Origin of the sequence: Allopseudospirillum japonicum, from assembly GCF_900108915.1 — a bacterium.
GTDB lineage: Bacteria > Pseudomonadota > Gammaproteobacteria > Pseudomonadales > Halomonadaceae > Pseudospirillum > Pseudospirillum japonicum.
This window is the reverse complement of record NZ_FNYH01000007.1, coordinates 115,344-158,027: the sequence shown is the minus strand read 5'-3', so window position 1 is coordinate 158,027 and position 42,684 is coordinate 115,344. Positions and strand designations below refer to the sequence as shown.

Sequence of the window (42,684 nt, the reverse complement as noted above, 5' to 3'; positions counted from 1 at the left end):
ATCCCGACACCGACAGGTAAGCTGATGTAGGTGACCATCTGGGGTGAACTTTGCCCAGCAGTTGGGCTAACAAAATGCAATGGAATATCCGCTTGGGCACTTTGTTGGTTGGTGTCGTCTCGATCGGCGAGCACAGGATCAAGGTACATTTGGGTACTCGGTTGGCCTTGTTCATCGGTTGTGCTGATCAAGCTGACTGGTACCCCATCAACCAAACTAGGTTCCTCAGTCACTGTCTCTGTAGTTTCCTCGGTGACTGTTTCCGTTGGTTCGTCAGTGACCGTATCCGTGGTTTCCTCGGTCACCGTTTCCGTGGCTTCGTCAGTCACTGTCTCTGTGGTTTCCTCGGTCACCGTTTCCGTGGCTTCGTCAGTCACCGTATCTGTAGTTTCTTCGGTCACCGTTTCGGTGGCTTCATCAGTCACCGTCTCTGTGGTTTCCTCGGTCACCGTTTCGGTGGCTTCATCAGTGACCGTATCTGTAGTTTCTTCGGTCACCGTTTCGGTGGTTTCTTCGGTCACTGTTTCGGTGGCTTCGTCAGTCACCGTATCTGTGGTTTCTTCGGTCACCGTTTCGGTGGTTTCTTCGGTCACCGTTTCGGTGGTTTCTTCGGTGACTGTTTCCGTGGGATCTGTAGGTGGCGGGGTGACCGTACCACCGCCACCGCCTGTTGATGGTGTGGTGACATTCAGTGTGATGGTATTAGGTGTGGCGTCAGTAGAGTGGCTTATACTGTTATCCTCTACCGTAAAGGTGAAGGTATCAGAACCCGCAGCATTTGGGGTGTAAACCAGGTTGCCAAGATCAGCCAGATCGATCCAGTCACCGTCACTCACAGCATGATCATTCAGTTTCAGAGCACCATTATCAATCGTCTGAACATTGACCTGTACACGATTCAGACTATCGCCAGTATCCACATCAGTAAAACCAAAATCACTGGCACTAAAGGTATGAGTTTGACTGGTATTAATAGAAACTGTTTTATCGGTACCTTCTGGGGCATCTGAAGTATTCGTCAAATTCAGAGTATAGGTTGCTTCAGGTGATGTATGACCACCTGCATCCGTGACGGTCCAGCTAAAGCTTGCCGCACCCGTGCCCGCAAGGTTCGCTGTTGGCGTGAAATCCAGTTTGCTGATATCCGCAATATTAATATGTACGGTGCCAGTGAGATTACCTGCTGTTGTGCCATAGCTGATACCGCCAACAGTGGATGTGCCTGTCGTGCCCGTAGAATCCAGTGATAAAACACCACCGACAACTGTAGACGTATCAATAGTCAGATATTCCAAAGCATCCGGTGTATCTTGTGAGTCCTGAGTTGTCGGCAGTTCGGTTGCTGTCAGGCTGACTGACGTATCTTCATTGCCACTATCGGTGTAGCTGGTGGCAACCGGTTTGGTGTCATCAATCACCGTCATGGTAAAGCTGGCTGCCGTTGACGTATCCGTCCCATCATTAACTGTGACCGAGAAGACACGATCCCCTTCAGTGGGAGCCGAGAATTTCAGGAATTTAATAAACTCTTCAGCGGCGAGTGCAGAGGCATTATCGGTATCAAAATCAATGCGCAGATCGGCACCGCTTTGACCTGTTTTTGTCGTATCAACCGTACCAATGGAGACAAAGTTAGCACCATCGAACCACCATACACTATCATCTGCTGCAGGAGTTGAATCAGCCCCACCCTCTGTCGTGCCAAACTTAATATAAACATCCAATGGATCAACTTCATCAGCATCACTTAAAAAAGATCCATCTGCAATACCTGAGGTGCGCTCAATCAGAACATAACCACCGTTATAGTTCAGGGTGCTTTCGTCCCCATCTACATCGGTCACAGAGACATTGTTATCATCGATATACTCAGAGGCGTTAATACTGACTTGGGTGCTATCACCATTGAGAGAACCGATAACCGGCGCATCGTTGACCGGGGTAAAGTTAACCGTAACAGTTTCAGCCGTACCTGTGCCACCTTCGCTATCATCGACCGTGATGGTGACGGTATCCGATGTTGTGCTGTTAGCGACCCCTTTGTAGGTCACATTCGATGCGGTTTGTAAGAAGGTATTAATTTCTGCTGCGGTTCCAGTCAGGGTGATAGCATGGGTGCCACTGTTGCCTACCTCGACCCCACTGGCATCCGATGCTGTCAGCGTTGCAGAGCTGTTTGTTGCTGTGAGTGTGGCGACAATATCACCCGTCGTGTCCACATCGGCAAATACTGGTGTTCCGGTAATCAGATTGGTGGCTGTATCTTCCAGTGCGGTAATGGTGGTTGTAACGCCCGTCAGTGTCGGTACATCTTCAACTGCGGTAATATCCAGCGTCCAGGTAGCTGCTGTGGAGGTATCGCCTCCGCTGTCAGTGACTGTCCAGGCAAAGCTGCCTGCACCTGTGCCTGATAACTCGGCGGTTGGTGTAAAGACCAGTTTGCCAATGTCACCTATGGCGATATTGACTGTACCGGACAAATTACCTGTTGCGGTATCAAATGTAATTCCCCCCGTCGTTGATGTACCACCTGCCGGTGTTCCTGTCAGGGAAAGTACCCCACCTGTTACCGTGGAGGTATCAATAGTAATGTATTCAACCGTATGTGCGGTCCCTGTATCGGTATCTTCTGTGGTTGGCAGTTCAGTATTACTGAAGGCGGTGACCGCCGTATCTTCATTGGTTGAATCGGTATAGTTGCTGGCAGTTGGCCTAGCCACATCCAGCACCGAAATCGTAGCCGTATCTTCGGCCGCCTTCATACCGTCACTAACGGATACGGTTAGCGTCACATCAGTGGTGGAGGCTGCGGAAGTGAAGGTTAATTCTGATGTGTCATTCAGATAGGCGTTAACTTGTGTGGGAGAACCCGACACTGCCACAGTTTGTGAATCGGCCTGAACAACGGCAGCGCCGCCTGAGTGATTGCCACCGGCCGATGTTGCCGTAAGGGTACCGCTATCTACCGAGATAACCGCAGTCACCACTGAAGAGTCCACATCGGCGACAGAAGACGCCGCCAAGTCCAGATATTGCCCTACTGAAAGTACAACAGAATCATCCGGTACAGCTGATACGGTTGGGGCATCATCCACTGCGGTGATATTTACTGTCACCGATCCCATTGCAACATTGGAGGTTGTCCCGTCAGCTCCGGTAATCGTGATGGTTGCAGCTCCGGTGCCGCTTGCATTCGTAGCACCGGTATATTGTACGTTGGAGGTGGTATCCAGCCAGGTGTTGATAGCGCCCGGTGCGCCGGTCAGGGTCAAGGTATCCGTGGTGCTACCACCAACAGTAACGCCGCCTGAGGAAGAGGCAACCAGTGTACCTGCGCTGGCAGTCAGGGTAATGGTCACGGAGGCGCTGTCCACATCAGCCACGGTAAAGCCCGACAGATCCAGGTTGCCCTGGGTATCTTCAGTAAAACTGGCAGGCGTAGCAGCACCAGATCCGGTAGGGGCATCATCTACCGCATTGACTGTAATTGACGTCGTTGCACTGTTCGTTGAGAACGCTGTGCTTGTGCCGTTAACGCTGGCATTTCCTGTCTGTGCAGAACCATTGGTTGAAGCGCTACCACTGGTCTGGTCCCAGGCCTGGAAGGTAAAATTAGCAGACCCGGAATACTCCGTACCACCAGTAAAACGCACATAGGTTGCACTATCCAATAGCAGAGCGGCACTGGTACTGACACTACCAAAACTGGTCCAGTTCGTGTTGTCTGTGGAAAACTCCCAGCTTCCGGTACCTGTGGTTGCTGTCACGGCAATACCACTGCTGGCACCACTATCTACATCTGCCCCGTTTATATTGCCGTCAGCCAGAATAGCGGAGACCAGTACTCCGGTCGATGGCGTTTCTTCGTTAACTGCTGTCAGGGTGTAGTTGCCTGAACTGGTAATGGTGGGGGCATCGTTAACAGCGGTAATATCAAAGGTTATAGTTTCGTCATCTGTACCACTGTTACCGTCATCTGTCTGAATCTGGATAGAACCTGCGTTGGTACCACTCAGGTCCGCTGTTGGAGTAAATGTCAGTGCGTCCAGAGCGTTATTTACGTCGGTTAGAGAACCACTGAAAGAGATAGAGGCAGTACCGTTTCCGGTCAGGCCAGTCAGCCCGGTGGTTGTTACAAGACTTGCTGTACCACCGCCGATGGTGAGCGTCACTGTTTGGGTATCACCGGCATCATCATCTGCGATCTGAATATCATCCGCAATGGCAACGCTGGTCGCATCTTCCGATACGGATGGTGATGATGGCAGTGTAATTGTTGGAGTGTTGTTTGATACTTCTGCTGCTGCAATGACGATATCATCAAAGTATAGGTTCATTAGAGCAGATGGGTTTGTCGGTGTAATACGTATTTCGTCTAGATTTGTAAAGCCAGTTTGTGATGAAAAGTCTACAGAAGCAGTGCTATTACTGTTAAAGGTTTGGCTGAAACTACTACCTGATATTTCAGTATTATTCTTATATGCTGTAAAGTTAAGCTCCTGAGCACTTCCAGACGTCAGCTTTATTACCATAGACGTTACTTTAAAGGCACCACCATCGGTACTTTTAAACTGAATTTTATCATATGCCCCATCATCCAGTGCAAGTGCCATATCACTAGCAGAAGAGCTGATTCCCCCTACGGGTTTTATTTCAATATCAGTTTGTGTTGCTCCATTATTATCGACAATCAGATCCAGGCCACTACCCAGAATATTTGTTTTGGATGGATCAGCTGCTGGGGTCTCTGAAGTCCAGTAGTTTGTGCTACCAAAATCAATAGTACCTACGGCTGGAGATAGTAATAGTGGAATTTCTTTCAGCTGCGAAATGACAGCATTGCTCTTATCTGAATATTCTATTTGTCCAATTTCTTTTTCAAGAATCCAGTTGCCGCCAAGTTTCTGGCTCCCAGTGAGATCATCTGATGCGGCTATATCTGCACTTGTGGCCTGTGAAAGCTTGCCGATAAAATCCACACCGGCTTGATTAGCGGCGACATGACAGCCATACAGCAAAATATCACCGCCTTCGGTGAGCGCCTTACCAATCTGGCTCAACTCAGCTTGGTATGTCGCAAGCGTCTCGTGGGATAGGGTGGCATTACCCAGTTGTTGGGCACCTTCTGAACCGTGCCCCACAATATGCATGGCACGATAGCCTGAGTGGGTCTGTGCCCACTCGGCCATTACCTGAAACCCATCCTGATCCGGGGCAACCTTTACGACATCGGTTGTTTCGGACAAACCGTCAATCAGGGTCTGGTAATCCGGCAGGCTGGCGTCAATAAAGATGACTTGTCTATCAAGCTGATGGTGAGTGGGTTGCATAGCGATCCTTCCCTTGATTATTTTTACTGTAACCACTGATTTCAGCGAGCTTTGCGGTTTAGCAAATATAAGATTGATATTAAATACTATAATAAAGAGCACTAATTAATTATATAATATTGAATTTAAAAGCCCATCAATAAAATAAAAACAAAAACAGCAAGATATATTTATAAGGGAATTTTCTTATAAATAAAAGGAGACTAGCAGGTGGGTGTTGGCTTATTTCAGGCCGCGAGAGCAGCTAGCCAATATTGCCTTTTTCCAAAATCACCAAAATCACTTTTCCAAAATCACTGTGGCTAAGGCATAGTGGCCATCATCCGTGAGGGCAAGGTGCATATGCTGCACGCCTAAATCTTGCGCACGCTGCGCTGCAGCTTGCACCATATGCAATTGAGGGGCTCCCAGAGAATCTGAAGTCACAAAAATATGGCGCAGGCTCATGCCGTAACGAAAGCCCGTGCCTAAGGCTTTGGCTGCAGCTTCTTTAGCAGCAAAACGCTTGGCTAAAAAAGCGGCTTGTATGTGGGCAGAAGCTGGCCAAGCAGCCAGCTCAGGTTCAGCAAGAATGCGCCGAGTAATCTTCAAGCCGTGCTGATCTAACAAAGCTTGAAAACGGCGAATATCGGCTAAATCATTGCCCAAACCAAGAATCATAGGAAAAGTTAGTCGCGGAAGTTATTGAACTGCAAAGGCAAATCAAGCTCTGCTTGACGTAGTAAACTCATCACCGCTTGCAAATCATCGCGTTTTTTCCCTGTGACTCTCACTTGCTCGCCTTGGATTTGCGTTTGCACTTTTAACTTAGCTTCCTTCACCAATTTAGTAATTTTCTTTGCGAGCTCTGCATCAATCCCTTGACGCAATGTCAGCGTTTGCCGAGCTTGTTTACCACTTTGCACCGGCTTGCCTTCTTCAATACAAGCCACATCAATACTGCGTCGGCTCAGTTCGGCACGTAATATATCTTGCATTTGTTGCAGCTGAAACTCGACTTCCGCATGCAAATGCACTTGATTGTCTTGACGCTCAAAACCGGCATCTACATTTTTAAAGTCAAAACGGTTACCAATCACACGTTTGGCTTGATCGACTGCATTGGTCAGTTCGTGACTATCAAATTCAGATACCACATCAAAAGAAGGCATACTTGCAATCCTGTTATTCTCATCAAAGGAGGCTTAGCCTAGCAAATTCCCGCGTCAACCTCTAGCGGCTCGAACGTCGTCTAGGGATACCTAGTTTCTGGCGACGCTCCCACAAACATTTGCGACTAATTCCTAGTTTGCGGGCCAGCTCGGTTTCGCTCATTTGGTCTTGATGCTCGAGCACAAAATGCTGGAAATAATCTTCCAAAGATAAATCACTGGGCGCTTCGCTATTGTCTTCCTCTTCCTCAAATCGAGGCGGACTGGTTTTTAAATTGATCGCAGGTTTTGCCTGTTGGCGATCTGGGACCACATGGATTTCTTGCGCAGAAATCAGATTTTCTTCCGTGAGAATCACCGCCCGTTCGATAATATTTTCTAGTTCACGTACATTACCTGGCCAAGTATACGCAAGGAGTTTTTCACGCGCGGCTTTCGAAAAGCGTAATCCTTTGCGTGCTAAACGTGTGCAAGTATCTTCCAATAAACGCTCAGCAATCGCGAGCACATCTTGGCCACGATCTCGCAAGGGGGGGAGGTGAATTTCCATCACATTTAAACGATAGTAAAGATCTAAACGGAATTCTCCGCGCTCGGTCAGTCCTTTTAAATCTCTATGGGTCGCGGCGATAAGACGTACATCAACCTTACGTGATTCCACCGAACCTAAACGGCGGATTTCTCCCTCCTGCAACACTCTTAACAAACGGGCTTGTGCTTCTAAGGGAAGTTCGCCAATTTCATCCAGAAACAAGGTGCCACGGTCGGCAGCTTCTACCAAACCATTACGACTCGCATTTGCCCCAGTAAAAGCGCCTTTTTCATGGCCAAAAAGCTCAGATTCGATCAAGGTTTCTGGAATGGCTGCACAGTTCACACAAATGAGTGGCCCATCACGGCGAGGACTGAGTTGATGCAAGGCACGGGCAACCAATTCTTTTCCCGTACCCGATTCACCCAAGATTAAAACTCGGGTATCGACAGGCGCTACCTTACGTAATTGACGATAGACTTCCTGCATAGGCTCGCAATCACCGATCATGCCCAAATCATTCGCAGCCTCATCGCGGGCGCTTACAGGTGCCTGTCTCTCCTTGGGATGCTGGCTCAGAATGTGATTGACCGCTTGCAACATTTCCTCATGATCGAACGGCTTGGCGATATAATCCACCGCCCCGAGCTTCATTGCATCCACCGCAGAGCGTAAACTGGCATAACTGGTCATAATCAGTACAGGCGTAGCTTGCGCCGCTGCGATCAGCTCAGTGCCTGGTGATCCTGGTAAGCGCAAATCACTGATAATCAGATCCAAGGATTGCGCCTGTAGCAAAGGCAAGGCTTCTTCTACCGATTGGGCTTCGCTTACTCGAAAGCCATTGCGTTCTAACAAGCGCCGCAGGGCAGAACGAATAATGCTTTCATCCTCAACAATCAAAATATGGCTCATAGGCAAATCCAGACGAAAACTGCGAGTGATGGCTGTAATCAGCCGTCCAAAGGTTGTGCAGGGAGACGAACACGCACACAAGTGCCTCCTGCTGGCGTTAGTGGGCTATCCACGTGTAAGTGGCCGCCAAATTCTTCTACTAAAGAGTAGACTAAAGCAAGCCCCAATCCTGTGCCTTGGCCGGCGGGCTTAGTGGTATAAAAGGGCTCATAGATATGGGCTAGTGCATCTGCCGGAATCCCACAACCGTGATCTAATACACTGATTTCTACCCAAGCTTGGGCTTGATGCACTTGGATGTGAATTTCATCCTCCTGTGCGGTGGCATCACGCGCATTGCTTAATAAGTTGACTAAGATCTGCTCCAGCTTTTGCGCTTGCGCATACACATGGGTATGTAAATCTCCACGACAAATATATTCACGCTGGCGACCTTCCGCACTGAGCTGCAATAAATTCACCGCTTCTTCAACACAATCACCGACCCGAATCAGGGAACAGGCCGCTTGCCCACGTGCTTGGCCTGCATGGGCAAAGCTCACCAGTGTATGCACAATACGGCTGACCCTTTGGGTTTGCTGTAAAATCTGCTGGGCCATTTCGGTGAAGTCTTCATCTTGGCTTTCATAAATAAGGTTTTGCGCCAATGATGAGATCCCTGTAATCGGGTTGCCGATTTCATGGGCGACCCCTGCAGCTAAACGTCCAATAGACGCCAAACGCTCGCTATGGATCAGCTCATTTTCGAGTGTTTTTAATTCGGTTTGCTCCTCGATCACCAATACAGTACCACAGTGTTCAGGCGTTGCTGAAACCAGAGGCGCTTTGTGCAAGGCTAAATAGCAAGGGGGCTGATCGGCAAATTCCAAGGCTTGTTTGTAGACATGTGCCGCTTCACCTTGTAGAAAACTTGTGAGTTTCGGTCCCCAAGGCGTTGGTGCATCCGCTAGTTGAGAACCTATCATATGCGCGGCTGGAATCTGCGTGAGTGTCGCTAATGCTGTATTCCAAAATAACACCTCGCCATCTGGCCCCAAAGTACAAATACCCAGGGGTAAAGATTCTAGAGTTTGTCTGTGATAACGCCTTAAGGTGTCAAGCTCACGTGCTAAGCCACTGAGTTGGGATTGATATTCCTCTAAGCGCAATTCCATAAAATGGATATCATCATGCGCATAACGCGCTTGCCAAGGCAAATAGGTATCCACAATTTCTTGCGCAATCGCAGGTCCCATCAAACCAGAAAGATTCGCTTGGATGCAATCACGCAAACGTCGTAAAGCATAAGGACGATTTTCATTTGGACTAAAGTCTAAACTAATAAGCGCAGTTTCTACTTCGCGCTCTGCAATGGTATGCCCCAAAGGCACCGCAAGAAACCGTGTGAAATCAGCCGCTGTACGCGCTTGTAAAGGTAAGCGTTTAGGACGAATCAGCGCATCGACCGCACATGCTTGGGCGGCATTGATTTCGTCTTCATCTGCACGCGTGATTAAAGAAATCCCAATCAGAGTGCAGGTATTGACTGTGAGGGAAATTAACGCCACCTGATACCAGTGTAATTCGGCATTCAAATCCCAAGACCAAGGCCCAAAATCAAGCTGATTGACACCAAATAACAAGGGCCACCATAAACCTAAAACCCAAATGCCAACGCCAGATGTCAGTGCCAAAACGACACCAATACGGGTGACGGTTGGCCAATACAAAATGGCAATAATGGCGGGTAAAAACTGAACAATCCCCACAAAAGAGGTCAGCCCCAAGCTGGCTAAATCATGGCGTACACTCAGTACACGATAAAATAAATAACCGGCCAAAATAATCATACCGATTAGTAAGCGTCTTAACCATAAAAGCCAACGATAAATATCTAAAGGTGCACGCGGTGGATAAATAGGCAAAACTAAGTGGTTAAGCGTCATCGCTGCCAGTGATAACGTAATAATAATGAGTGTGCCACTGGCTGCAGCTAAACCAGCAACAAAAGCTAAAGCTGCACCAAAGGGCGACAAATGTGCCCCTATATTTAATAAGAAATATTCAGGGCGGCCATCCAACTGTAAGCTTTGTCCCGCCCAATAAATTAAAGGCACAGGAATAGCTAGTAATATTAAATATAGACTTAGCCCCCAACCCGCTTTGCTTAAGGCTTGTGCGGACGGGTTTTCCGTAAACACCATATGAAACATATGCGGCATGGCGACGGCTGCAGCAAAAAACAGCAAAAGTAACGTACGTCCAGCGCCCTCGGGCAGGGTAGCACTGGCTGGGCGCATCCATAAGGTGTCTGCGTCTAAATTCGCAATTCCTGCGATTCCACCTAATAAATATAAGGCATATCCACCCAGAATTAATAAAGCTGCTAGCTTAACTAGGGATTCAAAACCAATAGCAACCACTAAACTTTGATGACGCTCACGTAAAGAAGTGTGACGAGCACCAAATAAAATCGCAAATAAGGTAATCACACAGCAAAAAGCAAACGCAAGATTATAAGGGGAAGACTCATTCGTTAATAAATAAATAGAATCCCCTACCGCTTGGATTTGCAAGGCCAGCAAAGGCAAGGTCGCTAATAAAGTAATAAGAGTAATCCCTGTTCCCAACCAAGGACTGCGAAAACGAAAGGCAAATAAATCCGCCAAAGAACTTAGTTGGTAAGTACGTGTAATACGTAAAATAGGAAGCAATAATACCGGCGCTAAAATAAAGGCTGCAGCAATCCCTAAATAATAAGTCAAAAAACCATAACCATGCTGCGCTGCTAATCCGACTGAACCATAAATTGCCCACGCACTGGCATATACTCCAAGGGATAATACATAGGTTGCTGGATGCCCAATCCATTGTTGCGGCAACCAGCCACGTTCTGCGCTATAGGCACAAGCGAAGAGAATAAAAAGGTAGCCAATACCTAACGCAAAAATCTGGCCTAGGCTAAAGCTGACATCCATGAGACTTTTTATCCTCAATCATCAAGGTTAGGTGCTAGGTTGAATGTTCGTGGCGTGTAAACCGCATTCTTTATGTTCGGCATTTTCCCACCACCAACGACCTTCGCGTTCGTGTTGATTCGGTAAGACAGCCCGTGTGCAAGGCTCACAACCAATACTTATCATACCTTGTTGATGCAAAGGGTTATAGGGAACATCAAACATGCGTATGTATTCCCAGACTCGTGATGAAGACCAAGTGGCTAACGGATTAAATTTCACCAAGGCATGTGTGGGCGTGGCAAAAGCCTGATCTAACTCCACTGTGGCCACTTGTTGGCGTGTTCCTGGGCTTTGATCACGTCTTTGTCCTGTGATCCATGCATCGACTTGGGCGAGCTGGCGCTTGAGCGGTTCTACCTTGCGAATGGCACAGCATTCTTGGTGACCATCTTGGTAAAAGCTAAATAGCCCCTTTTGACGCACCAAATCCTGTACCGCCTCGGTTTGCGGTGCCAGCAAATGTAAGTCGATTTGGTAATGCTGGCGCACCTGCTCTAAATAACGGTAAGTTTCTGGATGCAAGCGTCCGGTATCTAGGCTGAAAAAATGAAATTTCTCACGAAAATCAGGTAATTTACTGGCAAATTCAATTAAAAGCACATCTTCAGCACCACTAAAAGAAATGGCTACCTTGTCAAACTGGCTCGCCGCTAGCGCGAGAATTTCTTTTGGGGACGCCGTTTCTTGTTCCAGTGCCCATTGATTGATTTGGTCTTGCGTTGGCATACAGGGAGTTCCTTTAGCTTTTATTTAAGGAAAATCAGGCCCTCATCATAGGGGAAATACACGTTAGCAAAGCCGAGTATTTGGTGCTAATAACCTCTGCTTCTAGGATTAGTCAGCAAAACACGCATCAATTTTTGCCAGTACAGACATCAAAGGAGCGAGTGCATCGGCTCTTTGCTGTGCATCCCAAGTCATTTCTGCAATCGGTATCAGGGTGCATTTTTCTGGTAAAGGTGCTTGTGCATCAATTAGCGCCTGCATTCTGGGAATGAAAACATAGGCTAACCATTGCTGTAAGTACATGGTATCAATACAAAAAGGTTGCTCACTTTGAAAAGCTTGCGCCTCAGGCGCACTGAGATCTAAAGGTGCGTGTGCTAGCGTTTGCTTGAGCTGTTGTAACAAACTCGCTATCTGCGCATGGGTGCAGGTTGACATAAAAAATCCTATCTTCAGGCAAGGCAAAACCAGTAAAAACACTGTATTTTAACGCATCCTTGTAGCCAAAGTGCTATTTTGAGCACTTGCTTTGGTGATTTATGAAGCCAAAACAAGACCATTTTGTTTACATTGTAGACAATTAGACTTTTGTTGAGCTTGACCCCAAGCATATAGCACACTACATTTCTCTATCAATACAAGATTGTTGACAATATTGCCATGTCCCAAACTTCTGTACACCAACTTGATGAAGGACCTACCCGCACACTCGCAGACCGCGTGTTTGAGCAAATTCAAACTGCGATTGTGAAAGGGGAGATTCCACCTGGCAGCAAAATTACTGAGCCAGGTCTAGCCAAGGCTTATGGGATTTCACGTGGCCCTTTACGTGAAGCCATTCGGCGTTTGGAAGGCCGACGTCTTGTGCATCGCATCCCGCATGTCGGCGCGCGTGTGGTGTCCTTATCTGTGACCGAGTTGCTTGAGCTGTATGATGTACGTGAATGTATGGAAGGCATGGCGTGCCGCTTGGCCGCACGTCATATGCAAACGCAAGAAATCCAAGGACTACGTCAACTGTTACAAGACCATGAAGCTCAAGCTGAATTACAGCAAGGGCGGGCATATTATCAAGCCGAGGGAGATTTAGATTTCCATTATCGGATTGTTTTAGGCAGTCACAATACCAAATTAACCGAATTGTTATGTGGCGAGCTGTATCATCTAGTGCGTATGTACCGTTATCAACTCAGCACTTCCAGTGATCGCCCTAAGCAAGCGTTTGTTGAACATCATCGTATTGTGGATGCGATTGAACAAAGGGATGAAGAGCTCGCAGAAATGCTTATGCGTCGTCATATTAGTGCCTCTAGGCGCAATGTAGAACAACGCATCGCCCATACTCAAGGTGAACCCTTTAAACAAGTTTCTGTTAAATCAGCACAAGCGCTTAACCCCTAGTCGCTTTAGTGCATATTCATCAGGCAGGCAATGTCCCTGCTTGGACCCAGCCGAGGAGAAGGATAAGAATATGAGCCAAAAACTCACCGCTGGCGGACGCTTCCGCAAGGCCTTAGCCGAAAACAACCCACTGCAAATTGTTGGTACCATCAATGCTTATCATGCCATGATGGCAACACGCGTTGGTCACCAAGCGATTTATCTTTCTGGTGGTGGCGTGGCCAATGCCTCTTACGGTCTGCCTGATTTGGGCATGACCAGCATGAATGATGTACTTGAAGATGTACGTCGTATTTCAAGCGCAGTAGAAACGCCTTTATTAGTTGACATTGATACAGGTTGGGGCGGTGCGTTCAATATTTCACGTACCGTGAAAGAAATGATCAAAGCCGGTGCCGCTGCGGTGCATATCGAAGATCAGGTTGCGCAAAAACGCTGTGGCCACCGTCCAAACAAAGAAATCGTTTCTCAAGAAGAAATGGTGGACCGTGTAAAAGCTGCTGTCGATGCGAAAACCGATGATGATTTCTTTATCATTGCCCGTACAGATGCTTTCCAAAAAGATGGTTTGGAAGCAGCCGTTGAGCGCGCCAAAGCTTGTTTGGATGCGGGTGCCGATGGCATTTTTGCTGAAGCGGTACACACACTAGAAGATTATCAAGCTTTTGCTAAAGGCATTGGTGGCGCACATTTGCTTGCCAATATTACTGAGTTTGGTGCTACGCCTTTATTTAATAAAGCGGAACTTGCGGAAAACGGCGCAACCATGGTGCTGTATCCTTTATCCGCTTTCCGTGCGGCGAACAAGGCAGCATTGAATGTTTTTGAAGCCTTATTAAACGATGGCGACCAAAAAGCTGTCGTCGATACCATGCAAACCCGTATGGAACTCTATGATTTCTTAAACTATCACGACTTCGAACAAAAGCTCGACCAATTGTTTGCACAAGGTAAAAACAAGTAACTTGTGTGTCCCTTGACGCTTGCGTCAAGGGCAGTTTACAGGCTTAATGCTGAAGGCCTACACTTTGACGCAGTGATTTCAAAAGTGTTTGGCATGTTTCAGCATTAAATCTTTCGCATTAAATAATAAGACCTTAGGTGAGCACGCCTCCCTACTTCAAAGGAGTTTAATCCATGGCAGAAGCGAAACAACTCGGTGGTGCAGGTTTACGTGGCCAATCAGCAGGTTCAACCGCCTTATGTACAGTGGGTAAAACAGGTGCTGGCCTGACATATCGTGGTTACGATATTAAAGAATTAGCCGACAAAGCCCAATTTGAGGAAGTTTCTTACCTGCTTGTTTACGGTAAATTACCGAACCAAGCCGAGTTAGATGCGTACAAAACCAAGCTTAAAGGCTTGCGTGGCTTACCCCAGGCATTAAAAGAAGTGCTTGAGCGTATCCCAGCGGATGCGCATCCTATGGATGTGATGCGTACAGGTTGCTCTATGTTAGGTAACTTGGAAACTGAACAAGATTTCAGTGAGCAAACCGATCACATCGACCGTATGTTGGCGGTCTTCCCTTCGATCATCAACTACTGGTACAACTTTAGCCACAAAGGCGTTCGCGTCAATGTGGAAACAGAAGCTGATTCGATTGCAGAACATTTCCTATGGACCTTGCATGACAAACAGCCAGATCCTTTACACGTTAAAGTCATGCATGCATCTTTGATTCTGTATGCAGAGCACGAGTTTAACGCCTCGACCTTTACCGCACGGGTTTGCGCTTCAACCTTATCAGATATCCACAGTTGTGTGACTGGGGCAATCGGCTCTCTCCGTGGTCCTTTGCACGGTGGTGCAAACGAGGCGGCAATGGATATGATTGAGCAGTGGAAATCTGCTGATGAAGCCGAAGAAGCCATTATGGGGATGCTTGCGCGTAAAGATAAAATCATGGGCTTTGGCCATGCTATCTACCGTGATTCTGATCCGCGTAATGCCATTATTAAAGAATGGTCACAAAAACTTGCTGAGCAAGTCGGAGACACAGTTTTATATCCGGTCTCTGAGCGTGTTGAAGCTGTCATGTGGCGCGAGAAGAAGCTTTTCTGTAATGCAGATTTCTTCCACGCTTCTGCGTATCACTTTATGGGGATTCCAACCAAGTTATTTACCCCAATTTTCGTCTGTTCACGCGTTGCTGGCTGGACGGCCCACGTGATGGAACAACGTGCAAACAACCGTATTATTCGCCCTTCTGCTGACTACACAGGTCCAGAATCTGCACAATGGGTTGCGATCGAAGATCGTGCCTAAATGTGGCTCGCTTCCTCCGGATGGTCCTTATGACAATCAGGGGGAAGCCCCTTCCCTTTTTTTAGGGAGATGGCAGTAACCAACTGCCATCATCAGCAGCAAACCGACATAAATGCGAAATGCGCAAGAAAATCCCTAAACCGCTTTGACCTAATTTCCGTGAATTGATGGATACTCAACCGATGAACACTCAATACCGCAAATCTTTGCCTGGCACAGATTTAGACTATTTTGATACCCGTGCAGCCGTCGATGCGATCCAGCCTAATGCTTATGCTGGCTTACCTTACACCTCACGGATTTTAGCAGAACAGTTAGTCCGCCGTTGCGAACCAGAACAGCTCACCGATGCATTAAAGCAGCTGATCGAACGTAAGCGTGATCTTGATTTTCCTTGGTATCCAGCACGTGTCGTGTGCCATGATATTTTAGGTCAAACGGCCCTTGTCGATTTAGCCGGTTTGCGTGATGCGATTGCAGATAAAGGCGGTGATCCTGCACAAGTCAACCCAGTGGTCCCTACACAGTTAATCGTTGACCACTCTCTAGCCGTTGAAGCGGCAGGGTTTGACCCAGATGCATTTGCAAAAAACCGTGCCATTGAAGACCGTCGTAACGAAGACCGTTTCCATTTTATTGAGTGGACCAAAACCGCTTTTAAAAATGTCGATGTGATTCCTGCGGGTAACGGCATTATGCACCAAATCAACTTGGAGAAAATGTCTCCTGTGGTGCAAGTGCGCGATGGTGTTGCCTTCCCTGATACCTGCGTAGGGACAGACTCACATACCCCGCATGTGGATGCTCTAGGTGTTATTTCTGTGGGCGTCGGTGGTTTAGAAGCAGAAACTGTGATGCTAGGCCATCCATCTATGATGCGCCTCCCAGATATTATTGGGGTGAAACTCACAGGCAAGCGTCAACCTGGCATTACAGCCACGGATATTGTCTTGGCGTTAACTGAGTTTTTACGTCAACAACGTGTCGTTGGCGCTTATGTTGAGTTCTTTGGTGAAGGGGCCTCCAGCCTGTCCATTGGTGACCGTGCCACCATCTCTAACATGACCCCAGAATTTGGCGCTACGGCAGCCATGTTCTATATCGATGAACAAACCATTGATTATTTAAAACTGACAGGTCGTGAGCCTGAGCAAGTTGCTCTCGTTGAGCAGTATGCGAAAGAAACTGGCTTATGGGCCAATGCATTAGAAACCGCAGAATATGAGCGCGTGCTTGAGTTTGATCTGTCGACGGTTGTACGCAACATGGCAGGCCCTTCTAACCCGCACCGTCGTTTGCCTACTACTGCCTTGGCCGAACGTGGCATTGCTGATACAGCGAAATTGGCTGAAGCTAAACAGCAAGAAGCGCAAGGTTTAATGCCTGATGGCGCAGTGATTATTGCCGCGATTACCTCTTGTACTAACACTTCCAACCCACGTAACGTGGTTGCCGCTGGTTTGTTGGCGAAAAAGGCCAACGAGCTAGGCTTGATTCGTAAACCTTGGGTGAAATCTTCTTTCGCGCCAGGTTCTAAAGTGGCCAGATTGTATCTAGAAGAAGCCGGTTTGCTCTCTGAGCTAGAAAAATTAGGCTTTGGTATCGTGGCTTACGCTTGTACGACCTGTAACGGGATGTCCGGCGCGCTAGACCCGAAAATCCAGCAAGAAATTATCGATCGTGATTTATACGCCACTGCGGTGCTCTCTGGTAACCGTAACTTTGATGGCCGTATTCACCCTTATGCCAAGCAAGCTTTCCTTGCTTCTCCGCCTTTGGTAGTCGCCTATGCTTTGGCAGGTACCGTACGTTTTGATATTGAAAACGATGTCCTTGCCGTCGTTGATGGCCAAGAAATCACCCTGAAAGATTTGTGGCCTTCGGACGAAGAGATCGACGCGATTGTTGCCGCTTGCGTTAAGCCTGAACAGTTCAAACAGATTTATATCCCTATGTTTGATCTCGGCGAGAAAGAAGAAGCGCCAAGCCCGCTTTATGACTGGCGTCCTATGTCGACTTACATTCGTCGTCCGCCTTATTGGGAAGGGGCTTTGGCCAATGAGCGTACCCTGAAAGGCATGCGTCCGTTAGCTATCTTGCCAGATAACATCACCACAGATCACTTATCACCTTCTAATGCCATCATGATGGATAGTGCTGCAGGTGAGTATTTGCACAAAATGGGTCTGCCAGAAGAAGACTTTAACTCTTACGCAACTCACCGTGGTGATCACCTCACAGCACAACGTGCGACCTTGGCGAATCCAAAACTGTTAAACGAAATGTGCCGTGATGCGCAAGGCAATGTCATTCAAGGCTCACTTGCACGTGTTGAGCCAGAAGGCCAGCAAATGCGCATGTGGGAAGCCATTGAAACCTATATGAACCGTGGTCAAAACCTGATTGTGGTTGCAGGTGCAGATTATGGGCAAGGCTCCTCACGCGATTGGGCTGCAAAAGGTGTCCGCCTTGCAGGGGTTGAAGTCATTGTGGCAGAAGGTTTTGAGCGCATTCACCGTACTAACCTGATTGGTATGGGTGTCTTGCCTGTTGAGTTTAAGCCGGGGACAACCCGTTTAACTCTCGCCCTTGATGGTACAGAAACCTATGATATCCAAGGGGATTTGGCACCACGCGGTGATTTAACTCTGGTGGTACATCGTGCGAATGGGGAAACCCTAGAAGTGCCTGTCACTTGCCGTCTCGATACAGCGGCAGAAGTCACTGTGTACCAAGCCGGTGGCGTTTTGCAGAAATTTGCGCAAGACTTTTTAGAGTCCAGCGAAGCCTAAGCCACTTGCATTAAGGGGAAAGTCTCTACTTTCCCCCTATCGTGCTGATTGCATCACAACAGATTAAATACACAAGGTTTTTTTATGGCACACCCAGCACAAATTAAAGTTCCTGCAACTTATATGCGTGGCGGCACCAGCAAAGGCGTTTTTTTCCGCTTACAAGATTTACCTGAAGCGGCACAAGTCCCGGGCGCTGCGCGTGATCAACTGTTACTGAGGGTCATTGGTAGCCCTGATCCTTATGGTCAGCAAATTGATGGCATGGGCGGCGCCACGTCCAGTACCTCAAAAACTGTGATTCTCGCCAAAAGCACCCAGCCAGATCACGATGTTGATTATCTCTTTGGTCAGGTTGCCATTAACAAGGCTTTTGTGGATTGGTCAGGAAACTGCGGTAACTTGACCGCGGCGGTTGGCGCGTTCGCTATTGCTGGTGGTCTAGTCGATGCAGATCGTATTCCCGAAAATGGCATTTGTACGGTACGTATTTGGCAAAAAAATATCCAAAAAACCATTATTGCGCATGTGCCTATCACCCAAGGTGAAGTACAAGAAACAGGCGACTTTGAGTTAGATGGTGTCACTTTCCCCGCAGCAGAAGTCGTGATTGAGTTTATGGACCCTGCTGATGGTGAAGGCTCCATGTTCCCAACTGGGAATTTAATCGATGATTTAGAAGTACCTGGTATTGGGACTTTTAAAGCCACCATGATTAATGCCGGTATCCCGACTATCTTCCTCAATGCGCAAGAGATAGGTTACCAAGGCACAGAGCTACAAAAAGATATTAATTCAGATACACAAGCCCTAGAACGCTTTGAGACCATTCGTGCTTATGGCGCGGTAAAAATGGGGTTAATTCAAGATATTGCTGAAGCCGCCGCACGTCAGCATACGCCAAAAGTCGCCTTTGTTGCCCCTGCAACCGATTATGTTGCTTCCAGCGGTAAGACCATTGCAGCAACGGATATTGATATTTGTGTCCGTGCGCTTTCCATGGGCAAATTGCACCATGCCATGATGGGCACCGCATCTGTGGCAATTGCCACCGCCGCCGCCGTTCCTGGCACCCTAGTCAACTTAGCCGCGGGTGGTGGTGCACGTGAGGGAGTGACTTTTGGCCACCCCTCAGGCACTTTACGCGTTGGTGCTGCTGCTGAACAACAAGCCAATGGCGAGTGGACTGCGAAAAAAGCTGTGATGAGCCGTAGTGCTCGGGTTTTGATGGAAGGCCAAGTACGGGTACCAGCAGACACTTTCTAAGTTTGCCAAGATCCCACTGTTAAAAATAAGTTTGCCATGCTCCAGCACAAGGGGTGAGTGAGATACTCACCCTTTTGTGTTTCTTTGCCCTGTTAATGTAACAAACGGCTAGGGCTGGTGTGCAAAATGGATGCCGAAGGGAAAGCTTGATGCCCTACCCAAGGCAATGTGAGCCAAACGCCATATAAAGGCGGCAAACCGATTAATAAAGTCAAAATACGACGCGAGAAATGCTCCAATTGTTGATGATGCTCATCAGGATCACTCGCAAAAAAGTAAAAGCCCGCTAGCAAGGCCTCAGCATATTCCACCCAACCTGCATATTGCTGCCCTGCAAGTTGACAGGCGGTGTCTAGCCAATGCTCCAATTGCATATGGGTTAACCAGCCAATTTGATATCCCGCAATTGCCAAGTCGACCATTTGCGCAACATCCCAAGCCGTTAGGTCTAAATCATTAATGCCTAAGGCGTTATGCTGCACCATACGCAAACGCTGCTGATGGACTTTATCTTCCATACTTAATTGAGTTTGCTGCTCAAAATGCTCCAATTCCATCTGCAAACGGGTTGCATTGAGTGTAAAAGGCGCATAATTCACAATAAAATCTTGGCGGTCACCTGCATCGCGCAAAAAACCTAAAAAATGGTTTAATTCTTGCGCATCATGTAATAGATAGCTTTCACTTAACCATTGATGTACATCTTGATTACGGACATTTTGGCCGACTTGCGGCCATTGCCATTGTGGCCCTGTCAGAGGGGCACACAAGTTAAGGCGTGCTAGCTCATGCGTGTTTAAATGTGCCCACGCTGGTGTGGTCTGTTGCTGTTGCGGTGGCTGAGACCAAGGTAACCAGTGGAATAAACTGCCTACATCTTGTAGATGCCAAGTCAGTTCGCGAATCAAAGGATGTTCATCGTCTTGACCTAAGACTTGTTCCCAAGCAAGCCAAGCGGTTAGTAGTTCTTGTGCATTTTGGTACTTGCCATGCAAATAATCTTGGGTTTGCTGTAATAAGGCCACCAAAGCTTCCGCGGTGAAAGTTTGGCTTTCCCAAGCTTTCAGCAAATAAAAACTGTATTTTTCTGCCAGATAAATCCCTGAAGTTTGTGTTTTTAGCTGACTAAGTGCCTTTTGTGTTTGTTGCCATAACGCCAGATGCTCATCACTAGGGCGCAGATTATCCGGTAAACGTGGAAAGCTTGCCGACATTTGGGTTAACTGATCTAAATGCTCAACCTGTGCATGCACCCAAAAGCGTGTTAGCAAAGGCAGATGTGCTTGCGTCATTGGCAAATGGGTCTGTTCGACATTGAGATGCAAGACCTCTTGCAAGTAACTACGCCCCTCTTGAATACGCTGTTTAGAAATAGGCAATTGCGTTTTTTCTAGGCCTTGCAAAGGTAAATGCACCAGTAAAGCATCATCGCGTAAAGAAGCGACCAAAGTGGGTAAAATCCCAGAATTTGCCAAGCCTGCACTAAAATCAGCAAGCGCTTGATCCACTTCCGCTTGCATCTTTGCAGGATAGGGCCAAGTTAAGGCAAAAGGGTTCCAAGGCCAAGTGCTTAATTGATCCCAACTGCGTGCATAAAGCGTGTGCGCTGCGGTTAAATCCTGTTGTGCCCACAAGCTACGACCACGTAAATAAGCCGCTCGCATGCTCGGCCAATCTGCATAGGTCTGCGCCAGTAGGTGAACACTGGTCAAAGCAAAGGTACGATAGGTCGTCCGATCAAACCAACCCGCCATATAGGCTGCCAAGGCAATATCTGCCATGCGTATCCAATCCCAAGCGGCAACATCTAACGTCTGCTGCTCAGCAAAAGCCAACATTAAATGCGCATAACCTTGATCTGCTTCGCCTTGTTCTTCACACCAGATTTGCTTTTGTTGCGTATCCATCAAGCGGACTTCTTGATGCTCTAATTGCCACAAATACCTGTGGCCTTGTCCAGCCAGCCAATATAAGAGTTGCTTGACTGCATGCGCATCTTTGACTTGCCAATCTTGCACCAGATCATCCAACACACTGGGCCAATAATCCTGTGCCATTTGCTTGGGTTGCTGGAAATCACTCATATAAATTGGATATTCACACGCGCGTACATTGAGTGCGTAACGCTCACCCAAACTTGTATGTACCGGCCAGGGGTAAGCAGGTGCTTTCACTTCTTGCTCCAACATGGACCAAGCAGGCAGTCCAGCGGCTTGACAAGCACCAGTGGCAACTTGCAAGGCTTCAGGGTAGGTATCGGCTTCCAAATTCCATTGTGACTCTTCCAACAGCCAGCCATCAACACGCCAAACATCCGTGATAAAATCTTGTAAATGCTGATAATCCGCGATAATTTGCGAGATAAACAAGGCAAGCCAAGTATAGGCTTGTTGATCATCCCAATATTGCAAGGCATGCAGGACCAGAATCAATTCAAGTGCATTCACCTGATCTGCGGCAGCAGGTAAATAGAGCGCCTCTTCCTCTTGCAGAGGATCAGGTAAACTATCTAAAGCTTGCCAAATATCAAGCTGTTGGCTCCAAGTGAGAATTTCATCTGAGATTTCTACTCCCTGAGCAGCAAGAATTCGTGCCGTACTTAAGCTGCCATCTTCATCAATCAAAGAGTCTAAATCGAGCTTTTGATAAGCTTCTTGTAGCTGCAAGGCGAGTTCCGGCATTTGATGCAAGAGGGCTTCGATTTGCTGATCACTCTCATAAGGAGGCGTAAACTGGCTAATCCAGCGTATAAATTCTAACGCTTGTTGACCAGCCCAAGCATCGGCCAAAAACCAGTGCGCATCGCCTAAGTGCTGAATATGGCGCAAGGCTAACCAAGATGCCAGTTCTTGACGTGCAGCAGCCGAATGCGTTGCATCTTGGATTTGCTGTGACAACCAAGGATCACGAATCTGTACCAGCGCATGACACCAAGAGACTAATGCGTTAGACAAAACAACCTCCGCAGCTAGGGGTGAGGCCATTGCTTAAGCAATAGCTAAAAAACACGAGGGAAAATATCTAGGAAATCAGTATATCGGCTATCAAGCGGGGAACCGAACCTTTTTACTAGGATTTTCTGATCCTGTATTTTGTCGCCCTACTTACTCTTGGCTACCTATGTGCAATAAAACGCAACCTCTCATCCAAGCGGATCTATCCCCGTGACTGAATTTTGCTTATTTTTTCATTCAACCGCATAATTGGCGCTAGCTATCACAAGGCTCATACGGCATATTGCGGCTTTTGCATTGCACAATAGGCTTCCGTGCAGCTTGCTTATCACCTCTATTTTATTAATGGATGGCCGATACCCTAAAGCCTAGATGGTATGACTTTCAGAATTTTGAGTTAACGGATGGATTGACATCCAGTTCAGCAGATAACTAAGCAGGGCTATATTCCATGCAGAGGACACACCACGCCAAGGTTCGTACGCTGGTCGCCGCACTGGCTAGCTTAGGTCTCAGCGCAAGCCCCATGGCGCTGGCTGTTGGTTTGGGCGAGGCACAACTTGAATCTGCCTTAAACCAGCCTTTTAAAGCACGCATTGCGCTTTATGATGTAGACCAACTACAAGACAAAGAGTTATTTATCCGACTTGCCAGTGAGGAAGTTTTTGCTCGTGCTGGGTTGGAACGTCAATTTTTCTTAACTCAGTTAGAGTTTGATATTCAGCGTGCAAGCCCCACAGCCCCAGCTTATGTGGTGGTCAGCAGTGATAACCCGATTCAAGAGCCTTTTTTACAGTTCTTGGTAGAATTACAATGGCCCGAAGGGCGTTTGACGCGTGAGTATACCTTTTTAATCGATCCTCCAGGGTTTACTCCTGAGATACGTCGTGCGGAAAATACCGGTGTAGAAGTCACCACCTTAACGCTTGAGCAAACCGTAGCGGCAGAAGCCCAAGCCATTCAAGATGCTGTGGCACAAAGCGCAACTGAGGTGCCTACAACAACCTCGATGACACGCACTCAGGCTCCACCACCTGCTCAGGATACGCCCAAAGCCGCTGCGTCCAAACCCAAGCGTATTTATATTGGTGCGCAAGATACCCTTTGGAGTATTGCGCGGGTGCATCGGCCAACTGCGGCGATTACCATCAAACAAGCCATGTTAGCGATTCAAAAAGCCAATCCTCAGGCTTTCCCTAATGGCAATATTAATAACATGGTGACAGGCTTTTATTTGGATATTCCAGATGCTGCCAGTATGCGCGCCCTGAGTGTGGCCGAAGCAGAACGTCAGGTATACCAACAAAATCAAGCCTGGGTTGATTTACAAAAAGAACTCCTAGCGCGTCCTAAAAATCAAGCTGCCAGCAACCCAGCGACGCCCCCTGAACCGCAAGCACCTGCATCCAATCCCATGCGTTTATCGCTTTCAGGGGATGATCAAGCAAACAATAACCCGCCGGTTCCTGCAAGCAACCCACAACAGGTACAACGCATCAGCGAGCTGGAGCAGCAGCTTTCATTAAGTAATGAAAATTTAGATCAGGCGCAACGCGAGCGTGACGAATTGGCTTCGCGCCTTGCGTCTTTGCAAGAGCAAATCAGCACTTTGCAACGCATGCTCAAGTTGAAAGATCAGCAACTAGAAAACGTCAACACACAGCTTGAGCAAGCCCAGCAAGCAGCCCCTACACAAGCCGCCCTTACGCCGCCAGCTCAACCACAAGCGGCACCGAGTGAGCCAGTACGCCCACGCGCGCCTGTGACTTATATTCCAGAACCTATCCCTCAGGAAGATCCGCTCGATTTTCTATTCACTAGTTTAGAGGAAGACTTAGAACTTTATGCCGGTGGTGGCGCTGCCATTTTAGCGCTTTTATTAGGTTTAAAAGTTTTACAACGTCGCCGTCAACATGCTGCTGAAGATCAAGAGCAAGAGCATCTTGCGCATCTGGATATCCAGCATAAAAAAGGACAAGAAACCGCTGCAAAAAAGCCGCTCGCTTCAGTAGCTAACCAAGATAAAACAAAGCCTCAAGCAGCTACTGAGGCAGCCCCCGCCTTTGAAGGTTTAAATATCGAAGGCTTAGATAGCTTTGATGCCAATTTAGATGCGCTCGACACTTTAGATGAAGCACCTAGCAAACCTCAGCCGAGCAAAACTGCAGAACAAAACACCGCGCCAGCGCCTTCTCGTGGTTCTCAGCGCGTCCAGCAAGTGCTGAGTGAAGCGGATATGTACATTGCCTACAGCCGCAGTGCGCAAGCCGCTGAATTGCTAGAGCAGGCGCTACAAGAGATGCCAGAGCAAACCAGCTTGCACTTAAAACGCTTAGAAGTTCTGGTGGATTTAGAAGATGAAGCTGGCTTCCAAAAAGCCCAACAAGCCCTCGCACGCTTGGGTGATTCCCAAGCCGATAGCCGAGCACGTCAACTTGCTGATGCTTTAGCAGAACGCTTGGCAGAAAGCCGCGCTAGTGGTCAAGCAGCCCCTGTAGCCACTGCAGCAGCTGGTTTAGCTGCCTTTGGTGCAAGCCAAGCCTTAAGCCAAGAAGTACTCGAAAAAGATCTTTCCAAAATGGAAGAGGACGAAGCCACGCCAGCGCCTCAACCTCCTGTCACAGATTTGGATCAAGATTTGGGGCTAGATGATATGGCCGAGCTTGGCGAGTTGGATTTGGATCTCGGTGAAGCCTTTGCAGATCTGGATAGCCTAGATTTCGATGATGCGCCTGCTACACCAGCGGAAACCGCCTCCTCAACACAGGCACAAGCCCCAGCTAAAAGCGATTTCGATGCCCTAGATGATTTAGATCTAGAAGGTTCGGATGCTTTTGCAGAAACATCCGCTCATCATGAGGAAGAATTACCTTCAACCTCTGGTCTGGAAATGGACTTTGATGCTGAGGTAGAAGATTTCCCACCCCAAAATACCCTTGCCCAACCTAAGGATGCCTTAGATGGCTTGGATTTTGGCGAAGCAGATCCTTTTGATGCAGCAGAAGAGACCAACCTAGATACAGATTTAGGAAATTTAGACTTTGGTGAACTTGATGCTGCTTCTGCCACCCATGTAGAAGACCACCTCAGTGAGGATTTAGGCACTAATCTAGATTTTGATCTTGGAGATGCCGTCCCTGAAACCAAGGAAACAGATCTTGCAGACCCAGACCCTTTCTCTCTGGGTGAGAACTTACAAGAAGAAGCCAATGCGCTCGGGTTAGACTTAGACCTAAGTGATACTAACCTAGACGACACAGCGTTTGATGCAGGTGAGGCCTTACTCGATGAGTTGGATCAACTAGAGGTTGCCGCCCAAGAAAAGCCTCCAGCCAGCCAAGCATCCGAACCTAGCCCCTCGCTTACTGAGACACAAGCACCAACCGGCGCTGGCAACGAAGAAAAACTTCCTGAACTCGATAATCTCGATGAACTCGATGCTTTCGGGCAGGATATGGACCTCAGCGAGTTAGATAATCTTAACCTAGGTGCAGATTTATTGAATTTTGATGCTGCGCCTGAGGAAGATTTAGAATCTCAGTTAGAGCTTGCGCGTGCTTATGCCGACATGGGCGATACTGAGGGGGCGCGTGAAATCCTCACTCTAGTGATGGAAAAAGGCGATGCCAGCTTAGTACAAAACGCACAAGAGGTTCTCGACAAATTGCCAAAAAGCCTCGGCTAGTTCACAGGACCAGGGCAGTGCGCTACAAGCTGCTGCCCTGCCCTATGGCATCTTTGCGATACCAACTCACTTTAGACTAGACACAAGATAGGTAGCCCATCCGATGTCAATTCGGCGTGACGCCTTTTTACCCTTTGATGATCAGCCCCAGCAAGGGCGCTTTGCTTTAAGTATCGAATATTTAGGCAGTGCTTATCATGGATGGCAAACGCAACAAGCCGGTATTGCCAGTGTACAAGATCACTTAGAAGCTGCATTAAGCAAAATTGCGCGTGTGCCGATTCAGGTGACCTGCTCTGGGCGTACAGATACCGGCGTCCATGCCAGTAGCCAAATCGTGCATTTTGATAGCCCTGTGCCTCGCTCTGAAAAAGCTTGGGTCTTTGGTACCAATACAGCTTTACCGGCAGATATTCGCGTGCGTTGGGCCAAGCAAGTCCCCGCAGACTTTCATGCACGTTATTGCGCCATTGCACGTCGTTATCGCTATGTCATTTATAACCACAAGGTGAAACCTGCACTCTTGCATGATCAAATGACTTGGTGGCCTAAGCCTTTAGATGTCGATAAAATGCATCAGGCAGCACAGGCTTTAGTGGGAGAACACGATTTTTCTTCCTTCCGCGCTGCTGGCTGTCAATCGAAAACGCCGTGGCGTAAATTGCATTTTATTCGCGTTTGGCAAGCAGGGGATCTTATTGTGATTGATGTCCAAGCCAATGCTTTCTTACATCATATGATCCGTAATATTGCAGGCGTCTTGCTGAAAATAGGTGTTGATGAAGCGCCTGTCACTTGGACACAAACACTTTTACAAATTCGCGACCGTACTCAAAGTGGTATGACAGCACCACCACATGGTTTGCATTTTGTGGCTTCCCTGTATGCCCCTGAATATGATTTCCCCTGCGAGCCACTCGGCCCGCATTATCTCACTTTGCTCGGCGATCAAGGGATAGATGCACCCTACCCAGCACTTGACCCTAGCTGGCAACGTCCTCAAACCCGTGCTGCAACCTCTGCAGCCTCCTAGAGTCTGATTGATGCGTACACGTGTAAAAATTTGCGGCATCACCCGCATAGAAGATGCCCATAGCGCCATTATTGCCGGTGCTGATGCCTTGGGTTTTGTCTTTTATTCACCTAGCCCGCGCGCACTCACTTATGCGCAAGCGGCTGACATTGTACATAGCCTGCCACCTTTTGTGACCAGTGTAGGCCTATTCGTCAATGCCAGCGCGCAAGAGGTAAACGAGTGTTTGCGCACTGTGCCTTTAAGCTGTTTGCAATTCCATGGGGATGAAACCGCTGAGTTTTGTGCCAGCTTCAACCGTCCTTGGATTAAGGCGCTGCGTATGCGCCCTAATTTAGATTTAAAAGCCAGTATTTTACCTTATTTACAAGCAACACCTTTAAGCGCCTGTGGTATTTTAGTCGATGCTTATACCCCAGGTACTCCCGGAGGTACAGGGGAAACCTTTGATTGGCGTCGTATTCCCGCAGATTTGCCTTGTCCTTTAATTCTGGCAGGCGGTCTAAACTGCGATAATATCGAACGTGCCATCCAACGCGTGCGCCCTTATGCCGTTGATGTTTCAGGCGGTGTAGAAATTGATAAAGGGATTAAAGACCCCGAAAAAATTCATGCATTTATACGAGGTGTGAGCAGTGCCCAATAACAGCCAATCTCAAACACAGCTTCAGCGCCTAGCGAACCTCCCGGATGCGCAAGGTCATTTTGGTCCTTACGGGGGACGTTTTGTTTCCGAGACACTCAGCTATGCACTTGAGCATTTAACAAAAATGTATCAAGAACTCAGCCAAGATCCTGAGTTTCAAGCTGAATTTGACCGTGATCTTGCCCACTATGTCGGGCGTCCTTCGCCTTTGTACCCTGCACAGCGTTGGTCAGAAGCACTCGGTGGTGCGCAGATTTGGCTCAAGCGGGAAGACCTTAACCATACAGGCGCACATAAAATTAATAACACGATTGGCCAAGCCTTGCTGGCCAAGCATTCTGGCAAAAAGCGTGTGATTGCAGAAACTGGTGCAGGCCAACATGGGGTTGCTACTGCCACAGTGGCTGCTCGTTTTGGTCTACAATGCCAAGTCTATATGGGGGCAGATGATGTTGAGCGTCAAAAACTCAATGTCTACCGGATGCGCCTGCTCGGGGCCGAAGTGATTCCCGTCACATCCGGCTCGCGCACACTCAAAGATGCCATGAACGAAGCCATGCGCGATTGGGTAACCAATGTAGAAGAAACCTTCTATATCATAGGCACAGTTGCAGGGCCGCACCCTTATCCCCAGTTGGTACGTGATTTTAATGCGATTGTTGGGCGTGAGGCCCGTCGCCAGTCTTTGGAACAAATCGGGCGTTTACCGGATGCGCTAATTGCTTGTGTTGGCGGTGGTTCGAATGCGATTGGCTTGTTCCATCCTTTCCTAGAAGATGAGCAAGTGGCCATGTATGGTGTGGAAGCAGGGGGCGATGGTTTAGAAACCGGACGCCATGCCGCACCTTTAAATGCTGGTCGACCCGGCGTATTGCACGGCAACCGTACCTATTTAATGGAAGATGATGCAGGGCAAATTATCGAAACCCACTCCATTTCTGCAGGCTTAGACTACCCTGGAGTAGGTCCGGAACATGCTTATCTCAAAGATATCGGCCGTGTGAACTATGTTGTGGCAACCGACCAAGAAGTCTTGGAAGCCTTCCATGATTTATGCCATGTTGAAGGAATTATTCCTGCTTTAGAATCTAGCCATGCCTTAGCCTATGCCAAGCAGCTAGCGCCTAAGATGCGTACTGATGAGCATATCATTGTCAATTTATCTGGGCGTGGTGATAAAGATATTCACACCGTTGCCCGTTTGGATGGCTTGAAAATCTAGCGTCCGCGATCCGCTTAGCTACTTGCCCGCACTTTCTTAAGGTGCGGACAAGCCCTGAGGAAATCTTATTTATGTCACGTATTCAAACTTGCTTTCAGCAACTTGCTGGTAAAAAGGCGCTGATTCCTTATATCACCGCAGGTGACCCACATCCGCAACATACACTCGCTTATATGCATGCCTTAGTGGCTGGCGGTGCTGATATTATCGAACTCGGCGTACCTTTTTCCGACCCTATGGCAGATGGCCCTGTCATTCAAAAAGCCTGTGAGCGTGCGCTCGCTGCGGGAACACGTTTGCGCGATGTGCTAGCGATTGTTCATGAATTTCGCCAACATAACCAAACCACACCGATTGTCCTAATGGGTTATCTAAACCCTATCGAGGCGATGGGGTATGCAGACTTCACTCAAGCAGCTGCGCAAGCGGGTGTTGATGGCGTGCTCACTGTCGATTTACCACCAGAAGAAGCCCAAGCTGTACAGCCGCTTTTTACCGCCGCTGGCTTGGATATGATTTATCTGATTGCCCCGACCACTTCCGATGAGCGCATCTGCAAAATTGCTGCCTCTGGTCAAGGTTATTTATATTATGTGTCGTTAAAAGGGGTTACCGGCTCAGCTGCCTTGGATGTCGAGGCAGTGGCCGCTAAAATGCAAACTTTGCGTCAACTAACCTCCCTACCTATTGCCGTTGGCTTTGGGATTCGTGATGCAACCAGTGCAGCCCAAGTTGCCCAAGTTGCCGATGGCGTGATTGTAGGCAGTGCCTTAGTCAATCAAATTGCTGATTTACAAAGCACACCTGAGGCCATTAGTGACGCATTACAAACCACTTTAGCGGCCATGCGTCAAGCAATGGATGCACGCTAATTTTGTTTTCTTATTTGTGCCTTTAAATCCTTTAGGGTTTAAAGGCGCTCGTTTTTTAGACTAGGTTTTCTACACATGAGCAGCTGGCTAACCAAAATTGTTCCCTCTATCATGCGTTCTGAGCGTAAAGATAGACGCACCAATGTTCCTGAAGGTTTATGGCGCAAATGTCCCAAGTGTGACTCTGTGTTATATCGCCCTGAATTGGAAAAGCATTTAAATGTCTGCCCTAAATGCGATCACCATATGCGTTTATCTGCACGTAAGCGTCTTACCGTTTTCTTAGATGCCGATTCTACGCAAGAAATCGCCGCCGAGTTAGAACCGACAGATCGGTTAAAATTTAAAGATTCCAAGAAGTATAAAGATCGTCTAGCCGCAGCGCAGAAAGAAACTCAAGAAAAAGACGCGCTCGTTGTGATGCAGGGGACACTCAATGGTTTGCCTGTGGTGGCCTGTGCATTTGAGTTTAACTTTATGGGTGGTTCTATGGGCGCTATCGTTGGTGAGCGCTTTGTACGTGCCGCCAATCTAGCGTTAGAAAAGCAGATTCCTTTCGTTTGTTTTGCTGCCAGCGGTGGCGCACGGATGCAAGAAGCTTTGTTTTCCTTAATGCAAATGGCGAAAACTTCTGCCGCACTAGAAAAGCTCAAACAGGCAGGTGTTCCTTTTATTTCAGTGATGACAGACCCTGTATTTGGTGGCGTTTCTGCCTCCTTAGCCATGCTGGGGGATTTAAATATTGCCGAACCGAATGCATTAATCGGCTTTGCTGGCCCACGAGTGATTGAGCAAACTGTGCGCGAGAAACTCCCGGAAGGCTTCCAGCGTTCTGAGTTTTTACTTGAGCATGGTGCCTTGGATATGATTGTTCATCGCCACGAACTAAGAGCCAAAATCGGTGGTATTTTACGTAAATTGACCCATGCCCCTGAACTGGCAACGGAAGAGTTTCTCTCAAAAGAGACCAATGAAGAAACCACCGAAGCTTTGCCAGAACCACCGAAAGATTTCTAATCACTCACTTGCCTTCTTGTGCCCTTGCTAAAGAAGGCAAATTCTTCTCTTTTTGATTGCACTTTCACTTGAGCCCATTTTTCTATGTCTGCGCCCCATGCCCATGCCAGTTTAGCAACTTGGCTAGACTACTTAGAGAATTTACATCCAAACCAGATTGATTTGGGGCTTGAGCGTATCCGCACGGTCGCTTTGAAGCTCAATTTAATAGGCCCTCAAGCACAACCTTTGGCACACAAAGTTATTAGCGTAGCCGGTACCAATGGGAAAGGTTCTAGCCTTGCCTATTTAGAGCAACTTAGCCTACAAGCGGGTATAAAAGTCGGGACTTACACGTCGCCGCATTTTTTGCGTTACAACGAACGCATACGTGTACAAGGGCAGGAAGTCAGCGATACCGAGATTGTGCAGGCATTTGCACGCATTGAAGCAGCACGTGGACATACAAGTCTTACTTATTTTGAGTTTGGTACCTTGGCCGCTTGTTTAATCTTCCAGCAAAGTGCACTGGATATCGCCTTGTTAGAAGTTGGCTTAGGTGGACGCTTAGATGCGGTCAATTTAATTGATGCAGATATTGCAGTTGTCACCAGCATTGCACTAGATCATGCCGATTGGCTGGGTACAGATTTACAAGAAATCGCGTATGCCAAAGTAGGCATTGCACGCGCGCATCGCCCTTTAGTCCTTGGCAGTGAGTCTATGCCAGAACGGATTTTTCAATGCGCACAAGACTTACATACTCCTGTCTATCAACTCGGTAAGGAGTTTATCCAAACTTCTAACGGCGAGACTTGGCAATGGTCGAATACGCAAGGAAAATGCTTTACCCAGCTGCCTTATCCCAAGTTACCTTATCCCAATGCAGCCACTAGTTTGCAGGCTTTTTTACTGACCGGCTATCCGATCACGCAAGCACAAATACAAGCCGCTGTTGCTCAAGCGCAACTGACAGGGCGCTTACAACGCCATGGACCTTGGTTACTGGATGTAGCCCACAATCCTCATGCTGCCAGTTACATTGCACAGCACTTAAAGACAAAAACACGTCGGCTGGCCATTTTAGGTATGATGTCTGATAAAGATCAAGCTGGTGTGGTTAAAGCGCTGACACCTTATATCCAAGCGTGGATCACCACAGATTTGCCCTTAGCACGCGCAGCAAGTGCCCAAACCCTTGCCCATATCGTTCAGGCCCAAGGGGGGCGGGTCTTAGCACAAGTGACTGATCCACAAAGCGCTTATCAAAAAGCACACGCACAATTAAAAATACAAGCCTTTGACGAAGTCTTGGTGTTAGGATCTTTTTTCACACTGGCAGGGCTGCTTGCTGATGTATTAGCAAGTACAGATTAAGGTTTATAGAGGTAGCGTTTTCAATGAAATATGGTCTACAAGAACGTATCCTAGGTGCCCTAGTGCTTTTAGGCACTGGCATACTGACTCTACCTCTATTGCTTAGCCAGCCAAGGGAAACGCCGCCTATTCCGCATCCTATTTTTGTGCCTGAAGCACCACCAGAGGAGGTACAAGCAGCACTTGCACCCAAAGAGATACAAAGCGCTGATTTAACACCAGCAAATGCCGCACCTGCGGAAGCTTTGGCTCCTGATGAAAAAGCAACGACACAATCCAGCGAGCCGTTAACTGCGTTTATCCCTGAACCTGTCGTCGAGCCAACAGATATTCCTACACCACCGGAAATGCAAATAGCCCCCTTGCCCGAACCTGAATTTGTCGCAACGCCAACGCCAACGCCAACGCCAACGCCAACGCCAACGCCAACGCCAACGCCAACGCCAACGCCAACGCCACCTAATGATCCTCTGCTTTCGGTAATTAGCGCCCATTCAGGTGCCGAAAAAAATCAAAATCCACCGCAAGCTCCCCAAGCTTGGAGTATTCAAGTTGCTAGCTTCCAATCGCAAGCCAATGCCAATAATTTAATTCAACGCTTACAAAGCTTAGAGTTAGCCGCTTATACACGCGAGCGCAATGGTTTAGTAGTGATTTATGTCGGGCCTTATACCAGTGAACAAGAAATTGCACGTGTACAAGCAAAGATGCTACAAGCTTTAGGATTAAAAACCCTAAAAGTGACTTATGTGCCTGAGCACGAGCGCTTATAAATAAAAGAAGACTGCCAAAGACAGTCTTTGCTAAGAAAAACCCTTATAATCTGAATTGAGCTTAATACCTTAATTCAACAGGATAAGGTAGCTTCCAATTCAGTTTATGCTCTTCATATAACTCTGCTGCTCCCTGATAGTAGGCAAGCAGTCTCTGCACTAGCCAATTCTCTGTGGGTATAAACTCAGCCTGCGTACGTGGGTGTTTAATTGCAGTCACTTGTGCTTGTGGTTTTAAATAAGTCAGCACTGTGCCCTGATTCCCCAGATCTTGCAACAAACCAAGATATTGATAGTTAGCAATTAAAGCTCGCCCTAACTGTGGTGTTTCTTTTGCAGAAAAGACATTATAACCAAAAAACTGGCTTGTATACTTAAAGCCAAATAATGCATAAATACTAGGAGCCACGTCAATCTGACTGCTCATATACTGAATATCTTGAGGGGCTAGTTTCTTGGGTGCATACATAATCCAAGGAATATGATGCTTGCTGACTTCTAAATCTTGGCGTCCCGCACTTGATGCACAGTGGTCCGCAATAAAGACAAATAAGGTATCATCAAACCAAGGTTGCTGCTGTGCTTGCGTTATAAAATCACCTATTGCCCAGTCTGTATATTTTACTGCAGCCTCACGCGAGCCTGTTGGCAAATCAATGCGTCCTTTAGGAAAAGTGTAGGGGCGGTGATTTGAGGTGGTCATGACATAATAAAAAAAATTCTTTCCCTTTTGATAATCTTGATTCGCTTCTTTAATTAATCGATGGTATAAAAACTCATCAGCGACACCCCAAGCGTTACTAAAACCAATTTCCTCTTCTCTAAGATCTGTTTGATCAAGAATACGAAAACCATTATGTGAGAAAAAGCTATTCATATTATCGAAATAACCACGTCCACCATAAAAGAATTTTGTATCATAACCACGTTGAATAAATTCAGACCCTATAGAATAGTGCGTTGTTTGTTCCGGCCTTTTGACTAGGGAGCGTCCGGGCGTTGGTGGAATAGATAAGCTAATAGCTTCTAAACCACGTGTGGTGCGTGATCCAGTGGCATAGGTATTACTAAAAACAATTCCTGAGCTTGCCAATTGATCTAAATTTGGTGTTAATCCTTGTGGGTTACCAAAATAACCAAGAAAATCTGCGCTTAAACTTTCGACCGTGACCAAGACAAGGTTTTTAAAACCTAGCGGATGATTGGGTGGTGTTACTTGATGACGAATCTCTAGACCCGGTGATTTAATCCAATGACTTGATGGCATATAACTTTTAATTTCTTCTTGCAAGTTCTGTGCTAGCACCTGTGACGAGGTTTGCAAATAAAAATCTTGATACTTTAATTCATTATTCCGAAAGGCAGCAACAAACTGATAAGGGCCATTTGCAGCAAGCTCATTAAGATAACGGTTTTGGCTTATTTGATGACTTTGTTGATTAAGAGCTATATAGCTGACAACAGGTAGGCAAAGTAATAAAAAAGTGGTTGAGAAATTAGTTTTTTTAGCATAGCGACTTACCTTAATGCTCGGCTTTGCTAATGCCAGTGTCCCTAAGCTAAAAATAAGAATCACTCCTAATATCCAAATAACAGGATAGGACTCTTGGATATTTTGTGAAACCTCATGTCGATAGACTAGGTAATCGACTGCAATAAAATTAAATCGGCTACTAAACTCTTCCCAAAAGAGAAACTCTGCAACACAAATAAAATAGCTTGCGTAAATAAGTGCAAAGCTCACAAGATATACAAGGCCGTAATGCACGCGAGTTTGCCAAATCTTTTTAGGCATCAAAAAAATGTAAAGGATAAAAGGGATAATAAAGTAACTTAAAAATCCTATATCAGATAATATTCCATAAAAGAATACTTGAAAATATTGATGTGCAGTCATTTCCACTTGATCAAAGCTAAATGAAACCAACCCAAAGCGTACACAGGTCATCAATATAAAATAAAACCCACTAAACCAAAACAACAAAGATAGACGAGAATCTTTATATAGCTTCATAATCATTACCGTAAAGATGTTGTAATTGAGGAAACAGGAGGATAAAAATAGGCTGTTATTGCGGCAATGGCATAACAAAGTGCACAAGTTGCTAAATCATGGGATAAAAAATGTGCTCCACGCATTTGTTGCGCAAAACCTAAAATTAAGCTGACGAAAGGGACTGAAAGATAAAAGCACCAGCGTATTTTTTTAGAATAATAAGGTGCAATAAAATATAAGCCTAAGCTGGCCCATCCACTGGATGCATGGCCTGCAGGAAAACAATAACCTTTGGGGTACTGCTGACTAAACATTTGCCACCAAGCAGGTGTTTCTGGCCATCGGCCACCAAAAGTCGCTACATCCCACGGACAAGGCAGATGCGTGACTTTTTTTAACAGACTCACGCTCACAAGACTGGTCACAAGGGTAATCAGCAGGTAATTCATGATGTTTCTGTTGGGATGCTGGGGATGTTTGTAGTAATAATACGCAGCCATCATGATCAGCAGACCATAGACTGTCATAAAAAAGTAGCGTGCATCTTGATGTAATAGCTCGGAAGTTAGCCAAGCATGACGCCAAGGCCAAACCCCTGTGGTTTGATCAAAAAAGTAATGTGCTAGTGCTTCATCAATGCCTAAGCTGGTGCTGGCAGCACTAGCACCCAAAAGTAGGAAAACGGGTATCAATACGCGATAAAAAGACATAGGCACCCAAATGACAACGGAAGATAAGTACCTTAGCTTAGAAGCGCTAACTTAAGTTAATCTTAAATGCTTTTACTTATGTCAGTTTTTGTAACTGATTAAGGGCTAGCCAGAGCACCTTAATCAAGGCCATAATAGGCGACGCAGATTTTATGGTGGCTGGAGCTGGTGTCCTGATGCGCTGGTTGTAGTCAAAGCTAAGCTAGGTCCCTATTAAAGAGGACGGAGAGAACTCAATGTATAACGACGTCACCTATGGCATGTGGTTACCTGCCTTCGGTTTTCTTTTCTGGATATTGAACCAATTTTTTATTAAAGGCTTACTCGAGCGTCTGTCTTGCCTGATTCCAAGCGCACGCCGCAGCACTCAGGAAGATTACCCTTATTGGTCAGCCGTGTTTGCAGGTGTCGGTGCAACTTTTGTTATTGCGCCGGCTGATACAGTCAAAGTGGTGATTATTTTGGCTATTTTAGCGATCTTGGTGAGCACCATCATGAAACGTGCCATGCGTAACCTAGGTTAACGCTTATCTGTTAGCCTGTGTTACTTGTTAATGTCCCAAAAAACAGCGGGCACCTGCTCAATAAGAAGGTGCCCGCTGGCCGTTTATGCGAAGACTAAGGTGCTTTTATAGGCTTTTAGCTTGATCGCGCAACATGAACTTCTGGATTTTACCAGTTGAAGTTTTCGGTAATTCGCCAAAGATCACGGTTTTAGGTGCTTTAAAGTGCGCCATATTATCGCGACAGAACTGGATAATTTCTGCTTCTGTCACACTTGTTCCCGGGCGCAAGTTCACGAAAGCACAAGGAGTCTCGCCCCATTTTTCGTCTGGACGTGCAACCACTGCCGCTTCCGAAACCGCTGGGTGACGATAAAGCACATCTTCTACTTCAATAGAAGAAATGTTTTCACCACCTGAGATAATAATGTCTTTTGATCTATCTTTGATCTCAACATAGCCATCTGGATGCCACACCGCTAAGTCCCCAGAGTGGAACCAGCCGCCTCGGAAAGCTTCTTCTGTGGTGTGCGGGTTTTTCAAGTAACCTTTCATCACAAGGTTACCACGCATCATAATTTCACCCATAGTTTTGCCATCTTGAGGCACAGGTTCCATGGTTTCAGGATGCGCAACCATCAGGCCTTCTTGCATAGGTGCTTTCACCCCTTGACGGGCTTTTAAGCGAGCACGCTCGGAGATAGGTTTCTCGTCCCACTCACTATGCCATTCACAAAGAACACACGGGCCATAAGTTTCTGTGAGGCCATACACGTGCGTCACTTTAAAGCCCATGCTTTCCATACCTTCAATGACAGAGGCAGGCGGCGCAGCACCGGCTGTCATCACTTTTACTTCATGCTCAATGCCAGCTTTCATGCTGTCATCTGCATTGTTGAGCATATTTAATACGATAGGTGCGCCGCAGAAATGGTTAGCCTTGTATTCTTTAATGGATTTGTAAATCTCATCAACACGGACATGACGCAAAGAAACACTAGTCCCTGCTGCTGCTGCAACACTCCAAGGGAAGCACCAGCCATTACAATGGAACATAGGCAAAGTCCACAGATAGACAGGATGATGCCCCATATCCCAAGAGATAATATTAGAAGCCGCATTGAGATAAGCGCCACGGTGGTGATAGACCACACCTTTTGGGTTACCTGTCGTGCCTGAGGTGTAATTTAGGGTGATCGCATCCCACTCATCTTGCGGGCCTTCCCAGGCAAAGTCGTCATCACCTGTGGCGAGAAACGCCTCGTAATCCATCTCACCTAGCAGCTCGCCACCTTCATAAAAAGGATCATCAATATCAATGACTTTAGGACGCGGCGCGCTACCCATGAGTTTCAAAGCACGAGAGACAACTTCAGAAAACTCACGATCGACAAAAAGTACTTTAGTTTCTGCGTGTTGCAAGATAAAAGACACTGCTTCAGCATCCAAGCGCGTATTAATCGCATTTAATACGGCACCTGACATGGGCACACCAAAGTGTGCTTCAAACAAAGGCGAAATATTTGGAGCAACAAAAGACACAGTTGTGCCCTTGCCTACACCTAACTTATTGAGTGCAGAAGCAAGACGGACACAACGTTGGTAAGTTTCCTTCCAAGTACGCTCTTGGCCGTGATGGTTTTGCGCCACGTAATTAGGGTACACACTGGCAGCACGTTGCAGATAAGAAAGAGGTGTCAAAGCAGCAAAGTTCGCTGCATTGCGGTCGAGTCCCAAGTTATAAATATTATAATGTGACATGTGTGTGTCCTTCGTTTATGGATATTTCACTTCGTGGGCACCGTTTGGGAAAACGGCTCACACAAAGAGGTATCTAGCGCATACCTAGATACAAGGTTTACAGCTTAAACCCACTACCTACACCACGAGCCTGCTTTTACACCCTGCATCCTGTGGTGTGATAGCTATGTTGAACAGTGACATTCGCCAGCAATTTTTACTGAAAGTTGCAAAGCACTCAACTTATCCGCAAATGTTGACAAAATGTCACCTGCATTAAAAACCCCTGTTGCATTGCAACAAATGCTACTTTGGTTGTATTTTCTAGCTTTAAGTGTCGATTAAGGTCAAATAAGATGCAGATATTCGCACTAGACGAAATGTACCTAGTTTTATTAATCGAAAAGTGAACTTCACTGCTTAAAAAAACTAGGTTAGCTTAAATAGCAAATGAGTCACTCTCATCCCCAAAGATTTTAAGGAGTTCTGACTATGGTCATCGACAAGGATTTAGTGGTTTTTCTCCATGCTTCTTTAAGCAGTAAAGCTCAGTGGATTCCGCTGATGCAAGCGTGGCAAACCCAAGCAAAATCCAAGCTAGACACACAGATTGTCGACTATTTAGCCTTGGATTTACTAGGCTATGGCAGTGCTGCGCCCCCAAACCAAGCGAACTTCCAGTTATCAACGGAAGTCGATGTTGTATATCAGCAAATCCAAGCACAGCGCCCACACCTCGAAAAAGACGCCGCACAAGTGCGTGTCCATCTTATTGGTCATTCGTATGGTGCAGCAACAGCACTTGCCTTAGCTGCACGAATTCCTGAAGCTATTGCTTCAATGACTTTATTCGAGCCTGTCGCCTTTTATCTGCTTGATCACGATAGCCTGCCACGCCGCGAGGTACAAGACTTGAGTGCGATCTTGCATGACCAGCTGGACACAAAACCGGCACAGGCTGCTGCACATTTTATTGACTACTGGAATACACAGGGCACTTTTGCGCGTTTGCCTGAGGCACAACAGGCGTATTTTATTCGTGGGATGACCAAAGTCTGTGATGATTTTAATGCACTTTTTAGTGCCTCAACCTGTGCAGAGGATCTGCAACAATTACAGTGCCCAATTTTGTTAATGCAAGGCCAACAAACACCGGCCAGCACGCAGGCTGTCATGCATCGCTTACGCGAGATTTTTCCCCAAGCTGGATATGCTGAAGTAGACGGCGGCCACATGGCACCGATAACACACGCACATTTGGTGAACCCGATAGTCACAGAATTTGTTGCAGCGCACATACGAACTTTGTAGTCTACTTAACGAGTGTCAACATGTGTTCACAGAACTGTGTTGAACTCACCCCAGTGACACGAGGTAGTTCACTAAGCTGCCGTTATAACTTCCCTACTTTAAGGAAAATGTCCGCCATGACGACTTTAGTCAATCGTACTTTTGATGAGCTGCAAATTGGTGAAAGCGCAACTTTTAGCAAAACCTTAACCGAAAAAGAGCTGGTACTCTTTGCCGCTGTCTCTGGTGATGTGAACCCCGTACACTTGGACGCAGAATTTGCGAAAACCAGTATGTTTGGCGAGCGTATTGCCCATGGTATGTGGTCAGGCTCTTTGATTTCGGCTGCCTTAGCTACTGTTTTACCTGGACCTGGTACGATTTATCTTGGTCAAAGCCTAAAATTCCGTCGTCCGGTGAAACTAGGGGATGAGCTGACCGTGCAACTGACGGTCCAAGAGAAAAAAGAAGATAAGAAATTTGTTGTTTTAGATTGTGTGGTAACTAATCAAAATGGTGACAAAGTCGTCACAGGCACTGCAGAAGTGATTGCACCGAGTGAGAAAGCGGAACTCACTGCACCTAACTTGCCTGAGATTCAGATTGGTTAGGCTTTGAAGAACTGGATACCCTCCCCGCCCTGAAGGACGGGGTCTTTTATGCTAAAAATTACTTCACCTTTTCACCATGTGCTTGCTTATCAGCATGATAAGAAGAACGCACCAAAGGCCCAGAGGCCACATGTACAAAACCTAAATCGCGAGCGATGTGAGCAAGTTCATCAAATTCTGAAGGCGGCACCCAACGGTCAATCGGTAAGTGATTGCGTGTTGGCTGCATATATTGACCTAGTGTCAGCATATCCACTTGATGAGCACGCAGATCCTGCATGACTTGGATAATCTCTGCTTGCGTTTCTCCAACCCCCAACATTAAGCCAGATTTGGTCAACACTTGTGGGCACAAGGCTTTGTACTCTTGCAGTAATTTGAGTGAACCTAAATAATCCGCCCCAGGGCGCACTTTACGATACAACGCAGGAACAGTTTCTAAATTGTGATTAAACACATCCGGCGGTGTATGTTGCAAAATCTCCAAAGCCACTGGCATACGACCACGAAAATCTGGTACCAGAACTTCAATCTCGATACTGTCCATGCGCTGGCGTATTTCATGAATACAATCTGCGAAATGTTGCGCGCCACCATCACGCAAATCATCACGATCGACCGAAGTAATGACCACGTATTTAAGACGCATATCCGCAATCGCTGCCGCAAGTTCGCGTGGCTCTTCCGTATTAAGGGGATTGGGACGCCCATGCGCAACATCACAGAAGGGGCAACGGCGGGTACAAATATCCCCCATAATCATAAAAGTTGCTGTGCCTCCGTGAAAACACTCACCGAGATTCGGGCAAGAAGCTTCCTCACAGACGGTATGGAGTTTGTGTTTACGTAAGGTATCTTTGATATGTTTCACTTCTGGCGAGGCGGGCATTTTCACTCGCAGCCAATCCGGTTTTTTAGGTAAATCTTCCGTTGGTAAGATCTTCACCGGAATACGCGCAACCTTCTCTGCGCCTCTAAGTTTATGGCCTTGGTGGACTGGAGCCGGACGAGTGTCATGCATAGTTTAAATTTCCACAATAGGTAAAGATCAATCTAGGGTCGAGGGGAGGTCACAAGTATGTTGATATTGCGTATGGCCTAGCCGGTTGACAAGCTGGGTGATGACTTGCATACGGACCCAGTCCATATCTGCCTCAGGACATAAAGTTTTGACCTGTGTGACCGGCATACCCGCGTAACCACAGGGGTTAATTTGCTGAAAGGGGCTTAAATCCATATCCAGATTAAAGCTTAAACCATGCAAGGAACAACCTTTGCGGATACGTAAACCCAAGGCGGCAATTTTAGCAGCTTGCACCTGTGGCGTATCCACATAAACTCCGGGAGCTTGCGCTTGGGCATACGCATGGACACCAAGCTGGGCGAGGGTGTCAATCAAGGCATGTTCAATCAGGTTGACAAGATCACGCACACCATAGTGTAAACGCTTGATATCCAATAACAAATAGACTACCAGTTGCCCAGGACCATGATACGTTACTTGGCCGCCACGATCACTTTGCACAACGGGAATATCACCCGAGTGCAAAATATGTTCTGGCTTTCCTGCTTGTCCCTGTGTGAATACAGGAGGATGCTCAAGACACCAAATTTCATCTGGTGTCTCTGGGGTACGCGTTTGGGTCAACACATGCATAGCAGCAAGCGTTTTTGGGTAGTCTTGACGGCCCAAATGCCTAATATAAAGATCCACAGATATTCTCGTGCTAAGAGTTGATTTATAACACCATGCGCACGCGCCCACTGGCTTTTAAAGCTTCAAATAGATGCTGGATTTGTGCTTCACTTTGAGCATTTAAAGTAACACGTAGGGATTGATAGCGCCCATTACGACTATCGACTAAGCGCAGGCTTTGTGCATCATAGTCTGCTGCCTGTGCCGCGAGAATATCTAGCATAGCCGCTTTAAAATCAGGTGCGAAATCTCCTACTATTTTTATAGGGTATGCGCAAGGGAAGCTTAACTTAGGGGCTTCGCCTGTGTCTAGTGCTTGTACTTGAATCATGCTAAATACCTGTACACAAGTAGATAAAATGGCCAGCGAATTTTAGCTACAATCCGCTGGGCTTTCGGTTAGGAAGAGACGATCCCTAAGAAAAACAGCACCAGATTGTCCCAAACTTTTTTCACAAAGCCACCTTCTTCCACTGCATTAAGCGCAATCAAAGGCTTTTCTGTAATCACCTCATCATTAAGTGAAATAATCACTTTACCAAGCTCGTCGCCAGGTTGTATCGGCGCTTTAATCACTTCGCTAATACTTAAAGAAGCAGATAAGTTTTCTTCTTGTCCACGTGGAATCGTGACATATAAATGTTCTCCTAGACCCAACTTTACTTGCTCGGTTGCACCGCCCCAAACACGGTTTTCATTGAGTACCTCATACTTTTGGTAAAGCTGGCGGGTATCAAAATATCTAAACCCGTAGGTAAGTAACTTTTGGCTTTCTTGCGCGCGTGCTTCTTCACTTTTGGTTCCCATGACCACAGAAATCAGGCGCATATCCCCTTTTTTCGCTGAAGCAACTAGGCCAAAACCGGCTTCTTCTGTATGTCCAGTTTTCAGGCCATCAACGGAACTATCACGCCACAAAAGTTTATTACGATTGGCTTGGCGAATGTCATTATAAGTGAAGTATTTTTCTGAATAGACTTTGTAATGCTCTGGATAGTCTAAAATAATGTGCTGTGCCAAAATGGATAAATCACGCGCACTTGAGTAATGGTTTTCTGCAGGCAAGCCTGTGGAATTTACAAAATGTGTATCATTCATTCCCAACAGATTTGCATGTTGATTCATTAAATCAGCAAAAGAGCTTTCACTTCCTGCTAGATGTTCAGCCACTGCAATGGACGCATCATTACCCGATTGGAT

31 protein-coding genes (1 of these 31 cut by a window edge) are annotated in these 42,684 nt (G+C 47.0%); 16 read left to right on the top strand and 15 right to left on the bottom strand.

From position 1 onward, the window contains the following. The 7 genes from BMX05_RS08155 to BMX05_RS08125 all read right to left on the bottom strand — a co-directional run. A partial coding sequence (locus BMX05_RS08155) for a DUF4347 domain-containing protein (RefSeq protein WP_143051953.1) occupies positions 1-5,330 on the bottom strand: 5,330 nt, incomplete at its 3' end. A gap of 279 nt (positions 5,331-5,609) precedes the next feature. Then, positions 5,610-5,978, bottom strand: a complete 369-nt coding sequence (gene acpS / locus BMX05_RS08150) for a holo-ACP synthase (RefSeq protein ID WP_245710579.1) — start codon at positions 5,976-5,978, stop codon at positions 5,610-5,612. Positions 5,979-5,998: 20 nt separating this feature from the next. After that, complete coding sequence (locus BMX05_RS08145) at positions 5,999-6,481, bottom strand: YajQ family cyclic di-GMP-binding protein (RefSeq protein WP_093309951.1); 483 nt, start codon at positions 6,479-6,481, stop codon at positions 5,999-6,001. A 61-nt stretch (positions 6,482-6,542) separates the two neighbouring features. Further along, a complete protein-coding gene (locus tag BMX05_RS08140; protein ID WP_093309948.1) occupies positions 6,543-7,928 on the bottom strand; it encodes a sigma-54-dependent transcriptional regulator in 1,386 nt (461 codons plus the stop codon). Between the two features lie 38 nt (positions 7,929-7,966). Then, positions 7,967-10,885 carry an ATP-binding protein gene (locus BMX05_RS08135; RefSeq protein WP_093309945.1) on the bottom strand — a complete coding sequence of 973 codons (2,919 nt, stop codon included), beginning with the start codon at positions 10,883-10,885 and terminating at the stop codon, positions 7,967-7,969. Between the two features lie 27 nt (positions 10,886-10,912). Next, positions 10,913-11,653, bottom strand: a complete 741-nt coding sequence (locus BMX05_RS08130; protein ID WP_093309942.1) for a phosphoadenylyl-sulfate reductase — start codon at positions 11,651-11,653, stop codon at positions 10,913-10,915. Between the two features lie 108 nt (positions 11,654-11,761). After that, positions 11,762-12,091: a YqcC family protein gene (locus tag BMX05_RS08125; RefSeq protein WP_093309937.1), complete on the bottom strand. Its 330-nt coding sequence runs from the start codon at positions 12,089-12,091 to the stop codon at positions 11,762-11,764. Positions 12,092-12,313: 222 nt separating this feature from the next. Here BMX05_RS08125 and BMX05_RS08120 point away from each other — a divergent pair, with 222 nt between their 5' ends. The 5 genes from BMX05_RS08120 (at position 12,314) to prpF (ending at position 19,380) form a co-directional block, all read left to right on the top strand. Continuing rightward, positions 12,314-13,054, top strand: coding sequence for a GntR family transcriptional regulator (locus tag BMX05_RS08120; RefSeq protein ID WP_093309934.1), 741 nt, complete (start codon positions 12,314-12,316; stop codon positions 13,052-13,054). Positions 13,055-13,124: 70 nt separating this feature from the next. Next, on the top strand, positions 13,125-14,018 hold the full coding sequence (gene prpB, locus BMX05_RS08115) for a methylisocitrate lyase (protein ID WP_093309929.1): 894 nt from the start codon (positions 13,125-13,127) through the stop codon (positions 14,016-14,018). Between the two features lie 173 nt (positions 14,019-14,191). Then, positions 14,192-15,322 carry a bifunctional 2-methylcitrate synthase/citrate synthase gene (prpC, locus tag BMX05_RS08110; RefSeq protein WP_093309924.1) on the top strand — a complete coding sequence of 377 codons (1,131 nt, stop codon included), beginning with the start codon at positions 14,192-14,194 and terminating at the stop codon, positions 15,320-15,322. Positions 15,323-15,504: 182 nt separating this feature from the next. After that, the gene (gene acnD / locus BMX05_RS08105) at positions 15,505-18,114 is read left to right on the top strand and encodes a Fe/S-dependent 2-methylisocitrate dehydratase AcnD (RefSeq protein ID WP_093309920.1); all 2,610 of its coding nucleotides are present in this window, start codon (positions 15,505-15,507) and stop codon (positions 18,112-18,114) included. Positions 18,115-18,198: 84 nt separating this feature from the next. Next, positions 18,199-19,380 (top strand): 2-methylaconitate cis-trans isomerase PrpF, encoded by a 1,182-nt coding sequence (gene prpF / locus BMX05_RS08100; protein ID WP_093309918.1) that lies wholly within the window; start codon positions 18,199-18,201, stop codon positions 19,378-19,380. 92 nt (positions 19,381-19,472) lie between these two features. Here prpF and BMX05_RS08095 read toward each other — a convergent pair whose 3' ends face one another. Beyond that, positions 19,473-22,334, bottom strand: a complete 2,862-nt coding sequence (locus BMX05_RS08095; protein ID WP_177166845.1) for a DUF1266 domain-containing protein — start codon at positions 22,332-22,334, stop codon at positions 19,473-19,475. Positions 22,335-22,785: 451 nt separating this feature from the next. On the opposite strand from BMX05_RS08095, the gene BMX05_RS08090 reads away from it, so the two are divergent. The 8 genes from BMX05_RS08090 to BMX05_RS08055 all read left to right on the top strand — a co-directional run bounded on the left by BMX05_RS08090 (position 22,786) and on the right by BMX05_RS08055 (position 32,938). Then, positions 22,786-26,019 carry a FimV/HubP family polar landmark protein gene (locus tag BMX05_RS08090; protein WP_093309910.1) on the top strand — a complete coding sequence of 1,078 codons (3,234 nt, stop codon included), beginning with the start codon at positions 22,786-22,788 and terminating at the stop codon, positions 26,017-26,019. 103 nt (positions 26,020-26,122) lie between these two features. Next, entirely contained in the window at positions 26,123-27,052 is a 930-nt protein-coding gene (gene truA, locus BMX05_RS08085; protein WP_093309906.1) for a tRNA pseudouridine(38-40) synthase TruA, read from the top strand. A gap of 10 nt (positions 27,053-27,062) precedes the next feature. Then, complete coding sequence (locus BMX05_RS08080; RefSeq protein ID WP_218139012.1) at positions 27,063-27,698, top strand: phosphoribosylanthranilate isomerase; 636 nt, start codon at positions 27,063-27,065, stop codon at positions 27,696-27,698. After that, positions 27,688-28,920: a tryptophan synthase subunit beta gene (trpB, locus tag BMX05_RS08075; protein WP_093309900.1), complete on the top strand. Its 1,233-nt coding sequence runs from the start codon at positions 27,688-27,690 to the stop codon at positions 28,918-28,920. The genes BMX05_RS08080 and trpB overlap by 11 nt, the downstream gene beginning before the upstream one ends. 71 nt (positions 28,921-28,991) lie before the next feature. Beyond that, entirely contained in the window at positions 28,992-29,792 is an 801-nt protein-coding gene (gene trpA, locus BMX05_RS08070; RefSeq protein ID WP_093309895.1) for a tryptophan synthase subunit alpha, read from the top strand. Between the two features lie 75 nt (positions 29,793-29,867). Then, positions 29,868-30,809 (top strand): acetyl-CoA carboxylase, carboxyltransferase subunit beta, encoded by a 942-nt coding sequence (gene accD, locus BMX05_RS08065; protein WP_093309890.1) that lies wholly within the window; start codon positions 29,868-29,870, stop codon positions 30,807-30,809. A gap of 84 nt (positions 30,810-30,893) precedes the next feature. Further along, positions 30,894-32,165, top strand: a complete 1,272-nt coding sequence (folC, locus tag BMX05_RS08060; protein WP_093309885.1) for a bifunctional tetrahydrofolate synthase/dihydrofolate synthase — start codon at positions 30,894-30,896, stop codon at positions 32,163-32,165. A gap of 23 nt (positions 32,166-32,188) precedes the next feature. Further along, positions 32,189-32,938 (top strand): SPOR domain-containing protein, encoded by a 750-nt coding sequence (locus tag BMX05_RS08055; RefSeq protein ID WP_093309881.1) that lies wholly within the window; start codon positions 32,189-32,191, stop codon positions 32,936-32,938. A 61-nt stretch (positions 32,939-32,999) separates the two neighbouring features. Here the strand turns inward: BMX05_RS08055 and BMX05_RS08050 are convergent, their stop codons facing one another. After that, positions 33,000-34,733, bottom strand: coding sequence for an LTA synthase family protein (locus tag BMX05_RS08050; RefSeq protein ID WP_177166844.1), 1,734 nt, complete (start codon positions 34,731-34,733; stop codon positions 33,000-33,002). A 224-nt stretch (positions 34,734-34,957) separates the two neighbouring features. After that, positions 34,958-35,644: a phosphatase PAP2 family protein gene (locus tag BMX05_RS08045; protein WP_093309875.1), complete on the bottom strand. Its 687-nt coding sequence runs from the start codon at positions 35,642-35,644 to the stop codon at positions 34,958-34,960. A 236-nt stretch (positions 35,645-35,880) separates the two neighbouring features. Between BMX05_RS08045 and BMX05_RS08040 the strand changes: the two genes are divergently transcribed. Next, positions 35,881-36,168 (top strand): hypothetical protein, encoded by a 288-nt coding sequence (locus BMX05_RS08040; protein ID WP_093309871.1) that lies wholly within the window; start codon positions 35,881-35,883, stop codon positions 36,166-36,168. 105 nt (positions 36,169-36,273) lie between these two features. On the opposite strand, the gene BMX05_RS08035 is transcribed toward BMX05_RS08040, so the two are convergent. Next, on the bottom strand, positions 36,274-37,908 hold the full coding sequence (locus tag BMX05_RS08035; protein WP_093309868.1) for an acyl-CoA synthetase: 1,635 nt from the start codon (positions 37,906-37,908) through the stop codon (positions 36,274-36,276). A 471-nt stretch (positions 37,909-38,379) separates the two neighbouring features. Here BMX05_RS08035 and BMX05_RS08030 point away from each other — a divergent pair, with 471 nt between their 5' ends. Together BMX05_RS08030 and BMX05_RS08025 are read left to right on the top strand one after the other, a co-directional pair. Beyond that, on the top strand, positions 38,380-39,198 hold the full coding sequence (locus BMX05_RS08030) for an alpha/beta fold hydrolase (RefSeq protein ID WP_093309865.1): 819 nt from the start codon (positions 38,380-38,382) through the stop codon (positions 39,196-39,198). 116 nt (positions 39,199-39,314) lie between these two features. Continuing rightward, positions 39,315-39,788: a MaoC/PaaZ C-terminal domain-containing protein gene (locus BMX05_RS08025; protein ID WP_093309862.1), complete on the top strand. Its 474-nt coding sequence runs from the start codon at positions 39,315-39,317 to the stop codon at positions 39,786-39,788. A 58-nt stretch (positions 39,789-39,846) separates the two neighbouring features. Here the strand turns inward: BMX05_RS08025 and lipA are convergent, their stop codons facing one another. The 4 genes from lipA to BMX05_RS08005 form a co-directional block, all read right to left on the bottom strand. Further along, complete coding sequence (gene lipA, locus BMX05_RS08020) at positions 39,847-40,809, bottom strand: lipoyl synthase (RefSeq protein ID WP_093309859.1); 963 nt, start codon at positions 40,807-40,809, stop codon at positions 39,847-39,849. Between the two features lie 27 nt (positions 40,810-40,836). Further along, entirely contained in the window at positions 40,837-41,502 is a 666-nt protein-coding gene (gene lipB, locus BMX05_RS08015) for a lipoyl(octanoyl) transferase LipB (RefSeq protein WP_395855189.1), read from the bottom strand. 25 nt (positions 41,503-41,527) lie between these two features. Next, on the bottom strand, positions 41,528-41,815 hold the full coding sequence (locus BMX05_RS08010; RefSeq protein WP_093309855.1) for an HP0495 family protein: 288 nt from the start codon (positions 41,813-41,815) through the stop codon (positions 41,528-41,530). Positions 41,816-41,883: 68 nt separating this feature from the next. Continuing rightward, on the bottom strand, positions 41,884-42,684 hold the 3' portion of the coding sequence (locus tag BMX05_RS08005; protein WP_093309986.1) for a D-alanyl-D-alanine carboxypeptidase family protein. 348 nt of this gene lie beyond the right edge of the window; 801 of the gene's 1,149 nt are visible here — the last part of the coding sequence; the start codon falls outside the window, past its right edge; the stop codon is at positions 41,884-41,886.

Bases quoted from the DNA above. Each gene is read 5' to 3' on its own strand.
- BMX05_RS08145 (WP_093309951.1), bottom strand. From the start codon at position 6,481: ATGCCTTCTTTTGATGTGGTATCTGAATTTGATAGTCACGAACTGACC.
- BMX05_RS08140 (WP_093309948.1), bottom strand. From the start codon at position 7,928: ATGAGCCATATTTTGATTGTTGAGGATGAAAGCATTATTCGTTCTGCC.
- BMX05_RS08135 (WP_093309945.1), bottom strand. From the start codon at position 10,885: ATGGATGTCAGCTTTAGCCTAGGCCAGATTTTTGCGTTAGGTATTGGC.
- BMX05_RS08130 (WP_093309942.1), bottom strand. From the start codon at position 11,653: ATGCCAACGCAAGACCAAATCAATCAATGGGCACTGGAACAAGAAACG.
- BMX05_RS08125 (WP_093309937.1), bottom strand. From the start codon at position 12,091: ATGTCAACCTGCACCCATGCGCAGATAGCGAGTTTGTTACAACAGCTC.
- BMX05_RS08120 (WP_093309934.1), top strand. From the start codon at position 12,314: ATGTCCCAAACTTCTGTACACCAACTTGATGAAGGACCTACCCGCACA.
- prpB (WP_093309929.1), top strand. From the start codon at position 13,125: ATGAGCCAAAAACTCACCGCTGGCGGACGCTTCCGCAAGGCCTTAGCC.
- prpC (WP_093309924.1), top strand. From the start codon at position 14,192: ATGGCAGAAGCGAAACAACTCGGTGGTGCAGGTTTACGTGGCCAATCA.
- acnD (WP_093309920.1), top strand. From the start codon at position 15,505: ATGAACACTCAATACCGCAAATCTTTGCCTGGCACAGATTTAGACTAT.
- prpF (WP_093309918.1), top strand. From the start codon at position 18,199: ATGGCACACCCAGCACAAATTAAAGTTCCTGCAACTTATATGCGTGGC.
- BMX05_RS08090 (WP_093309910.1), top strand. From the start codon at position 22,786: ATGCAGAGGACACACCACGCCAAGGTTCGTACGCTGGTCGCCGCACTG.
- truA (WP_093309906.1), top strand. From the start codon at position 26,123: ATGTCAATTCGGCGTGACGCCTTTTTACCCTTTGATGATCAGCCCCAG.
- BMX05_RS08080 (WP_218139012.1), top strand. From the start codon at position 27,063: ATGCGTACACGTGTAAAAATTTGCGGCATCACCCGCATAGAAGATGCC.
- trpA (WP_093309895.1), top strand. From the start codon at position 28,992: ATGTCACGTATTCAAACTTGCTTTCAGCAACTTGCTGGTAAAAAGGCG.
- accD (WP_093309890.1), top strand. From the start codon at position 29,868: ATGAGCAGCTGGCTAACCAAAATTGTTCCCTCTATCATGCGTTCTGAG.
- folC (WP_093309885.1), top strand. From the start codon at position 30,894: ATGTCTGCGCCCCATGCCCATGCCAGTTTAGCAACTTGGCTAGACTAC.
- BMX05_RS08055 (WP_093309881.1), top strand. From the start codon at position 32,189: ATGAAATATGGTCTACAAGAACGTATCCTAGGTGCCCTAGTGCTTTTA.
- BMX05_RS08050 (WP_177166844.1), bottom strand. From the start codon at position 34,733: ATGCCTAAAAAGATTTGGCAAACTCGCGTGCATTACGGCCTTGTATAT.
- BMX05_RS08045 (WP_093309875.1), bottom strand. From the start codon at position 35,644: ATGTCTTTTTATCGCGTATTGATACCCGTTTTCCTACTTTTGGGTGCT.
- BMX05_RS08040 (WP_093309871.1), top strand. From the start codon at position 35,881: ATGTATAACGACGTCACCTATGGCATGTGGTTACCTGCCTTCGGTTTT.
- BMX05_RS08035 (WP_093309868.1), bottom strand. From the start codon at position 37,908: ATGTCACATTATAATATTTATAACTTGGGACTCGACCGCAATGCAGCG.
- BMX05_RS08030 (WP_093309865.1), top strand. From the start codon at position 38,380: ATGGTCATCGACAAGGATTTAGTGGTTTTTCTCCATGCTTCTTTAAGC.
- BMX05_RS08025 (WP_093309862.1), top strand. From the start codon at position 39,315: ATGACGACTTTAGTCAATCGTACTTTTGATGAGCTGCAAATTGGTGAA.
- lipA (WP_093309859.1), bottom strand. From the start codon at position 40,809: ATGCATGACACTCGTCCGGCTCCAGTCCACCAAGGCCATAAACTTAGA.
- BMX05_RS08010 (WP_093309855.1), bottom strand. From the start codon at position 41,815: ATGATTCAAGTACAAGCACTAGACACAGGCGAAGCCCCTAAGTTAAGC.